Annotated in this window: 53 protein-coding genes; 15 read left to right on the top strand and 38 right to left on the bottom strand. The window is 53.1% G+C overall.

The features are described from left to right. Positions 1-195 precede the first annotated feature (195 nt). From BLQ59_RS10995 to BLQ59_RS11010, 4 genes are read right to left on the bottom strand one after another with little or no spacing between them, the layout of a single operon-like run. The gene (locus BLQ59_RS10995) at positions 196-672 is read right to left on the bottom strand and encodes an NUDIX hydrolase (protein WP_074572943.1); all 477 of its coding nucleotides are present in this window, start codon (positions 670-672) and stop codon (positions 196-198) included. Then, complete coding sequence (gene larE / locus BLQ59_RS11000; RefSeq protein WP_081342544.1) at positions 659-1,498, bottom strand: ATP-dependent sacrificial sulfur transferase LarE; 840 nt, start codon at positions 1,496-1,498, stop codon at positions 659-661. Before larE ends, BLQ59_RS10995 begins: the two co-directional genes overlap by 14 nt. Further along, complete coding sequence (locus BLQ59_RS11005) at positions 1,495-2,562, bottom strand: FAD:protein FMN transferase (RefSeq protein ID WP_074572944.1); 1,068 nt, start codon at positions 2,560-2,562, stop codon at positions 1,495-1,497. The genes larE and BLQ59_RS11005 overlap by 4 nt, the downstream gene beginning before the upstream one ends. A gap of 15 nt (positions 2,563-2,577) precedes the next feature. Next, positions 2,578-3,882: a dicarboxylate/amino acid:cation symporter gene (locus tag BLQ59_RS11010; protein WP_074572945.1), complete on the bottom strand. Its 1,305-nt coding sequence runs from the start codon at positions 3,880-3,882 to the stop codon at positions 2,578-2,580. Between the two features lie 258 nt (positions 3,883-4,140). Between BLQ59_RS11010 and BLQ59_RS11015 the strand changes: the two genes are divergently transcribed. From BLQ59_RS11015 to BLQ59_RS11025, 3 genes are all read left to right on the top strand, one after another. Beyond that, a complete protein-coding gene (locus BLQ59_RS11015; RefSeq protein ID WP_256324659.1) occupies positions 4,141-4,416 on the top strand; it encodes a hypothetical protein in 276 nt (91 codons plus the stop codon). 201 nt (positions 4,417-4,617) lie between these two features. Further along, positions 4,618-7,638 (top strand): DEAD/DEAH box helicase, encoded by a 3,021-nt coding sequence (locus tag BLQ59_RS11020; RefSeq protein ID WP_074572946.1) that lies wholly within the window; start codon positions 4,618-4,620, stop codon positions 7,636-7,638. Between the two features lie 12 nt (positions 7,639-7,650). After that, complete coding sequence (locus BLQ59_RS11025; RefSeq protein ID WP_074572947.1) at positions 7,651-8,049, top strand: (deoxy)nucleoside triphosphate pyrophosphohydrolase; 399 nt, start codon at positions 7,651-7,653, stop codon at positions 8,047-8,049. A 51-nt stretch (positions 8,050-8,100) separates the two neighbouring features. Here BLQ59_RS11025 and BLQ59_RS16050 read toward each other — a convergent pair whose 3' ends face one another. From BLQ59_RS16050 to BLQ59_RS11040, 4 genes are all read right to left on the bottom strand, one after another. Beyond that, entirely contained in the window at positions 8,101-8,238 is a 138-nt protein-coding gene (locus BLQ59_RS16050) for a hypothetical protein (RefSeq protein WP_176756793.1), read from the bottom strand. Positions 8,239-8,388: 150 nt separating this feature from the next. Next, positions 8,389-9,213 carry a PTS mannose transporter subunit IID gene (gene manZ, locus BLQ59_RS11030; RefSeq protein WP_073090956.1) on the bottom strand — a complete coding sequence of 275 codons (825 nt, stop codon included), beginning with the start codon at positions 9,211-9,213 and terminating at the stop codon, positions 8,389-8,391. A 15-nt stretch (positions 9,214-9,228) separates the two neighbouring features. Beyond that, complete coding sequence (locus tag BLQ59_RS11035; RefSeq protein WP_073090954.1) at positions 9,229-10,026, bottom strand: PTS mannose/fructose/sorbose transporter subunit IIC; 798 nt, start codon at positions 10,024-10,026, stop codon at positions 9,229-9,231. A 45-nt stretch (positions 10,027-10,071) separates the two neighbouring features. Then, positions 10,072-10,563 (bottom strand): PTS sugar transporter subunit IIB, encoded by a 492-nt coding sequence (locus tag BLQ59_RS11040; protein WP_074572948.1) that lies wholly within the window; start codon positions 10,561-10,563, stop codon positions 10,072-10,074. Between the two features lie 260 nt (positions 10,564-10,823). Here BLQ59_RS11040 and BLQ59_RS11045 point away from each other — a divergent pair, with 260 nt between their 5' ends. Beyond that, complete coding sequence (locus BLQ59_RS11045; protein WP_074572949.1) at positions 10,824-11,687, top strand: MurR/RpiR family transcriptional regulator; 864 nt, start codon at positions 10,824-10,826, stop codon at positions 11,685-11,687. 12 nt (positions 11,688-11,699) lie between these two features. Here BLQ59_RS11045 and BLQ59_RS11050 read toward each other — a convergent pair whose 3' ends face one another. After that, positions 11,700-12,254: a UbiX family flavin prenyltransferase gene (locus BLQ59_RS11050; RefSeq protein ID WP_074572950.1), complete on the bottom strand. Its 555-nt coding sequence runs from the start codon at positions 12,252-12,254 to the stop codon at positions 11,700-11,702. 233 nt (positions 12,255-12,487) lie between these two features. Between BLQ59_RS11050 and BLQ59_RS11055 the strand changes: the two genes are divergently transcribed. From BLQ59_RS11055 to BLQ59_RS11070, 4 genes are all read left to right on the top strand, one after another. Then, positions 12,488-13,846 (top strand): PTS sugar transporter subunit IIC, encoded by a 1,359-nt coding sequence (locus BLQ59_RS11055; protein WP_074572951.1) that lies wholly within the window; start codon positions 12,488-12,490, stop codon positions 13,844-13,846. Positions 13,847-13,997: 151 nt separating this feature from the next. After that, positions 13,998-14,300: a PTS sugar transporter subunit IIB gene (locus BLQ59_RS11060; RefSeq protein ID WP_074572952.1), complete on the top strand. Its 303-nt coding sequence runs from the start codon at positions 13,998-14,000 to the stop codon at positions 14,298-14,300. A 33-nt stretch (positions 14,301-14,333) separates the two neighbouring features. Beyond that, the gene (locus BLQ59_RS11065; RefSeq protein ID WP_074572953.1) at positions 14,334-14,666 is read left to right on the top strand and encodes a PTS lactose/cellobiose transporter subunit IIA; all 333 of its coding nucleotides are present in this window, start codon (positions 14,334-14,336) and stop codon (positions 14,664-14,666) included. 36 nt (positions 14,667-14,702) lie between these two features. Next, positions 14,703-16,133 carry a 6-phospho-beta-glucosidase gene (locus BLQ59_RS11070; RefSeq protein ID WP_074572954.1) on the top strand — a complete coding sequence of 477 codons (1,431 nt, stop codon included), beginning with the start codon at positions 14,703-14,705 and terminating at the stop codon, positions 16,131-16,133. A gap of 110 nt (positions 16,134-16,243) precedes the next feature. Here the strand turns inward: BLQ59_RS11070 and BLQ59_RS11075 are convergent, their stop codons facing one another. The 10 genes from BLQ59_RS11075 to BLQ59_RS11115 form a co-directional block, all read right to left on the bottom strand. Continuing rightward, positions 16,244-18,259: a clostripain-related cysteine peptidase gene (locus BLQ59_RS11075; protein ID WP_074572955.1), complete on the bottom strand. Its 2,016-nt coding sequence runs from the start codon at positions 18,257-18,259 to the stop codon at positions 16,244-16,246. A gap of 146 nt (positions 18,260-18,405) precedes the next feature. Next, positions 18,406-18,894 carry an HMA2 domain-containing protein gene (locus BLQ59_RS11080; RefSeq protein WP_074572956.1) on the bottom strand — a complete coding sequence of 163 codons (489 nt, stop codon included), beginning with the start codon at positions 18,892-18,894 and terminating at the stop codon, positions 18,406-18,408. Positions 18,895-18,912: 18 nt separating this feature from the next. Then, complete coding sequence (locus BLQ59_RS11085; RefSeq protein WP_081342545.1) at positions 18,913-21,030, bottom strand: heavy metal translocating P-type ATPase; 2,118 nt, start codon at positions 21,028-21,030, stop codon at positions 18,913-18,915. Then, on the bottom strand, positions 21,027-21,677 hold the full coding sequence (locus BLQ59_RS11090) for an HMA2 domain-containing protein (protein WP_074572958.1): 651 nt from the start codon (positions 21,675-21,677) through the stop codon (positions 21,027-21,029). Before BLQ59_RS11090 ends, BLQ59_RS11085 begins: the two co-directional genes overlap by 4 nt. Positions 21,678-21,680: 3 nt before the next feature. Then, positions 21,681-21,980 carry an HMA2 domain-containing protein gene (locus BLQ59_RS11095; protein WP_256324660.1) on the bottom strand — a complete coding sequence of 100 codons (300 nt, stop codon included), beginning with the start codon at positions 21,978-21,980 and terminating at the stop codon, positions 21,681-21,683. A 70-nt stretch (positions 21,981-22,050) separates the two neighbouring features. Beyond that, positions 22,051-22,260 carry a 50S ribosomal protein L9 gene (locus BLQ59_RS11100; RefSeq protein ID WP_074572960.1) on the bottom strand — a complete coding sequence of 70 codons (210 nt, stop codon included), beginning with the start codon at positions 22,258-22,260 and terminating at the stop codon, positions 22,051-22,053. A gap of 268 nt (positions 22,261-22,528) precedes the next feature. After that, the gene (locus BLQ59_RS16410) at positions 22,529-22,657 is read right to left on the bottom strand and encodes a hypothetical protein (RefSeq protein WP_256324661.1); all 129 of its coding nucleotides are present in this window, start codon (positions 22,655-22,657) and stop codon (positions 22,529-22,531) included. Positions 22,658-22,726: 69 nt separating this feature from the next. Then, complete coding sequence (locus BLQ59_RS11105) at positions 22,727-25,771, bottom strand: efflux RND transporter permease subunit (protein ID WP_074572961.1); 3,045 nt, start codon at positions 25,769-25,771, stop codon at positions 22,727-22,729. Beyond that, complete coding sequence (locus BLQ59_RS11110) at positions 25,771-26,847, bottom strand: efflux RND transporter periplasmic adaptor subunit (protein WP_074572962.1); 1,077 nt, start codon at positions 26,845-26,847, stop codon at positions 25,771-25,773. The genes BLQ59_RS11105 and BLQ59_RS11110 overlap by 1 nt, the downstream gene beginning before the upstream one ends. Beyond that, a complete protein-coding gene (locus tag BLQ59_RS11115) occupies positions 26,834-27,316 on the bottom strand; it encodes a MarR family winged helix-turn-helix transcriptional regulator (RefSeq protein ID WP_074572963.1) in 483 nt (160 codons plus the stop codon). Before BLQ59_RS11115 ends, BLQ59_RS11110 begins: the two co-directional genes overlap by 14 nt. A 191-nt stretch (positions 27,317-27,507) precedes the next feature. On the opposite strand from BLQ59_RS11115, the gene BLQ59_RS11120 reads away from it, so the two are divergent. Both BLQ59_RS11120 and BLQ59_RS11125 read left to right on the top strand, forming a co-directional pair. After that, positions 27,508-28,347, top strand: a complete 840-nt coding sequence (locus tag BLQ59_RS11120) for a menaquinone biosynthetic enzyme MqnA/MqnD family protein (protein WP_074572964.1) — start codon at positions 27,508-27,510, stop codon at positions 28,345-28,347. Positions 28,348-28,481: 134 nt separating this feature from the next. After that, complete coding sequence (locus BLQ59_RS11125) at positions 28,482-29,228, top strand: hypothetical protein (RefSeq protein WP_143005342.1); 747 nt, start codon at positions 28,482-28,484, stop codon at positions 29,226-29,228. A gap of 117 nt (positions 29,229-29,345) precedes the next feature. Here BLQ59_RS11125 and BLQ59_RS11130 read toward each other — a convergent pair whose 3' ends face one another. The 9 genes from BLQ59_RS11130 to glpA form a co-directional block, all read right to left on the bottom strand. Further along, positions 29,346-30,656 (bottom strand): TRAP transporter large permease, encoded by a 1,311-nt coding sequence (locus BLQ59_RS11130; protein WP_074572966.1) that lies wholly within the window; start codon positions 30,654-30,656, stop codon positions 29,346-29,348. 25 nt (positions 30,657-30,681) lie between these two features. Beyond that, a complete protein-coding gene (locus BLQ59_RS11135) occupies positions 30,682-31,173 on the bottom strand; it encodes a TRAP transporter small permease (RefSeq protein WP_014423381.1) in 492 nt (163 codons plus the stop codon). After that, a complete protein-coding gene (locus tag BLQ59_RS11140; RefSeq protein WP_074572967.1) occupies positions 31,170-32,195 on the bottom strand; it encodes a TRAP transporter substrate-binding protein in 1,026 nt (341 codons plus the stop codon). Before BLQ59_RS11140 ends, BLQ59_RS11135 begins: the two co-directional genes overlap by 4 nt. 278 nt (positions 32,196-32,473) lie before the next feature. Beyond that, entirely contained in the window at positions 32,474-33,211 is a 738-nt protein-coding gene (locus BLQ59_RS11145) for an MIP/aquaporin family protein (RefSeq protein ID WP_074572968.1), read from the bottom strand. 96 nt (positions 33,212-33,307) lie between these two features. Further along, the gene (glpK, locus tag BLQ59_RS11150; protein WP_074572969.1) at positions 33,308-34,810 is read right to left on the bottom strand and encodes a glycerol kinase GlpK; all 1,503 of its coding nucleotides are present in this window, start codon (positions 34,808-34,810) and stop codon (positions 33,308-33,310) included. Between the two features lie 71 nt (positions 34,811-34,881). Continuing rightward, a complete protein-coding gene (locus tag BLQ59_RS11155; protein ID WP_073088456.1) occupies positions 34,882-35,190 on the bottom strand; it encodes a PTS sugar transporter subunit IIB in 309 nt (102 codons plus the stop codon). Positions 35,191-35,205: 15 nt separating this feature from the next. After that, a complete protein-coding gene (locus BLQ59_RS11160; protein ID WP_256324662.1) occupies positions 35,206-36,438 on the bottom strand; it encodes an anaerobic glycerol-3-phosphate dehydrogenase subunit C in 1,233 nt (410 codons plus the stop codon). A gap of 19 nt (positions 36,439-36,457) precedes the next feature. Beyond that, positions 36,458-37,702 carry an anaerobic glycerol-3-phosphate dehydrogenase subunit GlpB gene (gene glpB, locus BLQ59_RS11165; RefSeq protein ID WP_074572970.1) on the bottom strand — a complete coding sequence of 415 codons (1,245 nt, stop codon included), beginning with the start codon at positions 37,700-37,702 and terminating at the stop codon, positions 36,458-36,460. Continuing rightward, the gene (gene glpA / locus BLQ59_RS11170) at positions 37,699-39,309 is read right to left on the bottom strand and encodes an anaerobic glycerol-3-phosphate dehydrogenase subunit GlpA (RefSeq protein WP_074572971.1); all 1,611 of its coding nucleotides are present in this window, start codon (positions 39,307-39,309) and stop codon (positions 37,699-37,701) included. Before glpA ends, glpB begins: the two co-directional genes overlap by 4 nt. A 412-nt stretch (positions 39,310-39,721) precedes the next feature. Here glpA and BLQ59_RS11175 point away from each other — a divergent pair, with 412 nt between their 5' ends. After that, on the top strand, positions 39,722-40,048 hold the full coding sequence (locus tag BLQ59_RS11175; protein WP_074572972.1) for a helix-turn-helix domain-containing protein: 327 nt from the start codon (positions 39,722-39,724) through the stop codon (positions 40,046-40,048). A 74-nt stretch (positions 40,049-40,122) separates the two neighbouring features. Here BLQ59_RS11175 and BLQ59_RS11180 read toward each other — a convergent pair whose 3' ends face one another. Genes BLQ59_RS11180 through BLQ59_RS11190 form a run of 3 tightly spaced genes read right to left on the bottom strand, consistent with a single transcriptional unit; the run spans position 40,123 to position 43,450 of the window. Beyond that, a complete protein-coding gene (locus BLQ59_RS11180) occupies positions 40,123-40,581 on the bottom strand; it encodes a type III secretion system chaperone family protein (protein WP_074572973.1) in 459 nt (152 codons plus the stop codon). An 11-nt stretch (positions 40,582-40,592) separates the two neighbouring features. Beyond that, positions 40,593-42,005, bottom strand: coding sequence for a glucuronate isomerase (gene uxaC / locus BLQ59_RS11185; RefSeq protein WP_074572974.1), 1,413 nt, complete (start codon positions 42,003-42,005; stop codon positions 40,593-40,595). Positions 42,006-42,028: 23 nt separating this feature from the next. Next, a complete protein-coding gene (locus tag BLQ59_RS11190) occupies positions 42,029-43,450 on the bottom strand; it encodes a carbon starvation CstA family protein (RefSeq protein ID WP_074572975.1) in 1,422 nt (473 codons plus the stop codon). Positions 43,451-43,626: 176 nt separating this feature from the next. Between BLQ59_RS11190 and BLQ59_RS11195 the strand changes: the two genes are divergently transcribed. Continuing rightward, on the top strand, positions 43,627-44,418 hold the full coding sequence (locus BLQ59_RS11195; protein ID WP_074572976.1) for a sulfite exporter TauE/SafE family protein: 792 nt from the start codon (positions 43,627-43,629) through the stop codon (positions 44,416-44,418). A gap of 50 nt (positions 44,419-44,468) precedes the next feature. On the opposite strand, the gene rnhA is transcribed toward BLQ59_RS11195, so the two are convergent. The 7 genes from rnhA to BLQ59_RS11230 form a co-directional block, all read right to left on the bottom strand. Beyond that, positions 44,469-45,149 (bottom strand): ribonuclease HI, encoded by a 681-nt coding sequence (gene rnhA / locus BLQ59_RS11200; RefSeq protein ID WP_074572977.1) that lies wholly within the window; start codon positions 45,147-45,149, stop codon positions 44,469-44,471. 64 nt (positions 45,150-45,213) lie between these two features. Further along, complete coding sequence (locus tag BLQ59_RS11205; RefSeq protein WP_074572978.1) at positions 45,214-46,500, bottom strand: adenylosuccinate synthase; 1,287 nt, start codon at positions 46,498-46,500, stop codon at positions 45,214-45,216. 35 nt (positions 46,501-46,535) lie between these two features. Then, positions 46,536-47,828: an adenylosuccinate lyase gene (gene purB, locus BLQ59_RS11210; RefSeq protein WP_074572979.1), complete on the bottom strand. Its 1,293-nt coding sequence runs from the start codon at positions 47,826-47,828 to the stop codon at positions 46,536-46,538. A gap of 238 nt (positions 47,829-48,066) precedes the next feature. Further along, complete coding sequence (locus BLQ59_RS11215) at positions 48,067-48,873, bottom strand: methyltransferase domain-containing protein (protein WP_074572980.1); 807 nt, start codon at positions 48,871-48,873, stop codon at positions 48,067-48,069. Further along, the gene (locus BLQ59_RS11220) at positions 48,870-50,315 is read right to left on the bottom strand and encodes an O-linked N-acetylglucosamine transferase, SPINDLY family protein (RefSeq protein WP_074572981.1); all 1,446 of its coding nucleotides are present in this window, start codon (positions 50,313-50,315) and stop codon (positions 48,870-48,872) included. The genes BLQ59_RS11215 and BLQ59_RS11220 overlap by 4 nt, the downstream gene beginning before the upstream one ends. Positions 50,316-50,344: 29 nt before the next feature. Beyond that, a complete protein-coding gene (locus BLQ59_RS11225) occupies positions 50,345-51,238 on the bottom strand; it encodes a metallophosphoesterase (RefSeq protein ID WP_074572982.1) in 894 nt (297 codons plus the stop codon). 129 nt (positions 51,239-51,367) lie between these two features. Beyond that, positions 51,368-51,607 (bottom strand): hypothetical protein, encoded by a 240-nt coding sequence (locus tag BLQ59_RS11230; RefSeq protein ID WP_074572983.1) that lies wholly within the window; start codon positions 51,605-51,607, stop codon positions 51,368-51,370. A gap of 184 nt (positions 51,608-51,791) precedes the next feature. Here BLQ59_RS11230 and BLQ59_RS11235 point away from each other — a divergent pair, with 184 nt between their 5' ends. From BLQ59_RS11235 to BLQ59_RS11245, 3 genes are read left to right on the top strand one after another with little or no spacing between them, the layout of a single operon-like run. Next, positions 51,792-52,298, top strand: coding sequence for an NADH-quinone oxidoreductase subunit NuoE family protein (locus BLQ59_RS11235; protein ID WP_074572984.1), 507 nt, complete (start codon positions 51,792-51,794; stop codon positions 52,296-52,298). A gap of 13 nt (positions 52,299-52,311) precedes the next feature. Continuing rightward, positions 52,312-53,562, top strand: coding sequence for a complex I 51 kDa subunit family protein (locus BLQ59_RS11240; RefSeq protein ID WP_074572985.1), 1,251 nt, complete (start codon positions 52,312-52,314; stop codon positions 53,560-53,562). Beyond that, positions 53,559-55,316, top strand: coding sequence for an NADH-dependent [FeFe] hydrogenase, group A6 (locus BLQ59_RS11245; protein ID WP_074572986.1), 1,758 nt, complete (start codon positions 53,559-53,561; stop codon positions 55,314-55,316). The genes BLQ59_RS11240 and BLQ59_RS11245 overlap by 4 nt, the downstream gene beginning before the upstream one ends. The last annotated feature ends 250 nt before the right edge of the window (positions 55,317-55,566 follow it).

Consider the following 55,566-nt stretch of genomic DNA (forward strand, 5'->3'; position numbering starts at 1 on the left):
TGCTGGCGGGTCATTTAGTGAAGTGGCGAAGAAGTATCCCCGCCTCCGCCCCACTACGCTGTAACAGATTTAGATTAAGCTCGCATTGACAAACTGCAATTTGCCAAAAGCCCGCTGACACGTTTCGTCAGCGGGCTTAAATTTTTCACATCCCCATCTTGGGATAGGACAATGTAATACTAATACACGAATGAATCAGAGGATATTCTCGCCATCAAGCACCGCTTCGGCGAGATTCTCCCCCTCATAACGCAACTTCAGGGAAAAATGCGGCCTCTCTTCTTCCATCAGCCGGAAGAAGATCTTATCCCCCTCCCAAAGGGGCAGGTCGTAGACTTTTTCCTTCTCGATCCATTCCAGCGTGCCCTCATTGCATTCCCCGATTGTGCCCTCGTATTCCGTGGCGGTGTAGAGGAACATGTATTCCGTCTGCCACCGGTCGGAAATAAAGGTGATGATGCCGCGCTGCCGGTAGTTTGTGAGCAATAGGCCTGTTTCTTCCCTGGCCTCCCGCAGCAGGCATTCTTCGGGACTTTCATCGGCTTCAAAGTGACCGCCGATGCCCACCCATTTATCCTTGTTGATATCGTGTTCTTTTTTTACCCGGTGCATCATCAGGTATTTGCCATCGCGTTCAATATAACACAGCGTAGTCAAATTACTTTTGGGCATATTCGGTTCCTTTCAACACTTCATTGAGGCTGCCCGTGCGGTAACCTTCCAAATCCAATGTCACATAGGCAAAGCCAAGTTCTTTGAGTCTATGCGCAACCTGCTCGTAATGGCCGCCCGCGATAAAGGCGGTGATATCCGCCGGCGGCAGTTCAATCCGGGCCAAGTCATGATGGCTGCGCACCCGCACTTGCCAAAAGCCTGACTCATGAAGAAAGTTTTCTGCCGCTTCCACACGCTCTAGTTTGTTCGCCGTGATTTCCTCACCATAGGGGATGCGGGAAGCCAGACAGGCCGCCGACGGCTTAGCAGCTGTCCTAAGCCCTAATTCTGCCGACAGAGCACGCACATCAGCCTTCGTAAAGCCCGCCTCCTTCAAGGGGCTCAAAACGCCCAATTCCTTCACCGCTTTGGCCCCAGGGCGGTAATCTCCTTGATCATCCACATTGGTACCATCCAAAAGGTGCACGATGCCCGCACTGCCAGCAATTTCCCGCAATTTCCCGAAAACCAGCCGCTTGCAGAAATAGCAGCGGTCAGCCGGATTGGTACGCACATCATAATAGAGCAGCGGCTCCAGCACAGCCAACTCATGGCGCACGCCTTCCTGCCGGCAAAACGCCTGCGCTTCGCGGACATCAGCAGCCGGTACGAAAGCACTCTCGGCCGTAATGGCCAGCACCCGTTCCGCGCCCAATACATCCCGAGCCACTTTCAGCAGCAGCGTGGAATCCACGCCCCCCGAAAAGGCCACGGCCACCTGCCCATAAGTGGTAAACAGGGCTTTTAGCTTTTCTGTCTTGCGCTGTAATATTTCATCCATCATAAATTCTCACCACTTTCCTGCCAAAAATGAAAATCTGGCGATACCTCCAGCAAATCCGTCGCCATATTTCCCGTCGTCCAGAGCTGATAGCGGCCATCTGTGATCGCGCCTTCAATGCCATCCTGCCCGCGCAGGAAACGCGCTCCCTGCTCCGGCCCTAAGACGAACACCGCCGTGGTCAGGATATCCGTGAGCATGCCGCCATCTTTCACACGATCTGCCGCCACGATCGTCACGCTCATGGCCCCGCTCATGGCCGGCCAGCCGGTGCGTGGATCGAGGATATGATGATAGCGCGTGCCATTTGCCTCGAAGAAACGCTCATAGTCCCCGGAGGTGGAGAGCGCTTCATTCTCCAGCGGCAGGATGGCCATCTTCTCCTGTGCATCCTCCTTGCGCGGATGACGCAGCCCGATGCGCCAGGGCTGCCCCTCCTGATTCACCCCGAGCGCATACATGGAGCTGGAACCTAGATTGATCAGGCCATCCTTGATGCCATAGCGGGCATAGATCTTGCGTACCTCATCCACGGCAAAGCCCTTGGCGATGCCGCCCAGGTCCACGCCCATGCCCTTCTGCACGAGCCGGGCACTATGCGTGCCCTCGTTCAGTTCCAACTTCTGCCAGCCCACCTTTTTCTGCGCCTCGGAAAGTTCCGCCGGCGTGGGCACCTTGGCATGGTCCGTGCCGATTCCCCATAGATCCACCAAGGGCTTCGTGGTCACATCAAAGGCCCCGTTGGTCTTGCGGGCATAGTCCTGCGCTACCGCCAGCATCTTATAGGTTTCCGGCTGCAAAGGCACCCATTTGCCCGTGCCGGCATTTTGGGACAGCTTGCTCACATCGCTGTCCGGCACATTGGGATTCACCATATTGTCGATGTTCCTGATCCTTGCCATGCTCTCATCGATGGCAGCCTGGGCATCCTCACCACGGGCCGTGAGTGTCACCGCCGTATCGAGGACGATATCGCTCCTCTTTACGTCAGACTGCTCCCCGCAGCCGGCACAAAGGCACAGTACGAGGAGCAGTATACAAGAACGAACTATTCTTTTGACGAGCATTCCAATCCACTCCCTTTAGGACTGGATTACCGGACTTGCCTCTCCCAGCTCACCAGCCAAATCATGATTTGTCATGGCGCAAACGCTGGCATCGGACCAGACATTTTCTGCTGTCTCTATCATATCAATAATGGTGTAGATTGGCAAGATAACTCCCATCAAGCCGATAGGTGCGCCCATGGAGCTCATGAGCGAAAGCGTCAGGAAATAGCAGCCCATCGGTACGCCCGCATTGCCGATAGCCGCCAGCACCGCGATAAACACCCAGGCAATCATCGTGCCCAGCGTGAGTTCAAAGCCCGCATTCTGCATCACGAACAGGGAAGTCACGAGGATAAACGCCGCGCAGCCATTCATATTGATGGTCGTGCAGATGGGCAACACGAAACGAGAAACCTTGGGATTGACCTTGAGATTGTTCTCGGCCGAAGCCAGCGTCACCGGCAGCGTACCAGCAGAGCTCTTGGTAAACAGTGCCACCGCAATGGCCGGAGACATCTTGCGGAACACATCCAGCGGATTGAGACCGCGCACGAGCAGGAACAACGGCAGTACAATGAACATCTGAATGAAGTTACCGCCCATGACTACGGCCACATACTGACTCAAAGCGCCCACGATCACACCGGCTTCAATCTGCGCCGACAGTTGTCCGGCAAAGGCCAGGATGCCCACAGGCAGTGCCCAGAGGATTGCCCGGATCAGGGTGAACAGCAACTCCTGTAAACCATGCAGACCTTTCAGCAATACTTCACGGTTTTCCGTCTTGGGCATAAAGGCCAGAGCCAAACCAACGGAAGCGGCAATCAGCATGACCGAAAGCACATTGCCCGCCAGGAACGGCTGCAGAACATTGTTCGGGATGACCGAGAGGATATGGTCATAGTAAGTGACCTTGCCCACCTTGTCCAAGGGCACCGCCGAAGCGCCCGCCCCGACGATTTCAGCAGGCAGGTTGCCCGGAGCAACCAGGATATAGAGTACCAGCCCCACAGCAGCCGCTGCCAGGGTGGTCAGAAAAGTGTAGCTCACCGCATGGGCAAAGATGCGCCCCGTCTCCTTCTGTCCTCCGAGCGCCGCCAATGTCGTGATGACCGCCAAAGCAATGGTCGGCACAGCTATGAACTGGAACAAACGCGTGAATACCGTCGCAATGAAATTGAACAGCTCATTGAGCGGTGCAATGCCCAAAAAGCCTAAAAAGCCGCCCACAATCAGCGCGCCGAACCACAGCACGAGCTGCTTGCGGCTGGCCTTGGGGTTATGCGCCCGCAGGGCTTCTTCCCGGGCCTCGGCCACGGATTTCTTTTCCTCTGCCATAATGATTCCTTCTTTCTCCAATCGGATGGTATAATGATAAATAAAACCTAGCGGATTAATATGTTTTACATTTTAACACATATTTTACTTTTTTCAAGAGCAAAATGTAACTTTTATCAAGAACTTCCTTGCTATTTTTCGTTATAATTGAACAAAAATCCTGCTCGACGGCAGGATTTTCTAATCACTAAAGCGAATGAATATAAATAATTATCCGAAATATGAGATTACATCTGTTGCTGACAAGGAAGTGATGCTATGAATATGAAACTGCATGGCGATAAAATCGCCTACTTCTTCATCGCCTTTGCGGTGTACCTGCTGATCCGCGCATTCTCCACCCACCTGACGACTCCCATCATCAATGTGCTGCTCTATGTCTCCATAGCCTCATCACTCCTGGCCAGCAACGTCCCCCGCGTCATGGATATTCCCCTGCACTATGCCTATCCCGTAAAATGCGTGGAGTACTTCACCTTCGGCGTGTCCATCGTCTGCTTTATCGCCCTATGCCTGCGGCATATGTGGATCTAAGCGAAATATTCACAAATTCAGGCAATCCCCCACATACAAACTAATCAACACAGTTCCTTTCTGCCTTCCCCATTCGGGAAGGCTTTTTTCACCTCATTTTCTAAAAAATACTGTACACCTGGAAAACGCTCCTATATAATGTTATAATCAAACAGTTCAATGAAGTATAATCATTGTTGGAAAAAGTTAGGAGGCGCTAAAATGGATAAAGATATGATTCAAAAAAAATTAACTCAAGGAATACGCACAGCCTTTGAAAACAGAGCCCTCCCTTCAGACATTGATTATCGGCCACAATTCATCTTCAACGATTTTCGCAAAGGCCGCAAAGTTCTAGCCTCATTAGAACGTGAATTGCTACACTGTGATTCTTTTGCTATCAGCGTAGCATTTATCACAAAAAGCGGCCTGACACCACTCCTTCCCATTTTCAAAGAATTAGAACGACGAAACATTCGCGGCAAAATCATTACCACTGACTATTTGTTCTTTAGCGATCCTGCAGCATTAGAGCAGTTACAAGCATTCAACAATATTGAATTACGTCTGTACCGTTGTGATTCACAAGTTGGATTCCATACTAAGGGCTATATTTTTCGTCGTGATGATATCTACCACATCATTGTTGGCAGTTCCAATCTTACGGCCAATGCCCTCACGCGCAATGAAGAGTGGAATACACAACTAATATCAAAAGAAAAAGGCGAATACACTTACTCGTTAATAACACGCTTCCAGCAACTATGGAATGACGAAAAATGTATAGATTACCAAAAGGTATGTTATGAATATCAAATTGCATACGAACAAAACAAACGCAGGACCATTGAACATACCTTTTCTCCGTCTATTGCCACCAGTTACGATACTACTGATGATTATTTCGGCGAGGAATACGTTGCAGAAGATTCCACCATTTCATACAGTACAAATCATAAGCCATCTCCGTTAACCCCCAACGTCATGCAGAATGAGTTTGTCAGCAATATGCGGGAATTGCAGGCTAACGGTGCCAAACGAGCATTGCTAATCTCAGCTACAGGAACCGGCAAGACTTATGCCTCTGCTTTTGCCGTCAAAGATTTTGCTCCACAGCGATTGTTATTCATCGTTCATCGCGAGCAAATTGCCAAACAAGCCTTAAAAAGCTACCGTAAGGTTATCGGTTCCGACGTAAGCATGGGATTATTATCTGGCACTGCCAAAGATACTAATGCTGATTATATTTTTTCCACCATGCAAACGATATCAAAAGAAAATGTCTACACACAATTTTCGCCAAATGAATTTGACTATATTGTCATCGACGAAGTCCATCGTGCTGGAGCTGAAAGTTACCAACGAATCTTCAACTACTTCCAGCCTAAATTATATTTAGGCATGACGGCTACACCAGATCGCAGTGACGGCTATGACATCTATAAGCTATTTGATTACAATATTGCCTATGAGATTCGTTTACAGCAAGCATTAGAAGAGGATATGCTATGCCCCTTCCATTACTTTGGCATTACTGACCTGCAATTAGTTGATCATCCCGAAATCGACGATGATAATTTGGCAAACTTTTCGCGTCTAACCAGTGATGAACGCGTAGAACATATCCTCAAAGAAGCCGCCTTTTATGGTTTTAGCGGCAAACGGGTAAAAGGACTTATTTTCTGCAGCCGCAATGATGAGGCAGAAGAACTTTCGCGTAAATTCAATCATCAAGGACTTCGTACACTTAATCTATCCGGCAGTAACAACCAAGCCCAACGTGAAGAAGCCATTGAACGCCTTGTTTCCGATGACCGTGAAGACTATCTGGAATATATCTTCACCGTGGATATCTTTAATGAAGGCGTCGATGTACCAGAAATCAATCAGGTCATTATGTTACGACCTACACAAAGCCCGATTGTCTTTATCCAACAGCTAGGCCGCGGTTTGCGCAAAAATGCCGATAAGGAATATGTTGTCATTCTAGATTTTATCGGCAACTATCTGGGAAATAACTTCATGATTCCCATGGCACTGGCTGGCGACCGCAGTTACAACAAGGACAACATCCGCCGTTGCTTACTCGAGGGCTCACGAATCATTCCCGGCGCCTCCACGATACACTTTGATGAAATTGCCAAAAAACGCATCTTCCAATCGATAGATGCTACCAATATTAGCGACTTGCGCAGAATCAAAGAAAGCTACCAAAATCTAAAAAATAAATTGGGGCATATTCCCAAGCTTATGGATTTTGACCGTTATGGAGAAATGGATGTAATCTGTATCTTCCAAAACAAGGTTCTGGGCTCCTATCACGCCTTTCTCAAAAAATATGATAAAAACGATTACCATATAAAATTCAACAGCACAGAAGAAATGTTCCTAAAGTTCATCTCAACGAAATGGGCCGAAGGAAAGCGTCCTCACGAACTGGAACTTTTATATATTCTTCTCACCCAGCCAACAAATGTATTCGAACAATTAGAAGAGCGCTTAAAATACAGATGGCAAATAAAATTCAAACCCAACACCATCCCCAATCTCATCAACATCATGACGGCAAATTTCATAACTGGTACAGGTGCAAAGTCCGTTAGTCATTGCATTTTTCTGCAACAGCATAATGAGGATTACATCATTTCTGATATTTTTTCAGAGTGCATAGCCAATGAGCAATTTAAACAAGCCGTTACTGAATTAGTAAAATTTGGCCTGCATCGCTATAAAACAAATTATAGCAATCCTTACAAAGACAGTGGCTTCCAACTATATCAGAAATACGAATACGAAGATGTTTGCCGCATTCTAAATTGGAATCAGAACATTGTCCCTTTAAATATTGGTGGTTACAAATATGATGACACCACCAAGACATTCCCGGTATTCATTAATTATGATAAGAGTGATGATATCCAGGACTCTATCAATTATCATGACCGCTTCATCAACAACTCTCAGCTTATCTCTTTATCAAAAAACAAGCGCACATTACAATCACCAGAAATTGAACGCTTTATCCAGGCTAAATCCCAAGGCATTGACGTAGATTTGTTCGTGCGTAAAAATAAAGATGATAACATTGCTAAAAGTTTTTACTACCTTGGGCGTATGACCATGGACCATGGAGAAGAAGTAAAAATGCAAGGTTCTGGTGATGATGCGGTAGAGATGTTTTGGAATCTTGATGTCAGTGTTCGTGAAGATATTTATGACTATATAACGAGTGAAAATGCTTAATAGGAGATATGTATGAAAACGATAAATGTAGTGGCCGCCGTAATTCAAAAAGATGACAAAATTCTAGCCACCCAGCGTGGCTATGGCGAATTCAAGGATGGCTGGGAATTTCCCGGTGGTAAGATCGAAACCGGTGAAACACCTGCCGAAGCCTTAATAAGAGAAATCAAAGAAGAACTCAATGCCGACATAAAGGTTAAGCATGAACTCGGCGTGGTGGAGTATGATTACCCTAACTTTCATCTGAATATGCAATGTTTCCTATGCTCTCTTGTCTCTGATGAATTAACCCTCCTGGAACACGAAGCAATGAAATGGCTAACTGCCGCCACCATGGATAAAATTGACTGGCTTCCCGCAGATGTAGAGATGGCCAAAAAAGTTCAAAAACTGTTACAGTCATCATTATAAAACTTCCAATGGCAAAAGCCCCGCAAACTCGTTAATTTGCGGGGCTTTTGCCTATATTTCAAATATATCTTTCGTCTGTATCTCCAAATCATCATAAAGACTTATCTTCAGCGACACATGGATTTCTGCTTTTTCTGCTTCGTTCATATGTTCCATATCATCGGACGTGACATTATGAGCTTGCATCATCCATTCCTCCTTCTCCAGAAACTCCTCTTATCATTTATGATAGCACCTGAGATACTCGTTTTCAACCAGAAAGCCCCGCGCAAATTTGCGCGGGGCTTTTGGGAATGAATATATAATGGAATGTGTATGTAGACTACTACTGGACTTATCTTAGGCGAAAAGACCAACAGCGTAGCCGGCAATGCCAAGGGCGAAGAGCCCCAGGATGATAACCAGAGGATTAACACCCTTTTTCAACAGATACATGCAAGCGAATGTCATGAGCAGCGGAACGATGCCAGGCATCAGGCTGTCCAAGAGGCTCTGAACCGTGGTGACCACCTGTTCGCCCTGGCTGTTCGTGTAAGAAGACAGTACCAAGGGCATATTAACGGTCGTCCATTTGGCCACGAGGGCGCCCATGACGAGAAGACCGAGTACGGAGGAACCTTCGGTGAGGTAGCGCATGCGGTTGCCGCCTACTTCGTTGACGAGTTCCGTACCTTTATCATAGCCGTACATTACGCCGTACCAGTTGGTCAGCAGGCGAATCACGTTGAAGGCGATGAAGAAGATCAGCGGGCCGACGATGCTGCCCGTGAGAGCCACACCAGCACCGAGAGCAGCCAGCACCGGACGCAGCGTGCCCCAGAAAATCGGATCGCCTACACCGGCCAGAGGACCGATCAGACCTACTTTGACGCCAGAGAGGGTGTCCTCACCGATATCGGCGCCGTTGGCCTTTTTCTCTTCCATAGCGGCAATGATACCCATGATCGGGGTTGCCAGGAACGGCTGGGTGTTGAAGAATTCCAGATGGCGTTTCAGGGAACGCTTGTATTCTTCGGGATCATCTTTATAGAGCTTCTTGAGTGCCGGAATCAAGGACACGCAGAAGCCGATAGCCTGCATACGCTCGAAGTTGAAGGAGCCGAGCAGGAAGTTGGAACGAATGAAAATCGATACGAGATCGCCTTTTGTGAGCTGTTTTTCCATGAGTCGTGCCTCCTATTACATCAGATCGGAATCGTCGATTGCATCCAGCGGATCGGAAGAGCCGCCAGCGCCAGCACCGTTCAGTTCACGCTGCAGGCCACGGATGTGGAAGTAAGCAGCGATGAGGCCGATAGCACCGAAACCGATCAGGTTGACGTTCGTGAATACGGCAATCAGGAAGCCCAGGAAGAAATACGGCATCAGAGATTTGGCGTTCATCATGTTGATGACCATCGCATAACCGACAACGACGATGAAACCACCGGAAACCTGCAGGCCGCGGGTGATTACTTCCGGAATGGAAGCCAGCATGGAGTTGACCGTGTCCGTACCAGCAACAGCGGCGACGATAGCAGCCGGAACGGCTACGCGGATGCCCTGCAGCAGCAGGCCGCCGATATGGCACATCTCAATGCCGAAAGCGTTGCCTTCGAGCGCGAATTTATCGGCTAAATGCTGGAAGAATACCGTAATCGTACGCACGAAGATCGTGAGCACCTGGCCAGCAGCGGCGAGAGGTACGGCCAAAGCGATACCAGCACCGATGGACTGGTGGCCGACGATTACGAGGATTGCCGAAACGACAGAAGCCAGAGCCGCATCCGGTGCCATGGCTGCACCGACGTTCATCCAGCCCAGAGCCAGCATTTCCAGAGTACCACCTAAGATAATACCAGTCGTCATATCACCGAGGACAAGACCAACTAACGTGCAGGCAACCAGCGGACGATGGAACTGCGCTTCATCGAGCACACTTCCCATACCGGCAATGGCGGCCACAACGATGAGCAAAATAAATTGTACACTCGTCATAATATAATTTCCCCCTAAAGTTTTCTCTATGAGTCCCTAAACGGATCAGGCAAGACCTTTTGCCTTCAGAGCCGACATCAAATCCCCTTTCGGCTCGCTGGCCAGTTTGCGGATTTCCACTTCGATGCCCATTTCCTGCAGCTCGAGCAGGGCTTTGACATCATCCGGGTTGACCGCAACCGCACTGGAAATCAGCGTATCGCCGTCTTTGTAAGTCATACCGCCCAGGTTTACGGACTTGAACGGAATGCCACCCTTCACAGCACGGACCACATCGGCCGGCTTCGTGAACAGGAACAACGTCTTGAACGAATCATACTTCGGGTTCTTATAAGCTTCGCAGGCCTTCTCCACAGGCACGACGTAAGCTTTGATTCCCGGAGGAGCAACCTGCAGCAGGAGCTTCTTTCTCATCGTGTCCTGCGCGACTTCATCACTGCAGCACATGATACGGTTGCAGCCCGTTACCTTCGTCCAAACAGTAGCGACCTGACCATGAATCAGACGGTCATCAATACGGCAAAATGCGATTTCCATAATTCATTCCCCTTTCGGAATCATTCTCTCGCACCTTTCCCTAGCGGCGCAAGAATGTTAAGCTTTGTTTTTTTCTGACAATAAGAATTATAAGGGAAAATCCGACCAAAGTCAGCTGAAATCTGTCACATATTGTCAAAAAACCTCATGACATTTGTCACAGGAAACGTTTACCTCTATAAAAAAAAGAAATAACGCTTTTCTTCCCCGTATTTTTTCCTATATAATGAGGACGAAACAAATGCAAAGGAGTGACCACTATGCGCCTGTTGAAGGCCATGCAGGAAAAGGAGCGTTTTTCCTGCACCGAAGAGAATATCGTGGATTACATCCTGGCCCATCCCGCCCAGATTGCGGAGATGACCACCCGGGAGCTGGCCGAGAAGACCTATACCAGTCCCGCTGCCATCTTCCGCCTGTGCCAGAAGCTAGGGCTCAAGGGTTATAATGAATTCAAGATCAAGTTCACGAGCGAGATCAACCGCACCCTGCCCTGCGGTTCCCATATCATGCGCCGCCCCATCACCGACAAGGACAGTACCTCGGATATCGTGCGCAAGATTGCCCAGCTCGAAGTCGAAGCCATCGAGGAGACGAAAAACGAAATGGACCTGCACCAGTTAGAGCGCATTGCCGCGCTGCTGGACAAGTCCACAATCATCGATATCTATGCTTATGACCAGAATTACTCGCTGGCCCAAATGGCGGTCTATAATTTCCTGCAGATCCAGCGCATGGCCGTGGCCCATAATTCCCTGAACAGCCAGCTTTCCGCTGCCCTTTGCTCCGACCAGACACATATCGCCTTCATCATCAGCCGTTCAGGGCTGAATCAGCGCCTGATCCGCACGGCCAAGATCCTCAAGAAGCGCAATGTGCCCACGGTACTCCTGTCCACCAGCCGCCAGACCGAGCTGGCCAGCCTCTGTCCGGAGTTCCTCTACGTGGCCAATACCATCGACTATCTGGACCTCGGCGGCAATATCTTCAGCGTGGGCGTGCGTTACTATTTCGACGTGCTGATCAGCATGCTGCTCTCCCATCACTTCCAGGAAGTCGAAGACTTCTATGTGGAATTCGAGAATTACTTAGGTCATGCCGAGGATAAGAACCGGCTTTGGTAAAGGCCTGATGACTCAGCCCTGCCAGCGGGGAAAGAGCTCTGCCTCCACGCCGAGCTGGTCGCAGATCTTGCCCACCAGCATGTCCACCAGTTCGGCAATGGTCTGCGGCCGGTGGTAGAACCCCGGCGCGGCGGGCACGATCTTCACGCCCAGCTGCGCCAGCTTCAGCAGGTTTTCCAGATGGATGGCGTGCATGGGGGTTTCCCGGGGCACGAGTACCAATTTGCGCCCTTCCTTGAGCATGACATCTGCCGCCCGCGTCAACAGGTTATCCGACAGGCTATGGGCAATGCTGGCCACGGTCTTCATGGAGCAGGGCAGGACCGCCATGGCATCCACCTGGAAGGAGCCGCTGGCAATGGCCGCGCCCACATTGGCATTATCGTAGAGCATATCCACTCTGGCCTGCAGGTCAGAGTGCGTGACCTTGCATTCATATTCCAGCACCTGCCAGCCGCTGTCCGTGACAACCGCATGCACTTCATGCCCCGCTTCTTTCAATACATCAATGAGGCGCAGGGCATAGATGCTGCCGCTGGCACCGGTTATTCCTACAACTATCTTCATCTTGTTTTGCCTCTTTCCTATATATCCTTCTATAATTATAGCAAAGGCCTCCACTCCGCGGCAAATAATAGAAACCGGAACAATGTTTCACTTGTTTCGGCTTTTTTTGTCTTTTTCCGAAACAAGCCCCCGCAATAGTCTGAATCTATTGAACCGCCACGCAAGTGATGTTATAGTAAGTTTGTCTTAAGTCAAGATTGCATTTATATCACATGAGCAAAGGAGTTATCAAAATGAACAAACAGGAACTGTTCGATAAGTTCATCGAGTTCATGGGGCGCTTCGCGGAAATCCGTGCTGTAGCCGCCCTGCGCGATGGCTTTATCATGACCACCCCCTTTACCATTTGCGGTTCGGTATTTTTGCTTTTGGCCAACCTGCCGATTCCTGGCTACGCCGAATTCATGGCTGGCATCTTCGGACCGGAATGGACGGCTCCCTTGAACGCCGTTTCCGGCGCGACCTTCAGTGTACTTGCTTTCATCGCCGTTCTGGCCATCACCTATAAATATGTAGAAGCGGAAGGCTGCGATGCCATCATGGCCTCGATTCTCGCGCTCTCCACTTTCCTGATCGTCCTGCCGCCCACGGTCACGGCCACTGGCGGTGCTGTTGTGGATAACATCATCCCCAAGGCCTGGGCAGGCAGCAATGGCGTCATCACCGCCATCCTCGTGAGCTTCGTGGTTTCCTGGGTATTCTGCTACTGCGAGAAGAACCACATCGGCATCAAGATGCCGCCCGCCGTTCCCGGCGGTGTGGCCAAGGCCTTCGAAGCACTGACGCCGGGCATGGTGCTCTTCACCCTCGGGGCAGCAGTTTACGGCCTCTGCCATTTCCTGGGTGCCACGACCTTCCCGGAACTCATCTTCAAGATCGTACAGACGCCGTTGCAAGGCCTGTCTGATACCCTGATCGGCGGTTCCATCATCGCTGCCCTCCAGAGCATCCTGTTCTGGGCCGGCATCCATGGACCGAACGTTGTGGGCGGCGTGGTCAACCCGATCCTCATCGCCAACTCCCTCGACAACCAGCATATCATCGACATGGGTATGCAGCTGGCTGGCAACCCCGATGCCAAGATCATCACCTGCCAGATCAACGACGTGTTCATCAAATCCGGCGGCTGCGGCCTGACCATCGGCCTTTTGCTTGCCAGCTGGCTCTCGGCCAAATCTTCCCAGATGAAGTCCATCACGAAACTGGCCTCCGTGCCGGGCCTCTTCAATATCAACGAGCCGATTATCTTTGGCCTGCCGATTGTCTTCAACCCGTACCTTTTAGTACCGTTTATCCTCGTGCCGCTGCTGGCGCTGATCATCACCTATGCGTCCATAGCTATAGGCTTCATGAATCCCTTCAGCGCCGTCCAGGTTCCCTGGACCACGCCGCCCATCATCGCCGGTCTGCTCTTGAATGGCTGGCAGGGTGCCGTAGTGCAGATCATCATCATCGCCATGAGCACCGCCGTCTACTTCCCGTTCGTCCGCGCCCAGGACAAAGCCATGCTGGCTGAGGAGCAGGGCGAAGGCAGCGATGGTAAGCAGCATGACGATAGCGAAGAGTCCGGCGAGCCCGCTTTGCACCACTAAAAAAAGCCTTCCCCTTGAGCCACCTCATCCACCGCTATGCGGTCCCCCTTCCCCTCAAGGGGAAGGCAGAAAACAAAATTTTTGCAGGAATTGTTTTAATTAACGTCTAATTAGATATATTTAGGCCCATATTTTTGAAAGGATGATTATCATGAAAAAAATCACGTTACTCTGTGCCGCAGGTATGAGCACCAGCATGCTGGTTAAAGCCATGCAGAAGGCTGCCGCTGACGAGAACTTCGAATGTGAGATTGCCGCATACCCGACTTCTGAAGCCAAGGACAAAGCCGCTGGTTCCGATGTGATCCTGCTCGGCCCCCAGGTGCGTTTTCAGAAGAACAAGATTGCCGAAATCCTGCCGGGCATTCCCGTGGAAGCCATCGACATGCGCATGTACGGCCGTATGGATGGCGCCGGCGTCCTCAAATTCGCCCGCGAGAAAATGAACGCCTGATTATTAGTACCAGTCCGAAAGGTGGATTTACCCTTGGAAGAATTAGAACTCATTGCCTTTAAGATCATTTCCGGTGTCGGCGCTGCCCGCAGCTCCTACATCGAAGCCATTCAGGCCGCCAAGGCTGGCGACTACGAACGGGCAGAAAAGCTCATCGCCGAAGGGGATGAAAGCTTTGTCGAAGGGCACGATGCCCATGCAGGTCTTCTCACACGCGAGGCCAACGAAGGCCAGGGCAGCACCGTATCGCTGCTGATCCTGCACGCGGAAGACCAGCTCATGAGCGCAGAGGGCTTCAAGACCATTGCGCAGGAATTCATCGATGCCTATAAGCGCATCGACAAACTCGAAGCAAAACTGAAATAATATCGCATACTACATCTTTTCACGGAGGTTATCACTATGGGTTTTCCAAAAGGTTTCTTATGGGGTGGCGCGGTGGCTGCCCATCAGTTAGAGGGTGGCTGGCAGGAAGGCGGCAAGGGCGTCAGCGTGGCTGATGTCATGACCGCCGGTCGCCATGGCGTCCCCCGGGAGATTACGGATGGCGTGCTCCCCGGCAAGAACTACCCCAATCATGAAGCCATTGATTTCTACCATCATTACAAAGAAGATCTGGCCCTGCTTGCCGAAATGGGGTTCAAATGCTTCCGCACCAGCATTGCCTGGACGCGCATCTTCCCCAACGGGGATGAGACGGAGCCCAACGAAGCAGGCCTGAAATTCTACGATGACCTCTTTGATGAGATGCTCAAATACGGTATTGAACCGGTGGTAACCCTGTCCCATTTCGAGATGCCCTACCATCTGGTCACGGAATACGGCGGCTGGCGCAGCCGCAAGCTCGTAGACTTCTTCGTCCGCTTTGCGGTAACCTGCTTCAAACGCTACAAGAACAAGGTCAAGTTCTGGATGACCTTCAACGAGATCAACAACCAGCGGGAGGTCAACGTGCCCTTTACCGCCTTTACCAACAGCGGCATCCTCTATGGCGAGGATGAGGACAAGTACGCCACGCTCTATCAGGTGGCCCATCACGAGTTCATCGCTTCGGCCAAGGCCGTCATCGAAGGCCACAAGATCAACCCGGACTTCAAGATTGGCTGCATGCTGGCCATGGGCCCGGTCTATCCGGAAAGCTGCCGTCCCGGCGACCAGATTGCCTCCCTCAAGGAAATGGACAAGAGCTTCTTCTTCGGCGATGTACAGGCCCGGGGCCACTACCCCTCTTACATCATCAAGCTCTGGGAAAACAAGGGCTACCACATCAAGATGGAAGACGGGGACCTGGATCTCCTGCAGCAGGGCAAGGTGGATTACTTCGCCTTCAGCTACTACATGAGCAATGTGACCACCTCTGTCGAGGAAAACAAGCAAAGCCTGCAGGGCGGCTTTGCCACGGGCGTGAAGAATCCTTATATCACCGAATCCGACTGGGGCTGGCCCATCGATCCCGAAGGCCTGCGCTATATGCTGAACGTCCTGCAGGAGCGCTATGAACTGCCCCTGATGATCGTAGAAAACGGCATCGGCCTGCACGAAACCGCCCCGGCCGAAGGCGAAATCCAGGACGATGCCCGCATCGACTACTTCCGCGCCCATATCACGGAAATGAAAAAAGCCATCGACGAAGACGGCGTGGACCTTTGGGGCTACTGCCCCTGGGGCCCCATCGATCTCGTATCGGCCGGTACTGGCGAGATGGAGAAACGCTACGGCTTCATCTATGTGGACAAGGATAACGAAGGCAACGGCACACTCAAACGTGCCCGCAAGAAATCCTTCCACTGGTACAAAAAAGTCATCGCCAGCAACGGCGAGGATTTGGACTAAGCCAAAAGATTCCATATGTAAAAATAAGACCCCCTGCGAGGAATATATGTCACCTCCTCGCAGGGGGTCTTTTAGCTTAAAGCTGCTGTCAATCTCATTTCCCTAATAATTTATTCCACCACAGTAACTATCTGACCATCCTTGATGGTGAACTGTACGAGTTTGGACAATGCACTGTCACCGGCAGGTGTCATGAATTCAAAACAGTATCCATAGACACCATCGCCCATGTTCTCTTCCGCCAATGTCGGCTGATCGCCAATGGTGAAGGTATCCACTTCCACCTGCGTAAAATCTTCATCATCCCCGGAAATGGTCATGCCATAGTGCAGGGTGGTAATCTGATCGCCGGCTTTAAGACGGATCAGATTGCGGTCCCCCATGCCTTGATTGTCAATTCCCTTGCGGGCACCGATGATATGGTATTTTTTATCCGCAAAGGTATAGGTTACCTGCAAATTACATTCCACACCGTTTAGTTTGATGGGCACCGAATAGATATTGTATCCATCCTCCTCTGCTGTGATTTCCACATACACAGGATGACCATCCAGCATGGGCCAGGTTCCCTGGAAATTATCCTTGAAAATTCCCCTTTCCCAGTCCGCATTGATATCAGCATCACTGCCTAAATAAAGAATGATATCCTCATCAGCATCCATATAGACTAACTGGCAATGGACGCTGGACAGCATATTCATCTGCTCTTTGGTCAGCTTCACAAAGGAATCGCCATGCGCATCCACATCCACAACTATATCCTCCAGCGTCTCCACTTTGAATAATTTTTGCTGTATTTTCTGCTGTGGAATCTGCAAACCGGTGTCCCCTTGTACCGTGCCAGCCAGCAAGGCCTCGCCCTCCTTGGGCATCCGGCCATATATCAGATAATGATAGAGGCATTTCTGCGCTAAGGGTGCCGCCTGTTGCGCCGCATAGTTGGCAAAAGTCTCCGCATTGCCATCATAGGAATAGAATCCCGAAAGTCCCTGTCCCTTATTGCGGTAATCCCCCTGCACCTTGTAGATTACAGCCTGATTGACAGCCTGCACCAGCTGATCAGCTGTGTTGGGCAGGAGTTTGACTGCCTTTTTCGCAAAATCCCCCAGGTCCACCATATTGGCATAGCCCTGATAGCGGGTATTGCCGCCATAATTTTCCGCCTGTTTGGCTCCACGCCCGAAGGCCGCAAAGAATCCATACGGATTTGATCTGGCCTGCCGCAGGGCTTCCAAGCCAAAGGCCTCATAGGCGGTCCGCAGTTCGGGAACTTTTCCCAAATCAACCACAGACATGGTGGCAGCTTCTTCCGTACCGTAATCCCGGCAGCCCTTCATATAGGTATCACAGATGACCTGCCCCAAAGCTGCACCTCCCATAGCGGGATTTTTCGCCAACGCCCCCACCCAGCCGGCATAATTCCAGCCATTGCCCGGCTCCAGTTCCTCAGAAGCCGTCATATAGCGGCCAATCCCCTGCAGGGTATTGGCCACATCATATGCCGCCATCAGACAGGCATCAAAACCGATCAGTTCAAAGGGGGGATTATCATTTACCGCCGGATGAACAGACGTAAACGCGTCCCGGATATCATTAAGGCTCAGGGTATTTCCCGTACGTTCATCCTTGCAGACGCCAGCAGCACTGCCTCCACCATGATCCCAAAATACAAATACCCGATGGTCAGCCGTGAAATTATCCCTGCCATACCGCAGAAATGCTGCTAGCGTATCCTTATTCCCCATATCGGCATCCGCAGCTTTTTCCAGCTCATGCAGTCCATCCTTATCATACAGATACCGGCCAATAACACCCTCGTCCACAGTATTGTTATGCCAGGTTTCTGTGCCGCCAGTCTGAATCAGGACTTTCACATTCGCAGGCAGATCAACCTGCTGCAATTCCTTCAGATCAGCGCTGGCCGCTCCCATCTCCGATTCCAAATCCGTGCCGCATAGATACCAATAAACCAGCCAGGTATCCTCAGCCCGATAAGCATTGGCAAACAATGGCGCCTTCGCCCCTTCATCGTCCTCATCATCCAGACAACCTGCCAATAGCAATATCATGGCAAAAATCGCCATCAGCAGCAAAGCCAGCTGTCGGATTTTCCTCACCCATTGCATAACCTCACCTCATTCCCCAAAGCTCCTGCCACGCTTATTATATAAAAATATTTTTATATTCGTCAATATTATTAAATTTATCTGATTAATCCATCTTTATTTCTTCAAAAAAAGGAGACACCCGCAGGCATCTCCTGTAAACCTATTTAAATTCGTTCCTGTGCCAGCCCAGCCAGTTTCGCCTCCAACGCCGCCAGCTTCGGCTTCTGCCGGAGCTTCTCTGCATCATAGGTAATCAGCAGCGAACCGGTCAACGTATTTATCACGGCCGTTTCCACCCCGGTAAAGGATTTGATATAATCTTCCAAATCCCTCTGCCACTGAGGATTGGCGGCGAGCAGGCTGCTGCGCAGGCGCACGCGGCCCGGCACATAGGCATCCACCTGCAAGCTTTCCAGCAAGGCCTGCATGGGTTCCACCGTCCCGGCTTCCTTATTCCGGCAACAAGTCGTCAGCTTCCTGGCATCGGCCTGCATCTTCTTATGATGCTGCCAGCCATGCCAGATGGACAGGGCCGCCCAGGCCACACCGAAACCGGCATGGAGATTCTTGCCGGCAAAGAGCGTGGCCAGCGTGCCCACGGAAGCCACGGTCATCGGCAAACCAAGGGGTAAATTCTTCCAGTCGTTCTGCATATTATCCCTCTTTTCGCATCAGGCTGCCCGACGGTTATTGCGGGCAAAGAAGCCGGACTTATTGTTGTTCAGGATGCGGCAGCTGTTGAGCACCACAGCCAGCGTAGCGGTGTTATGGATGACCGCCGCCCAGAGCGGGCTGATCTTGCCCAAAGCGCCCAAAAGCATAGCCGAGGAATTGACAAGGATCGTCGCCATGAAGTTCTGATGCACCAGATCCATGGTACGGCGTCCCAGCTGCAGGGTTTCAATCAAGCGTTCCGGATCTTCCGAATGGATGGTCACAGCCGAGGATTCAGCCGCAATATCCGTCTGCCGCCCGCCTAAGGAGACACCCACATCGGAGAAGGCCAGCGCCGGCGCATCGTTGATGCCGTCGCCCACCATCATGACCGTACCGCGCTGTTTGAGCTTGTTCACATAATGGCTCTTGTCCTCCGGCAGGATCTCTGCATGATAGGAGTCAATGTCCATGCTATGGGCTACTTCAGCCGCTACAGCCTTGCTGTCACCCGTGAGCATGACGATCTCGTCCACACCATGACGGCGCATCTGATTGAGCGTCTTCTTCATCTTAGGACGGATGGGATCTTCGATGCCAATCACGCCGATCAGCTGCTTGTCCCGGGCCACATAGAGAAGGTTCTTGAAAGCCAGTCCTTCGGCCAGCCCCTCTTTGTCCTCAATACCCTTTTCCCGCAGGAATTTAGCGCTGCCGACACGGATCAGGCCGCCCTTGTAATTTTCGAAATCGGGCACTTCGGCCTGCATGCCGCGGGCCACGATGGTTTTCGAAGACTTATGCTGCGGAGAAGTCCATTCTTTCTCCTCCACATATTTCTGGATGGCCACGGCCAACGGATGGACGGAATGCTGCTCGGCCGAGGATGCCAAGAGGATCATTTCCTTTTCCTCCACGCCCTTGGCCGTCTTGATAAAGGCAATCTGCGGCACACCGACCGTCAGCGTTCCGGTCTTGTCGAGGACCACCGTATCCGTTTCGGCCAGCGCTTCGATATAGTTGCCGCCCTTGACGAGGATGCCGCGTTTAGCCGCCGCGCCGATGGCTGCCGACATGGCCGTAGCCGTAGACAGCTTGAGGCCGCAGGAGAAGTCGATGAACAGGAGATTCAGCACCCGCTGCCAATCACGAGTTGCCCCGTAGACGATGCCTGCGCCGATAAAGGAAACCGGCACGAGGAAGTTAGCCATCTTATCGGCAAAATTCTGCACCGGCGCCTTGCGGTTCTGGGCTTCCTCCACCAGATGGACGATATGCGCCAGGGAGGTGTCCTTGCCGACCTTCTCCACCTTGATGATGAGTTCCCCGGCTTCCACCACGCTGCCGGCATATACGGGTGAGTCCGCATGCTTCATGGCCGGATTGGATTCGCCGGTGATGGAGGCCTGATTAACGGCAGCGTCGCCGCTCACCACCCGGCCATCCACGACAATCTTCTCACCAGTATGGGCGGCGATGGTATCGCCAACCTTGACCTGTTCCACGGGCACCTTGCGTTCCGTGCCGCCTTCTACCAGCCATACATAGCGCTGGTCGAGGGACAAGAGCCCCGAGATATGGGTGCGAGCCTTTTCTGCGGCATAGCTCGTGAGCATTTCTGCACCATTGGACAGGGCCAAAAGCGTCAGGCTGGACTCAGGCTTGCCGGCCAGTACAGAGGCAATCACGGCCGTAGCCGTCAGCGTATCGGCATTGGGCTGATGGTCTTTGACCACGCCGCTCACGCCGTTCTGGATGAACTTGCGGGCAATGCCCAGCACGAGCAGGCTGCGCATGATCTTCGTACCCACGAACAGCTGCGGCGAAGTGCGCTTCAGGACTTCCATAGCCGCAAAGCCAGCCAGGGAAATCACCGCATCGCGGCGGTATTCAGCCAGCCGTTCTGCCGGCGTGATGGCCGCCTCCTGCAGACGCTTGACCGTCTCGATCAGCATCTTCTGGATTTCCTGCAGCTGGAACGCCGTCATCTGACGTTTATACCAGATATGGACCTTGCGTTCGTCCACCGTGACCGCCACGATATTGCGGTTGCGGCGGATCTTGGCGGCCAGCTTTGCCCGTTCTTCACGGTTCAGTGCCGCCTGCAAATGAAAATAACAATTTCCGTACATCATACGGTGCGCCATCCTCTCATCAGAGTAACCGCCCACCAGAGCATCTGCGAACCGGAAGGATACTGACCGGTCAGCAACATCTTCCGCAGACCTCTGAGCAGGAATAACAGGGAAGCCAAAGAACTCATATCGAACCAGCCACAGGTGTGGTCCTTGATCCACTGGCTGAAAGCCCGGGCCGTATTGCGAATGCTGCGGGTAATGGAGCCGGCATGTGCCTCACTGGCCACGCTTTTCGCCTGGCAGCCCTCGCCCGGCAGCGCTTTGCCACCAAAGAACTTGCGGTCGAGCCATTTGGCCAGCTGATCGATATGGGCATCGTCCGCCTCGTCAAAGGTCAGCAGGATACTGCCACTGGCAGCATTCACGCTGACGGATTTCACATAGCTGAGTTTGGCCAGCTGCTCTTCGAGCAGGGCCGCCAGCTGCAGGGAAATCTTGCCCGCGCGATAACGGCGGCGCCCCGGCAGGCTCGAAACCAACTTGAAGCCGACAGCCGGAGCAGCGGCCACAGCAACTTTCTTCATTCTGCCCATGGGCAGGGCACGGCCGTGGCCGACCATTTTCGGTGCAGAGCTGCCGCCCAGAGCCTGGCGGATGCTCTTGCCGATAGCTGCCCCCATCATAAAACCAGATACATAAGACATTCGTTATTTCCTCCTTGCATGCGTCATAATATATTCTTCCACCTTGCGCAAATCTGCATTCTGGCGGAGTCTTTCCGGCGTATAAAGGATCAGTATGGAACCCGATGTTACATTGGTCTGCACGCTGTCAATCTCGGCAAAGCTGCCCAGCTGGCTCTGAATCTGTGCTTCCAGTTCGGTGTTGCCAATCAGATTGTTGCTGTAGAGCCGCACCCGCCCCGGCAGATAGGATGAAATGTCCACAGAACGGATGAATAGATCCAAGGTATTGGTGGGGATCTGAAAATTCCCGATTAAACTCAAAACTTTTCCTCCTCGTACTAGAAAAGACTGCCGCATAAAAGAGCGGCAGTCTCTTTTCGTTCAAAAACGATTATTTAGCCTTCTTAGCTTCCTGCGCAGCGATGAGGTCTTCAAGTTCCTCTTTCTGACGCTGCAGTTCAGCCATCGGCAGTTCAGCAGCGGGAGCAGCCTGCTGCATAGCAGCCAGCTGAGCTTCACGCTCCTGCATGAAACGATAACCAAAGATACCAGCAACGGCACCTACAGCCAGACCAATCCAAAAATCTGTCTTCTGAAACATCGAATCCATCCTCCTTAAACATATTCATTCATAAACGAGTGAGACTCGCTTATTCACACTTCAATAGGGTATCCATCTTCCCCATTCTGCCGTTGGAGAACGAAATGATAATGAAGAATATTATCAATTTCACCCATAATCATAGCAGAATTGAGAGTCTTTGTCAACGCAAGACTTACCCCTGCACCCTTATTATACAAGGGCTCACAATAAATTGTCAATCAATTCACTAAAAACAGGAACAATTATTAATCACATTGAACTGCTATCAAGATATAGACTTGACGGCAGGTGCATATTTTGCGGGCGGAACGACTGCTCCGCTGGCTGGCAAAAAGACCACACCAGACGCAGCGATGTCAATGCGCCGTGGTGACCGGCGCATGTAACTAAACACATCGCATCCTCATGCCAACCATTCAGTGCAGCCCGCAAAATATGTACCTGCCGTCAGCAGTTAATTATCTTATTTATTCTCTACTTTGTATGCCACCGCATACATCGTCGGCAATACCAGCAGCGTCAAGATTGTCGCTACCAAAAGTCCGCTGGAAATCGCCACGGCCATCGGCCCCCAGAAGGTGCTGGCCATCAGCGGGATCATGCCCAGGATGGCCGCCGCTGCCGTCAGCATGATGGGGCGGAATCGGAGGATTGCCGAATCCACCACCGCATCATAGGGCGTTTCCCCCTCGGCGATATGCTTCTTGATCTGATCGATCAGGATGACCGAGTTGCGGATGATCATGCCGAACAGCGCCAGGATGCCGAGTTCGGCCACAAAGCCCATAGCCGAATCGGTGATGAGCATGCCCCAGACCACACCAATCAAGCCTAAAGGCGCAGTCAAGAGCGTCAGCAGCATCTGCTTGGCGCTGTCCAGCTGGAACATCAAGAGCGTCATGATCACAAAGACCATGGCCGGTATCGGCACCAACAGGTACCCCAAAGAGTTGTTGCTGTCCTCCAGCGCCCCTGCCGGCTCAATGCTGCAGCCCAAAGGCAGGTCCTTGCGCAGTTCCTCAGTCGCCTCATAGGCCTTTTTCGTCGCGTCATTGGCAGTACCGCTATGGATATCCGCCTGCACGGTAATGGTAGGCATCAGGTTACGGCGCTTGATGAAACCATCCTCTGCGCCATAGGAAATCTTGGCAATCTGCTCAAGCGGTACATAGCCCGCACTGCCCAGATAGATGGGCAGGCTACCCAGCTTGCCCAGATCACTGCGGTCCGCCACGGAGAGGCGCAAGGTAATCGCCAGGGTACGGTCACCCGTATAGAACTGCGCCGCCGTTGCTCCGGTGACCTCCGTGTAGATCATCTGCTTGACCGACTGTGCACTCAAGCCAAGGCTTTTGAGCTTATCCTGATCCAACTCTAACTTGACCACTTTGCTCTTGTCATTCCAATCCAGATTGACATTGTAGTTATTGCTGTCCGCAGCCACAATATCTGCCACCTTATGGGCCAGTTCCTTGGTCTGAGCCGTGCTATAGCCCGTCACCCGGAGCATCACCGGATAGTCTGCCGGCGGACCGGTCTGGATGTACTGGAGCTTGGCCCGCACATCGGAAAACTCCTCATTGAAAGCCTTGTTAAGCTCCGCCGCCAGTTTTTCCCGGGCCTCCACGTCTTTGGCCACCATGACAAAATGGCTCACATTGTCCGCATCAGCCTTGGGATCTACTGTCAGCACGAAGCGCGGCGTATAGCGCCCCACATAGCAGGCGTAGTTCTCCAACAGATCCTCATGGGACTGCAGGAAAACCGACATCCTGTCTGCCACGGCCTGCGAAGCCTCCAAGGATGAGCCTTCCGGTAATTTCAGCTCCATCAGCACCTCTGGGCGTGTGGAGGTTGGGAAGAATTCCTGCCGGATATGCGGCATCATCACGAGTGACAGGATGAAAAGGGCCAACGTGCCGCCCAGTACCGCCCGCCGATGGGTGAGAAAGGCACGCAGTATCTTGCGGAATTCCACATAGAAGCGGCTCTGATAGGGATTGATTTCCCCCGTCTCATCCGTTTTCGGCTTCACCCGGATCATATAGGTGCCCAAGAGCGGTGCCACCATCACGGACACGATCCACGAGAGCACCAGCGCCATACCGATGACCGGGAACAGAGCACTGCAGAACTCACTGGCCATCCCCTGGGAAAAGGCCACGGGAATGAAGCCCGCGCAGGTGATGAGCGTTCCGGTCAGCATGGGTTTTGCCGTAGCCTTGAAGGCAAAGCAGGCTGCATCGAAGCGGCTAAGGCCTGCTTCGAGCTTCACGCTCATCATCTCAACGGCGATGATGGCATCATCCACGAGCAGTCCCAGCGCAATGATCAGCGAACCCAAAGATACTTTATGCAGGTCAATGCCCAGCACATACATGCAGATGAACACGCCGCAAAGCACGAGCGGGATACAGCAGGCTACCACCATCCCCGTACGCCAGCCCAGCGACATGAAGCTGACCGCCAGCACAATCACGATGGCTTCCATCAAGGTCTTGATGAACTCATTGATGGAGGAACGCACCACATCCGACTGATTGGCCACCTGACGTATTTCCAGTCCGGCAGGCAGGTCTGCCTGCACCGCCGCGATCTGTTTTTTCAGGTTCTCACCCAGCGCGAGGATATTGCCGCCATCCTCCATGGACACGGCAATCCCCACCGCCGGTTCCCCATCAAAGAACATCTTCGTATCAGCCGGATCACTGAACTTGCGGGTTACTTTGGCAATATCTCCCAGCCGGAAGTTGCGGCCGCCGGCACTGATAGGGGTTTCCTCAATGGCCTTGACATCCTCGAACTGGCCGGACAAGCGCAGGTAGACATTGGACGATTCCGTGTCCACCTTGGCTGCGGCTGTCATTTCGTTCTGTGTCTTGAGAGCATTCGAGATGACCTGCGGGCTGATACCAAGCTCACTGAGCTTCATGGTATCGAGTTCCACATAGATCTTTTCCTGCTGCTCGCCGATCAGTTCCACCTTCTGCACACTGGGTACGTTCAAGAGCAGACGCCTGGTCTTCTCGGCATACTGCCGCAGTTCCTCATAGTCATAGCCCTCACCGGTGACGGCATAGATGGTGCCATAGACATCATCGAAGCGGTCGTTATAGTAAGGACCATAGACGCCTTCTGGCAGGTCCTTCTTGATATCCTCACAGAAATTGCGCACATCCCGCCATGTCGGCCGGATATCGGCCTTAGGGATGGTATCATCCAATTTGACATAGATAACCGTCTGACCGGGACGGTTCTCGCTCTTGATTTCCTTCAGATGCGGCGTATCCTGCAGGCGCTTTTCCAACTTGTCCGTGACCTGCTCCTGCATTTCCTCCGCCGTAGCTCCCGGCCAGGCTGCCGTTACCACCATCTGCCGGATGGTAAACTGGGGATCTTCCATGCGCCCGAGCTGAAAATAAGACAGGATGCCGCCGATGGCGGTAATGATGATGAAATACCACACGAGCGTGCGGTTCTTCAAGGAGACTTCCGTAAGATTCCGCATCAATCCGCCTCCGTCCGCACTGTCTGCCCCTCATGGAGCTTATGGACACCAGCCGTGACCACGAGGTCCCCTGCGGCAAGGCCGCTTACCCGCACCTTGTCATCGCCGAGGTTTTCCACCGTCACAGCCTTAGCCGTAAGCTGGTTGCCGTCGCCGACCACCCATACCTGCGGGGTATCGCCATCCTGGAAGACCGCAGCCAGCGGCAGGACAGCACCTTCCGCTGCTTCGCCAGCTGCGGTTCCCTTGATGGAAACATTGGCCGTCATGCCCAGCTGCATGCCTTCCGGCGGCTGTGGGATGGCCACCCGGACCTTATAGGTGCGAGTGGTTGCATCGGCCATGGGCGAGATTTCCCGGATGCTGCCGTCAGCCCGGCCTTTAAGCGCCCAGAAATTCACCGACACCGGCATGCCCAGGCTCAGTTCGCTGACCTTGTTTTCCGGCACGGAAATCTCCACTTCCATTTCTCCGGTCTGCACCAATGTCAGTACGGTCTGGCCGGCCGCTACGACCTGCCCTTCCTCAGCCGAAACAGCGGATACCACGCCATTGGCACCAGCAATGAGATTCGTATAGCCTAAGGCATTATGCCCCTGATTCTGCTGGGCCAAAGCGCTGCGATAGGCAGCAAAGGCCGCATCATAATTGGTCTGATACTGGTCGAGCGTCGCCTTGGACACAGCGTTTTCCTGATAGAGCTGGCTGTAGCGTTCCAGATTTTTCTCAGCCAGATCCAACTGCGCACGGGCCGACGCTACCTGAGCGTCCCCCTGATTGGACTGCTGCTGCACATCGCGGGCATCGATGACCATGAGCACATCGCCAGCCCGGACGCGGCTGCCCGCCTGCACATTGCGGGCGAGTATCTGTCCGCCCACCTGGAAGGACATATTCGTCTCATGACGCCCTTTCACCGTACCGGCGTAATCACCGCTTTCTACATTGGCCCCTACGCCAGCCTGCTGCGTCTTGACCAGCACCGGCTTTTCCGCGGCCTGTTCCTGCTTGCCGCAGCCCGTGACCAACAAGGCCAACGCCAGCAGCGCAGCCGTTAAAACCTTAAAGTTTTTCACGCACGGCGCCCCCTGTCGGCAAATGCTTGGCCAGCTCCACCAGGTCGGCATCGCAGGCTTTCTCGACCAGCTTATGGAAGCCTTCAAAGAGCTCCTTGACTTCCGCCTTGTCCATGTCCTCCACCAGATAATCCACCCAGCCCTGGATGACATTGCGCAGGAATTCATGCTGCTCGCGGCCAAAGTCCGTCAGATAGATGTGGCGGATGCGGCGGTCACCGGCATCAGCCTCGCGGTAGATAAAGCCCTTGTCCACCAGCAGGTTGATCGTGCGTGTTACCACAGCCTTGTCCAGATAAAGCATCGCCGCCAGATCATCCTGTTTGGCCCCTTCATGGTCATAGATGCGGATCAGCATGATGTACTCGGAAAAGGTCAGCCCAAACTTCTGGCAGGCCTCCACCACAAACAGCTGCGACCGACGATGCAGGATTGAAAACCAGCGCCCCCAATTTACATATTCATCCATCTCAAATTCCTCCCCCTATTTATGAAAACCATCTTATGTTAAGTTGATTACATCAAACAATTTTAACGCAAAATGCGCACAAAGTCAATATTCCTCACTTTTTTCTGATAATTGTCACGTCATTTTTCCTTTTCCTTATTCTGCCTTCCGTGTATAATGGAAGGGAAGTCTTTTACAAAGGGGGAATAGCTATGACCTGCCCACGTGTCGGCCATATCGATTTTCTGAACGTACTGCCTCTTTCCTACAGCTACAACCATGGCGCCGCCCAAGGCCTTTCCATCACCCGCGGCGTGCCCGCCATTCTCAATAACGACCTGATCAACGGGCGTCTGGATATGAGCAACTGCTCCTCCATCGTCTACGCCCGCCACAGCGAAAAGCTCGTGATCCTGCCGGATGTCTGCGTCAGCACGGACGGTGCCGTGCAGAGCATCCTGCTGATTTCCAAGAAGCCCATCCATGAGCTCCGCGATGACAAGATCATCCTGACCGCCAAGAGCGCTACCTCCCATTGCCTGCTCAAGATCATCCTGCGCAGCCATGGCGCCATCCCCAACTATTATGTACGTCATGTGGCGCCAGAGTCTCCCATACCTGAAGACGCCACCGCCTCCCTGTTGATCGGTGACGATGCCCTTTGGTGCTACCATCATCAGGAAGAAGGCCTCTACTACTACGATCTGGGCAAAGAATGGCAGGAACTCACGGGCAAGAAGATGGTCTATGCCCTCTGGGTGGTGAACAAGGATTTCGCCGAAAACTCCCCGGAAATGCTGCAGCTCATCTACGACCGGGTACACAAGTCTTTCCAGCGATATCCGGAAAACAAGGAGACGGTCATAAACTCCATCCTGAAGGATAAGCCCTTCACCTATGAGCAGCTCGACAGCTACCTCTATAACACCATAAAATGGGATTTGAGCGAAGAATATATCGAAGGCCTCAGGACCTTCTATCAGATGGCCCACAATATGAACCTGATCGAACATATCCCCGAACTGAATTTTGCCAAAGTGCGGCGTAACTAAGCCAAAAGCAGGACTAAAGTCCTGCTTTTTTAATGAAATTTTTCATTATTTTTAAGTGCCCTTTAATACCGCCTTGCTATAATACAAACTGTTTTCATTTTCATTTTATTTTCATGTTTCCTAAGGAGGTTACAATGAGTACGTTAAGTATGAACTGGAAAAATTTCCTTTCCACCGAAGAAGACCGCTGCAATAAGTATATGCTGTTCCTGCTGGTCTTCAATCTCGTCAATTTCGCTGCCGATGCCGCATTGGTTGTCCCGGATGCCTCACTGGATTTCCTGGTCCTGCCCTTGTCCTTGGTGCAGATCGTATTCTCCCTGGCCCTGCTTGTGCTGACCATTTACATCTATTATAAGAACAAGGTCTGGCACTTCATGCTCCGCCTCTTGCCCTGTTCATTGGTTTGCCTGATTCTGCTGGGCATTCTCCAGGCCGTGATCAGCCCCGCGATGCTGGCACTTTGGGTAATCGCCTCCATCTATGTCAACCGCAAATACTTCAAACCCTTTGCCAATTATCAGAATTACATCTTCCGCTATTTCCTGAGCCTGATTCTGATGATTTTTGCCGGAGTTATCATGTTCTATACTGCTCTCAATGGAACTTCCGATAGCGCCATGTCCTTAACACTGTTCATTGGCCTGATTGAGGGCTTAGCTATTATAGCACTGTTCTGGCAGCTGATGTCCAAGGAAATTGCCAATGGCAAAACCTTCTATGAAACCCTGCGCATCCTGGCTCTGCTCCCGGTTGCCTTTGCCTTCCTGCTGACAGGTCTGCTGACCATCGTCCCCGTAAGATTCTTCGCCGCAGAACACCTCTTCGGCGAAGAAGGACATGACTATCTGGCTATGCCAGAAGCAAATACCACCGCATAATATTGTAGTCAATAAAAGTGCCTGCAAGAAAACAAACAACGTTTTCTCGCAGGCACTTTTCTATGTATGGATATTATTGAAGGGACAATCCCGTTTTCAACCACCGATTACATTTGTTTACTTCACATATCCCATCAGCCCCGGCAACCAGAGCGACAGTTCCGGAATATAGGTTACCAGCAGAAGCGCGATAACCAAGGCTGCAAAGAAGGGCAGCAGCCACCGGACAACGGACTCCAGTTCCACGCCGCCAACCTTCACCCCGACAAACAGTGTCGTGCCCACCGGCGGGGTGATGGTCCCGATGCACAGATTAAAGATCATGAAGATGCCGAAATGAATGGGGTTGATTCCCATCGCCATACACACGGGCAGGAAGATGGGGGTAAAGATCAGGCAAGCCGGCGTCATATCCATGAAGGTCCCCACCACCAACAAAATAACATTGATGAAGAGCAGGATCAGGAAATGGCTATCCGTCAAGCCCAACAGACCAGCCGAAACGGCCTCAGGTATATTGGTGAACGCCATAACCCAGGACATGATGCTGGACGTGCCGATCAGGAAGATAATGATGCCGGTCATCTCTGCACTTTCCTCAAAGATGTGCGGCAGATCCTGGACACTAATGGAACGATAGCAGAACATCGACAACAGCAGGCTGTAAACAACCGCCACCACCGAGCCTTCCGTAGCCGTGAAGACGCCAGTAATGATGCCGCCAATAACCACCACCAATAACAACAGGCAGGGAATCGCATCGGCCATCACTTTCCATGCTTCCTTCGAGGCAAACACATGCTCGGCCCGATAGCCGTGTTGACGAGCCAGGATATAGGCCACACTCATGCAGGCCAATCCCCAGAGCAGCCCTGGGATATACCCAGCCATGAAAAGAGCCGCCACTGAAGTACCACCGCTGACCAGCGAATAGGTAATCATCACATTGCTGGGTGGAATCAACAGCCCCGAAGGCGCCGACGAGATGTTGGTCGCTGCCGAAAAACTCGGTTCATAGCCCTCATCCTTCTCAATCGGGGCAATCATCGAACCCATAGCCGAAGCCGCCGCCGTTCCCGAACCGGATATGGAACCGAACATCATATTCGCCACCACATTGGTCTGAGCCAGCGCTCCCGGCGTCTGGCCCGTAAACAGTTTGGCCAGATTGATCAAGCGAACCGCGATGCCGCCCCGGTTCATGATATTGCCCGCCAGGATGAAGAACGGAATGGCGAGCAGGGAAAAAATCGAAATCCCGGAAAATATCCGCTGTGCTCCGGTCAGTACCGCTACATCAAAGTTCAAGACCGGCAGGATGGCCAGAATGGATGCGATGGCCAGTGCCATCGCAATGGGCATCCCCACTACCAGCAGCACCACCAATGCCAACAGAATAATGATCCCGGAAAGAATTGCCACACTCATACATACGCCTCATTTCTGCACAAGATTATCTGCTGCCCTGCATATTCTCTTTCCATAGGTCCATGATATTGCAAACACCATAAATACTGATCAACATCCCTGTCAGGGGTACAACGGCATAAACAGCTCCCATGGGTATGCCCAGCGATGCTGTTTTCTGCGACATCGTGAGTTCCATGATAGTCAACCCGCCATAGAGCAATACCACCAGCGCTACGGCCACGACCATGATTTCAATGCATATTTCCAGCCATTTCCGCTCCTGTCCCTGGAGACGGTCTGCAAATACCGAAACCCGCAAATGTTCCCGCTTGCCAAAGACCAGCGCCGATACCAGCAAAGCCATCCAAGCAAACGTATAAGTCAGCAGTTCTTCCGATACCGTACTCGGACTATTGAACAGATAACGGGTAACGATCTGATAAGTCCCAATACAGACAATCGCCGCAAACATAGCACTGCATATCACGGACAAGCTCTTATCCAACACACTGCGTATCTTCTTTATGCCATTCATTCTTTCGCCCCCGTATCCCTTGCATTGATTGTTTGAATATGCTCGTAAATGTCTCGGATATTCGGATTCTTAGCCAGCATCTCCTTATGCAGTTCCAGGACCTGCGCGCGGAACGGTGTCATATCCACATTGACAAAGGTCACGCCCATTTCCTCCTGCGCTATCTTTTTGGCGTTCTCCACCTCTTTATCCCAGGCTTCCAATTCCACATCCGTAGACAATCTGGCTGCCTCGGCAAATACCTCCTGTTCTTCCGGACTCAACGACTGCAGAAAACGCAGATTAGCCATAAGCACATCCGGTATCATCTGATGATTCGTATAGCTGTAATACTTCGCGACCTCGCCATGTTTATTATTGGTGATGGCCAGTTCGTTGTTCTCAGCCCCATCGATAACCCCCTGCTGGATTGCGGTGTAAACTTCACCAAAGGCCATCGGGGTTGCTGCCGCGCCGAAGGCATTGACCATCGCAATGCTGGCCGGAGACTGCTGCACGCGCAGTTTCATGCCCTGCATATCCTCAGGCTTTTCGATTTTCTCCTTCGCATAGAAACTGCGAATGCCTGCATTATACCAGGTCATCACGCGAAAACCAGCCTCATCCGTGGATGTATATATCTTCTTCATATACTCCTCATCCCGCATCGTATCAAAATAAGCTTTTTGCGAGGCAAACAGATAGGGCATACTGAACACTTCATAGACACTGGCAATGGTTTCCACATTTGGACAACCCACTACGATGAAATCAATCGCACCGGTCTGCGTCAGCTCAATGGCTTTTTTCTGTCCCCCTAGCAGCTCATTGGGAAAAATCTGCACTTCAAACTTATCGCCCAGCTTTTCCTCCACGTGCTTCTTGAAGGCCAACAAGCCGATATGCTCCGGATGTTTCTCTGACTGCGAATGAGCAATCCTGACAATCCGCTTGCCATTCCCAATGGTATTACCAGCCGGAATAATCAGAAAACAAATAAGCCCCACAAGCAGCAATAAACTCAGCTTACTTTTCCACCCCATGCTTGAACCACACCTTTCTGTACTTTAAGCTGATTTGTAATTACTATCTATTATTTTATTCTGCTTTATTTCTAATGTAAATGTATTTATAATATCTATGCTTGTGTTTATACTTTTATTGCCTTAAGTTTTCCTCATTGTTCTTGTGTTTATAATAGTTATTGTGATTATAAATACAACTTTCTATAAGCAAAAGGCGCTGTGTTCATGTTTTTCATGACACAGCGCCTTGTCTGTTATGGAATCTTTAGGGGAAAAATGAACTTAGGAGAATTTTCTTAGAGCACGCCGCAGCTGGAAGCTACCAGATAGGCGATGAGGCCGCCGCAGAGCGGTGCCACAACGGGAATCCAGGCATAGCCCCAGTCGGAGCTGCCTTTGCCGGCAATCGGCAGGATGGCATGCGCAATGCGCGGGCCAAGGTCACGGGCGGGGTTCATGGCATAACCCGTGGGGCCGCCCAGGGAAAGGCCAAGAGCCAGGATCAGGATACCAACGATGTAGGGGCCATAGCCCGGAACAAGAGCACCAACCGGTTTGGAGAAAATCATCCAGATGACGAACATCAGGAAGAAGGTAGCAATCGTTTCGCAGATGAAGTTGGCTGCCGGATTGCGGATAGCCGGGCCGGTAGCGAAAACACCGAGCTTGGCTGCCGGATCTTCCGTTTCAGCCCAATGCGGCAGATAAGCCAGCCATACGATAGCAGCACCAACGATACCACCGAGCAGCTGCACGATGGAAGTCATCAGGAACTGGTTAAAAGTATAGATGCCAGCCATCATCTTGGCCAGCGTAACAGCTGGGTTCAGGTCACCCTGCGGCGCACCAAGCGTCGTCGCGGTGAATACACCCAACGTAACGGCAAATGCCCAGCCGAAGGCTATGCAGATCCACCCGCCGCCCTGGCCTTTGGATTTGGTCAGTGTCATGTTCGCACAGACGCCGCAACCAAAAACGAGCAGCACCATTGTGCCCATGAACTCACCCAACAAGTTTTCCGTACCTGTTACCATGATAATCCCTCTTTCTTATAATGAATTATAGCTATATAGCAGGTGGGTGGGCATGCCCGCCCACCTTTACTATCTGCTTAACAAGCCTTCCCAGTTTTATTCTTCTTCATCCAGCCAATTCATGGAATGTTTGACGGCTTTGCGCCAGCCCTTGTAGAGGCGATCTGCTTCCGTCTTTTCCATCTGGGATTCGAAGCGGGAATCGAGCTTCCAACTGCTCTTGAGTTCTTCCTTGTTCGTCCAGACACCAACAGCCAGACCAGCCAGGTAAGCAGCGCCCAGAGCCGTGGTTTCCGTGATCTGCGGACGGTCAACGGGAACCCCCAGTAGGTCAGACTGGAACTGCATGAGCAGGTTGTTGGCTACGGCACCACCGTCCACCTTGAGGGCGGAGAGCTTTTCGCCGGAGTCAGCTTCCATAGCTTCCAGGACATCACGTGTCTGATAAGCCAGGGATTCGAGCGTTGCACGGACGATATGGGCTTTCGTCGTGCCGCGGGTGATGCCGATGATGGCACCGCGGGCATTCATATCCCAGTACGGAGCGCCGAGCCCCACGAAAGCCGGTACGACATAGACGCCGCCGTTGTCCTTGACCTTCTTGGCCACCCATTCAGAGTCCGGAGCGGAATCCACCATGCGCACGCCATCGCGCAGCCACTGGATAGCGGAACCAGCTACGAAGATGGAACCTTCGAGTGCGTATTCCACTTTGCCATCGAGGCCCCAGGCAATGGTCGTTACGAGGCCGTTCTTGGATTTATGGATTTCCGTACCCGTGTTCATGAGCATGAAGCAGCCAGTACCATAGGTATTCTTAGCCATGCCCGGCTCGAAGCAGTTCTGGCCAAAGAGAGCAGCCTGCTGGTCACCGGCAGCACCGGCTACCGGAATCGGTGCGCCGAGGATGGACGGAATGGTTTCGCCGTATACGCAGGAAGACGGTTTTACTTCCGGCAGCATGGATTTGGGCACATCGAGGTAACCCAGGAGTGCGTCATCCCATTTGAGCTCGTTGATGTTGTAGAGCATCGTGCGGGAAGCATTGGAGTAATCCGTGACATGAGCCTTGCCGCCCGTGAGCTTCCAGATCAGCCAGGTATCGATCGTACCGAAGAGCAGGTCGCCCTTTTCTGCCTTTTCGCGGGCACCTTCCACCTTATCGAGGATCCATTTGATTTTCGTGGCGGAGAAATAAGCGTCAATCAGAAGACCAGTCTTATCCTTGACCTCATCCACAAGGCCTTTTTTCTTGAGGTCTTCCGCAATGGGCGCCGTCTGGCGGGACTGCCAGACGATGGCATTGTACACAGGACGCCCCGTGTTCTTATCCCACACTACCGTCGTTTCGCGCTGGTTGGTGATACCGATTGCTGCGATATCGCTGGCTACGAGGCCGGACTGCTCGAGAGCTTCCTTCATGACCGTAGTCATGGAGCTCCAGATCTCATCCGCATCGTGCTCAACCCAGCCCGGTTCCGGGAAGTACTGGGTGAATTCCTTCTGGGAAACGCCGACGATCTTCGAGTTCTTGTCGAAAATGATCGCGCGATTGCTCGTCGTACCTGCATCCAAAGCCATTACATAATTCTTTGCCATTGTGAAACCCCTCTACTTTCTTGTGAAGTCAATCAAGACTCAGATTAAGATTAAGAAATCCATAATAACCTTTAATAGTCCCCGACGATCTTCTGTGCCAGGTCCAGGATCTTGACGGCATCAATGCCGGCATAGAGATCCTTGGGAATAACCGCTGACTTGACGTTAGGATACCTGACCTGCAGCTCCGGCAGTTCAAATGCCGACTGGGGAGCCAGCAGCATGACATCAGCAAACTGGGATGCCTCCTTGACTTCCTGAATGGGATAGAACGTCACCGAGCAGGGATACCCCAGCCTTGCCGCCTCATGCTCCATACGGCGCACCAGCATATTGGTGGACACACCAGCAGAACAGATCAGTACAATTCTCCGAATCATCGAAAATCCTCCCTCCTATTTACCATAAGCTTTAGCTAATATCTCAACGGGGTGACAGGTCCTGGCCTGCGTCCCATGTTGGATCTGTAACCTACAAGTGCCGCAGTCACAGATGACTTCGTCACACTTAGCATCCTCGATGCGGGCGAAGAGCTTTTCGCCAATCTTCATGGAGATAGCATATTTATCGCCCTTGAAGCCGTAGTTGCCGCTCATGCCGCAGCAGCCGGCATCGGCCTGTTCCACGGTCACACCGGGAACCTGTGCCAGGATCTTCGCTGCGGGGACACCGAAGCCCTGACTCTTGAGGTGGCAGGGGACATGATACATGAGCTTTTCGCCCACCTGCTGGAAACTTGTATTGAGCTCGTCTTTTTCCGCGAGAATCTCCAGGAATTCAAAGGCGTCATAGACGTTTTCGCCCGCCTCATGCATCTTTTCCTCGTTGAAGAGTTCATGATATTCCTGCTTGAGCATCAGCGAGCAGCTCGTGCAGCAGGCAATCACCGGAATGCCCTGCCGCTTCCATTCGAGGATGCGGCTGACATTGTTCTCCGCATGTTCATGGGCTTCAGCGAGGTAGCCCGTGACCACCATCGGCGAACCACAGCAGTTGAATTTCTCATCCACGAGAACCTCATAGCCATTGGCGTTCATGACCTTGACAAAGGCCACGCCCACCTGCGGTTCATTCTGATTGATAAAGCAGCCCGGGAAGAACACAACCTTTTTCTGACTTTGCGGCTGTTTGATTCCCTTGAACAGCTGCATGAAGCTGTCCGAAGCATACGCCGGCATATTGCGCTCGCCAGCCATCCCCATCGCTCCGAACACGCCGAGTGCCTTACCGATGCTCATGCCCAGATTGGCAAAGGCAGCGCCAAAGGGCAGGGCACGGACAAGTTTAGCCATGCGCTCGCCATGGGCCAGCATATCGTCGCGCCGGGAATGCTCATGCGTCTCGTAGTATTTGGCCCGCTGCAGCATATTCAGCGTGGATACGGCCACCCCCGAGGGGCAGGCACGGTCACAGCTCTTGCAGTTGGAGCAGAAATCCAGGCTCTCTTCAAAATCCTCCTGGGAAAAATGCATGCGGCTATGGGCGGGGCCCACGAGTTTCGGACCGCGGTAGCTCTTTTCCGCTTCCATCACCGGGCAGCTCGACATGCAGGAAGTACAGGACAGGCAATGGTCGGCTGTTGAACGTGCCGTTTCCATCTCTTCAATTTTCTTACTGATATCACGCATCGCCAAAGTCTCTCCTTCCTCACATCAATGCGGCTTTATAAGCCGAAGCTAACGCCACACCGTTGCCGGAATGCTCAAAGCAGAAATCATAACCGCCGAGGCTATTGCCTACAACATAGACATTTTCATAAACCAGCTGATTATTCTCATCCACCGGCCGCAGGTCGTTATCCGTGCGTACACCGGTCTTGGCAAAGCCCTGCGGCTTGTCGGAGAACAGCTCGGCATTGCTCCAGTTTTCCTCGCCAGCTTCAATATAGACCGGCAGGTCAAAGATCATTTCTCTAGGGTGCTCAAACTCCCGCACCGTGATGCCGCCGCTGTAGAGACCGCCGGTAGCGAGGATGAATTTATCCGCATAGTAGGTCTTTTCGCGGACGGAAGCCTTGGCTGTCACGCCCGTGACCTTCCTGCCCTCGCTGATTGCGCGCAGGACCTTGGTATCTTCCACGATTTCCACATTCAGGTCCCTGAGCGCCCGCTTGAGCATGGCTTGCAAGCGCAGACCGTTGACCGACGGCGGCAGGCAGGTGGTCTCGATGAGCTCGGCGCCGAGCTGCTCATGCAGGTACGCCGCACATTCCTGACCTTTCGTGCCGAGCACCTGCGGTACGAGGAACACCGTATTGTCGGATTTTACATGAGGCTTCAACTGTTCCACGACGGAATCACGTCCCTCCTGGCTGTCGAGCCAGCGGGCCACATCGATTGTCGTGATATCACGGCCGCCCAGGAGCGGCGTATCCACTTCCACGATAGGGAACTTCGTCTGCCCCTGCAGGGAATGCTGCAAATTATCCTGCAGGATATTGCCATAGAAGTCCTTGAGCCCCTTGATGCCCACGATCACGATGTTTTCCTCGCCATGCAGGCTCGTGCCATCGAGGCAGTGCGGTGCCAGGCAGGTGGGCTTCATCGTGCCCACAGCCGTGGGAACCAGCAGCTGATGGTCCAAAGAGCCACGGTACGGAAAACCGTAATCCCGCGTGAAATCCAGGAAGTAGTTCACAGCCTTTTCCACCGTTTCCATGCCGATCTTGCTGTAAGGATGCTCGGCCGGCAGGCTTTTGATGGCTTCTTTGGGACATTCTACATAATCGTGTTTTTCGTCATAGCCTAATACGTCAATGACACCACTATTCAAGGAAAGCGAACCCGAACCACAGGTGAGCAGGGTTACTTTTTTTCGCTGATTGGCACTGACCAGGGCCGCCATCAGGCCGGCAAGGCCGCTGCCAATTACCAGGGTATCCGCATGTTTCATTCCGTCTTGCCTCCATTCACATGAAAGGACAGTTCATATAGAGCCCGTGTCATTTCCGTTTCCCGCAGCGTTCTGCCGACGAGCACCGGACGGATGCCCTTCCAGCGCCCTTGCAGGAATTCCTTCATGCGAGTAAGTGTTTCCGCCGCTCTTTTCTGCCGGCCATACTGGGCAAAGAGCCCGGCCGAGCGCAGGGCACAGAAGTTGCCCTGGCAGGTGCCCATACCCACGCGGGTACGGCGGCGGATATCGTTGATCTGATAGCAGGAATCCTCCTGCGCGATTTCTTCGAATTCGGCCAGCGTGACATTCTCGCATTCGCAGACCAGTTCCCGCTTTTCCGGGGATTCTGCCAGCCGCTTCACCACTTTGGCAAAGCGTTCCGGCCCTAAGCGGGTAGCAGCCAGATCCGTGCCATAGGCCGGGAAGTACTTGCGGGCTGCCTTCTTGGCATCCTCGCTGACTTCCGGCACCAGCGGTTCTTCGGCAGTACGGCAGGGAGCCGTATTGCCCAGCTTGGCGCAGACCTTGTCGGCCATCTTCTCGGCCATCAGGCGGTAGGTCGTGAACTTGCCGCCCACGATGGTGAACATGCCCTTGAGGCCGTCATCTTCATGGTCGACGATGGCAAACCCGCGGGATGCGCCACGCCCTTTCACGCCTCCGGGCGGAATATAGAGCGGACGGGAACCGGCGAATGCACGCAGCATGCGGTAGTCACGCAGATGCTCAAAAGTCTTCTCACCAATCGCGAGCAGATTCTCTACTTCCTCGCGGGAAGTGCTGGTATCCTCAGGATCCGGGATGCTCATGGACGAGGTGCCCAGGATCGTGATGGAACCATGCGGCACGAAGATATCGCCATCGGAGGATTTATGCAGGCGGTTGACCACATGGTTGGTCAGCCGCTGATTGAAGGCCAAGAGCGTTCCCTTGTCCGGCTGTACCCCGACTTCCAGACCAGCCAGTGCGGCGACCTTGCCGGCCCAGCCGCCGGCAGCATTGATGGCAATCTCACACTCGATGAATTCTTCCTCACCGGTTATGGTATTTCGTACTTTCACGCCTTTGAGCTGCCCACTTTCCTGCTCAATGCCGATGACCTCGCGGTAGGTCAGGCTGCGGCCGCCATAACGTTTGGCGGACTCGACATTCTGCCAGCTCATGCGGAAACCATCAATGGCGGCATCCGGTACGAGATAAGCCGACTCCACATTCTTCGAGAGCAGCGGCTCCAGGCGGAACGCTTCTTCCCGGGTAATCGGCGTGGCTTCGATTCCACTCTCCGCACAGCCTTTCACCCAGGCTTCTTCATAGGCCGGATCGTCAATGTCGAGCCTTACGAACATGCCTCCGGTCGTCTCCACGCAGGATTTGCCGATCCTGCGCAGGATCTGGTTTTCAATGATGCACTCCCGGGCGGCCTCCTGATCTTTTACCGCATAGCGGCCACCGCTGTGCAGCAACCCATGATAGCGGGAACTGGCGCCATTCACCAGGTCGCATTTCTCAACCAGCAGCGTATCCACGCCGCGCATGGAAAGGTCGCGCAGGATGCCCACGCCTGTGGCTCCACCGCCTATCACAACGACCGTTGCTTTTTCCATCGTACTCTCATCCTCTCCGGAATAATACACATTGCGAGTTCTTGACTCTTTATTATCATGATTGAAAATATAACGACTATTTTGTTAATAAATAATCTTCAATCGATAATATCTATAAGGACAACGAGCATAAACACCGAATTTCATTTCGTTAGTTATTTCGTTATTTTCACATAACATTAGTATTTCGTTTTTGTGCTCGTTTTAAACACTATATTTCGTTTACATGACTATACTACAACAGAATTCCATATTAGTCAATACGAAATATGATTTTTATTTATTATTTTTTATCGTTATTTTTATTGATAATATGTTTTCCCGCTTTTCTTTCCAGAAGGGCTTTTCTTTTTGGGCACATGATTGTAGAATAAGAGCAGAGATTTCCACGACAAGGAAAGGATTCAAGCTTATGAGCAGAGAAGACTATATCAAAGCCCTGATCAAGTCCCACGGCTACACCATGAAGGACTTCGCCAAGATAATCAACATGCCCTATACCACGCTCCTGTCCATCCTCAACGGCTCCATCGGCGGCGCTGCCATGGACAACGTGCTGAAAATCTGTGGCGCTCTCAACATCCGCATTGAGGAACTCAACAATCTGGCTGCGAATGTCGAAACCGAAAAGCCCGCCGCCCAGGAACCGGCAGGCATCGATCCCCAGCTGCTGAAGCTGCTGCAGAAACTCCCTGTAGAGAAGCAGGTAGCCCTGAAGCTCTTGTTAGCTGACAAGTAATACATCATACGAATAAAAAGTCAGCCTTCGGTCTTTTACCGAAGGCTGACTTTCTTGCTATTCACTTTTGCGATTCACTTACCCCAGACCTGCGCCATGAATTCATCATATACTTCTTCGAGATGCTGCACCAACACGCTCAGCATCAGCTGGATCATCTTGCTGTCAAAGGTTTCATCTACGAAGGGCAGGCAGATGTCGAGATAGACCTTGCCATCCTCATGGACGTAATACTTAAAACTCTTATAACGTGCATTGAGGCCGTTCAGGTACTCCTTGATGCGGGGCTTCTTATCCTCCGGCAGACCGCTGATGATTTGCGTGCGGATCACCGTGAAGATGCTGGTATCGATCAGGATGGCCATCGGCAGGATCTGCCCCCGGGCTTCGATACGGGAGCGGAAGAGCACTGTGGCATAGTCATCATCCATGGATTCCGTGCTGAAGACATTGATGTTGTTCTCGATCAGGAATTCCTGGAACTTGACCGCCTTCTCATTGTTCTCCACGCTCTTCTTGGCTTTCTTGGGCATCTTTTACCTCCTCAAAAGGCAAAATAACGACAGGCATTGTTATAGCTGATATCCTCCACCAATTTCCCCAATACCTTCATATCTGCCGGATACTCGCCGTTCTCCACCAGATTGCCGATGAAATTGCAGAGGATCCGGCGATAGTACTCGTGGCGGGAGAAGGACAAGAGCGAACGGGAATCCGTCGGCGCGCCGATGGTATTGCCCAGCACCGAGATGCTGGCCAGCGTCCGCAGCTGGGACTCGATTCCCGCTTTGTTATTGTTGAACCACCAGGCCGCTCCCTGCTGCACCTTACCGAGGACCTCGGTCCCCGTGAACGCCGGCAGCAGCGAAGCAATGACGGCATTGTCCCCCGGATTCAGGGATGAGATGATCGTGCGCGGCAGGCAGCCCTCCTTGTCCAACGTATCCAGGAACTTAGCCAGCGCCGGAGCGCAGTTATTCTTGTCCACCGCATCAAAGCCGCTGTCATGCCCCAGGATCTCGAACTGCCGGGAATTCACATCCCGCAGCGCCGAATAGTGCAGCTGCATCACCCAGCCCCGGCGGGCATATTCCCTGCCCAGGAACAGCAGGATTGCCGTCTTGTACTGCTCCATGGCCAGTTTGGACGGACTACCCTTGCCATTGATGACCTTGCCCACCACATCATCGAGCTCATACTCCTTGGCCGGAGCAAAGACCATATACGGCAGGGCATGGTCTGCAATCTGGCAACCATTGGCCTCGAAATAATCCAGCCGCTTCAACAGGGCATCCCGGATATCCTGCATGGTGGATATATCATCCATATCCGTGACTTCGCCCAGCTCATAACGCATATAGTTATCCCAGCCCTCTTCCTCGATATTGAGGATGGGATCGGCCCGGAACGTGGGCAGGACCTTGGCCGGGCAGATGCCCTCTTCCTTGATCTTCTTATGCCATTTCAAATCCGAGACCGGATCATCCGTGGTGCAGAGGACCTGTACATTGGACTGGCGGATGATTCCATGCGCCCGCATGTCCGCAGACTGCAGCCGCTCATTGCATATATCCCAGATCTTCTCCGCATTCTCCCCATTGAGCACGAGATCGCAGTCAAAATAGCGCTTGAGCTCCAAATGTGTCCAATGGTACAGCGGGTTGCCGATGGCCCGGGGCAGGCTCTCGGCAAAGTACTGGAATTTTTCTCGCGAAGATACCTCCGTGCTGGACACGCAGCCTTCCGCCACGCCATTGCTGCGTAGCAGGCGCCATTTATAGGTATCATTGCCCAGCCAGGCCTGCGCGATATTGCGGAATTCCCGGTTCTCGGCGATTTCCCGGGGATTCACATGACAGTGATAGTCATAGATGGGCATGGGAGCAGCATGTTCATGGTAGAGTGTTTTAGCCGTTTCCGTCTCCAAGAGAAAATCCTTATCCATAAATTCTTTCATAAAAAACCCCTCCCATACCAGCATCAGGCCTTGCTGCCCAAAGTGGTCTTATAGTAAAGCGCTACGCATACTATGGCAAAGAGAATACCCACCGGATAGGAAATGCTGGTGGATAGCTGCAAGCCTTCCGGTGCCTGCAGGATGTAGGTGCAGGAAACAGCCGACATGAACGTTGCGGGTACGAACGGAATCCTCCAGGCCCCGGAACCCGGTTTCGTACGATAGAGATAAACCGCACCGGTCCAGAGCACGATCATGGCCAGCGTCTGATTCGTCCAGGAGAAATAACGCCAGATGATGTTGAAGTCCATCTGGGACAGGATACCGCCGACAGCCAGCAGGGGCACAGCAAACATCAGTCGCTTGGCTGCCTGATCCTGATTGATGCCAAACCAGTCAGCCAGCGTCAGACGGGCAGAACGGAAAGCCGTATCACCAGAGGTGATCGGGCAGGCAATAACGCCGAGCATCGCGAGGACTGCGCCCACACCGGAGCCCATAAAGCCCACGCAGATATCATAAACAACCGTACCAGCGCCGCCAGCCTTCATGGCTGCAGCCAGACCGCCCGTGCCATCATAGAACGTGACACCAGCAGCAGCCCAGATCAGGGCAATGATGCCTTCGGAAACCATCGCACCATAGAATACCGGACGGCCTAAACGCTCATCCTTCAGGCAGCGGGCCATGATTGGCGACTGCGTGGAATGGAAGCCGGAGATTGCGCCGCAGGCCACCGTGATGAACATCAGCGGCCAGATTGGCATCTTTTCCGGACCAGCCGGATGCAGGTTCTGCAAGGTCAGTTCCGGCATGGTATGACCGCCTACGCCGAAGAGCATGCCGCCCATGATGCCCAAGGCCATCACGATAAGGCAGATACCGAACAGCGGATAGAAGCGGGCAATGAGCTTATCGATTGGCAGCAGCGTGGCCAGGAAATAATAGCCCAGCACACAGGGCAGTACGATCGTAACAGCTACGCCAGTCAGCTTGGCCAAAAGACCTGCCGGCCCCGTCATGAATACAGTACCGACGAGCACGAGCAGCACGACGGAGAACACGCGCATGATCATCAGCATCGTGGGCCCCATATGGTGGCCGACCACCTCGGAGATACTCTTGCCATCCTCGCGCAAGGAAATCATGCCTGACAGGTAGTCATGGACTGCACCGGCGAAAATCGTACCGAAGACAATCCAGAGATAGACGCTTGGCCCCCAGATAGCACCACCCAAAGCACCAAAGATAGGACCAAGGCCGGCAATGTTCAGCAGTTGGATCAGGAATACCTTCCATGTGGGCAGCGGGATATAGTCAACCCCATCATTGTGGACCAATGCCGGTGTCTGCGCATCGGTGGGACCGAACACATTATCCACGATCTTACCATAAACGAAATAGCCCCCGATCAGGGCACACAAAGCCACCAAGAATGTAACCATGAATCGTCACCTCATTTTAGCAAATTTAGAATAATTGCGAAAACTTTTCCTAGTAAATCTTCAACTGCCCTCCTTTATGCTGGAATATTATTTGTGCTATACTAAGTTGTATTCGCAATTCAGGACAAAAATCCTGCCCTTTTTTTAAATTTATCACTATTTACAAGGAGGCCTTCATGGAAATCCTATTATTCTTGCTGCTCGGTCTGTGCGTAGGCACATTTGGTACGCTGGTGGGTATCGGCGGCGGCCTGATCTGCGTGCCCATCTTCATCCTGTTCCTGTCTGCGGGCACAGATCATCCGTACTTTGAAACAGCGGCGCAGATCACGGGCACCTCCCTGGTCATCGTCATGGCCAATGCCCTGTCCGGCACCATCGCCTATATCCGGCAGAAGCGCGTATACTTCAAGGCAGCTGTGCCCTTTGCTATCGCCACCCTGCCCGGCGCCTTCTTCGGCTCCTATATCGTCGACCAATTCAATCAGCCCATGCTGAACTTCTACTTCGGCATCTTCCTGCTGTTCATGGCCGCCATCATGTATATCAACAGCCGGCGCAAACCGCCGGTGGACGTGGACGGTCTGCCGCCCGGCTTCACCTATAACAAATGGATTGGTATCCTCTCCAGCTTCGGCGTGGGTTTCCTCTCCAGTATCTTCGGCATCGGCGGCGGCGTCATCCATGTGCCCCTGATGATCTACCTCTTAGGTTTCCCGGTACATATGGCCACGGCCACCTCCCACTTCGTACTGGCCTGCTCCTCCGCCTTTGGCGTGGTCTCCCACTTCATGCTCGACCACATCATCTGGGTGCCCGCCATCTGCATATCCATCGGTGCCGCCATCGGGGCCCAGCTCGGTGCAAAGATCTCCAAGAAGACCAAATCCAAGGTCATCCTGGCCCTGCTCTCCCTGGCCATGTTTGCGCTGGGCTGCCGCCTGATCCTCATGGGCAGCGCCCAATAAGACCATATACAACGACAAAAACCACCCTGACGGGTGGTTTTTTGCTGTTATCACATAAACCTCATCGCTTCAGACTTGGCCAGTTCGTCACAGCGTTCATTCTGGGCGACGCCCACATGGCCTTTCACCCAGTGAAAACGCACCTTCTGGCGAGCAAAAGCCGCGTCGAGCTGCTGCCATAGGTCCTGATTCTTCACCGGCGTCCCGGCAGCGGTCACCCAGCCCTTGCGCTTCCAGCCCGCCAGCCAGTTCTTGGTAAAGGCGTTCTTGAGATACTGGCTGTCGGTATAGAGGTCGATGACCGAACCGGGACGGGCGAAGGTCAGCGCCTTCAATGCCGCCGTAAGTTCCATGCGGTTGTTGGTCGTGCTGGCCTCACCGGCATGCAGTTCCGTAAGCTTTCCCTCGATCTGGTCGGCAATCACGGCCGCCCAGCCGCCGGGACCATCGGGATTGCGCAGGCAGGAACCATCGGTATAGATGATATAATCCGGTGCATCGTCAAACTGCGCAGCCACCTCCGGCTGCGGCGCGGCCTTGGCTTGCGGCGCACCGCCGCCATAGGGCGGTACATAATCCAGATTCAGCCACTTATTGGCCTCATTGGGATCGGTAAATCCCTTGTAGCGCGCACCGGGGAAGCCATCCACCTGCGCCTTGCACTCGGCCCAGCTGGTGAAAATGCCCGTCTGCCGGCCATTGCGCACGGCATATACTTTTTTTGCTGCCATAAAAAACTCCTTTAATGCAAAAGCTGCCGCCCCCAAAGGGGCGACAGCCTATTCTATTCCATGCTTAAAATATATCCTTGGCCAGCACGATGGTCTCATCGCGGTTCGGACCGACGGAGACGATGCCCAGCTTGATGCCGGTCACTTCTGCCATGCGTTCGAGGTATTTTCTCGCATTTTCCGGCAGGTCTTCGTACTTGCGCACCTTACTGATATCAGTGTTCCAGCCCTCGAAGGTCTCGTAGACCGGTTCAACCTCAGCCAGCACCTTGAGGCTGGCCGGGATCTCGTTGAGGATTTCGCCCTTGTACTTGTAGGCCACGCACATCTTGATTTCCTCGAAGTTGTCGAGGATGTCGAGACGCGTAACAGCCATGTAGTCGATACCGGAAATCAGACCGGCATAACGCACTACGCAGGCATCGAGCCAGCCCGTGCGACGGGGACGCCCCGTAACGACGCCGTATTCATGGCCTTCTTCACGGATCTTCTCGCCGATAGCATTGAGCTGCTCCGTCGGGAAGGGACCTTCGCCGACGCGGGTGCAGTAAGCCTTGACGATACCTACGACCTTGTCGATCTTATTGGGAGCTACGCCAGCACCTACACCAACGCCGCCGGAAATCGGATGGGAAGCCGTAACATACGGATAGGTACCATAGTCGATGTCGAGCATCGTAGCCTGTGCGCCTTCGAAGAGGATTTTGCGGCCTTCCTTGATTTCGTCATTCAGGAGCGCAATCGTATCGCAGACATAGGGACGCAGGCGCTCTGCATAGCTCAGGTATTCCTTGAGGATCTCATCATAGGACAGCGGCTCATGGTCGTAGAGAAGCTGGAGCTCTTTGTTCTTGATTTCGAGGTTTTCCTTGAGGCGCTTGGCGAATTCTTCCTCGTCCATCAAATCGCAGACGCGGATGCCAATGCGGTTGTCGCGGTCCATGTAGCAGGGGCCGATACCGCGTTTCGTGGTGCCGATCTTGTTGTCGCCGCGGGCTTCGTCGCCAATACCATCCATCAGACGGTGATACGGCAGCACCACATGGGCACGGTTGGAAATGCGGATGCCGGACAGGTCAACGCCTCTTTCAGCCAGACCATCCATTTCCTCGAGCATGACCATGGGATCAAAAGCCACGCCATTGCCTACGATGCAATGGGAACCCTTGAACAGGATGCCGGACGGCATCAGGCGCAGCTTATAAGCCTCGCCGTCTACCATGACCGTATGGCCGGCGTTGCTGCCGCCCTGAAAGCGTACCACCGTATCGGCCTGCTGGGCCAGATAATCGACGATTTTCCCCTTGCCTTCATCGCCCCACTGGGTACCGGTTACTACTACTGTTGACATATGTCTCTCTCCTTAATGACCTGATTCACACAAAATCAAAGTCCGAAACGTTCAAAAATCATATCGACATGACGCAGGAAATACTTGTAATCGAAGCAATCATCGATTTCTTCCTTCGTCAGGTACTTCGTGATGTCCGGATCATTTTCCACGCTCGTGCGGAAATCCTGACCTTCCATCCAGCGCTTCATGGCGTTGCGCTGCACCCACTTGTAAGCATCTTCACGCAGCACGCCCTTGCTGACAACGCTCAGCATGATGCGCTGGCTGTAGATGAGGCCGCCCGTGCGTTCCATATCGTGAAGCATCTTGTCCGGATAAACCAGCAGCTTATCGATGATGTTCGTGAGCTTGCGGGTGCAATAGTCCACGTTGATCGTGCTATCCGGCAGAATCACACGCTCAACGGAGGAATGGGAGATATCGCGCTCATGCCAGAGCGTGATATCCTCGAGTGCTGCCACGGCGTTGCCGCGTACGAGGCGGGCCATGCCAGAGATGCGTTCGCAGTTGATGGGGTTGCGCTTATGCGGCATAGCGGAAGAACCCTTCTGCCCCGGGGAGAAATACTCTTCGGCCTCGCGGATATCCGTGCGCTGCAGGTTGCGGACTTCCGTAGCGATTTTTTCCAGCGTGCTGGAAACGATAGCCAAAGTCGTCACGAACTCAGCATGGCGGTCACGCTGGATAACCTGCGTTGCCAGCGGCACTGGCGTAAGATTCAGTTTTTTGGCTACACGCTGCTCGATTTCCGGATCGATGTTGGAATACGTGCCCACAGCACCGGAAAGCTTGCAGACCGAAACGCTCTTCTTGGCATGCTCGACGCGGTCGATATCGCGTTCGATCTCTGCGCTCCAGAGAGCCATCTTGAGACCAAATGTCATGGGCTCAGCATGGATGCCATGCGTACGGCCAATGCAGGGCGTATGTTTGAATTCCACGGCGCGGCGGCGCAGGACCTCACGGAACTTGCGCAGGTCATCGAGGATGATATCCGCAGCATCCCGCATCATCATGCAGTAAGCGGTGTCCTTCACGTCGCTCGACGTCAGGCCCTTATGCACATACTTGGAATCTTCACCAACATTTTCGGCAACGTTGGTCAGGAAGGCAATGATGTCATGATGCGTCACGGATTCGATCTCCAGGATGCGCTTCACATCGAATTTTGCCTTGGCACGAATGTTCTTCGCAGCCTCGACGGGAATCTCGCCCAGCTCTGCCATAACGTCGCAGGCAGCCAGCTCAACATTCAGGATCTGCTGCCATTCGTTCTCGATAGACCAAAGATGGCCCATCTCCGGGTTGGTGTAGCGTTCAATCATTAGTGAATTCCTCCTCAGGATTCTTGCGGCATCTCTGCACCGCGGAAGTGAAAACACGAAAATAAAACTCAAATTGACTGCCCCGCCACCTGCGGACCTCAGCCTCATTTTGAGTTTGGAGAAAGTTCTTTAGTTTCCCTTTCTTATGATAGCAAAAGCAGGGACAAGTGTCAATAAAGGGACGATTAGTTTACAAAAAAATAACCAGCCAAGCAATATCTGACTGGTTATCTGTAAATCACAAAAACCGACGCACTTCGTCCGCATGATAACAGCTTTCTTCAACAAAATCCTGCAGATACTCTGGGAAGATGCCTTCCATTTCGCAAAGCCGCCGTAATCGCATGATGTTTTCCTGCCTCTCTACGTCATATTCGATGCGATGCAGGATGCGGGCCAGTTCCTTGCGCACCCCCGGACTGTATAACCCCTTGAGATTGGCGACTTTGGCCGTGCTCACGGCGGCCCGGAACAGGTAGCGGCTGATGGAAAGTTCATGGTTGATATTGGCATAGCCTTTTGCCTCCCAGTCAAGCGCCCTGCTTTCATCCTCGTCTTTTTCCGCGGGGATGAAGTCGATTTCCTTGAACAGGGTATCATCGAGCAGTCGCACCATCTCGCTTTTGGCATAGAGGTGTTTTTCCCGCACGGGAAACTCCCCGGCCTGCAGGGACGCCAGTACGCCATGGTAGCGTACATTGAGGAAATCCCCGTAGAAGACGCCGGTGTCCGTAAGCTTGCGGCTGATGTCCATCAAAGTATCATAGGGCTCATAGGCCAGTGTCAGCAGGTTTTCCGCCAGAACCGCATCGAAGCTGCCATTGGGGAACGGCAGTCTTTCCCGACGGATATCCATAAAATGCCACGCAATATCCAGCCCCGCAAAATCAGACAACCTTGCGGCTTCCTCGATTTCTGTGAACACCGTCAAACGGGCATTCGGATAAAGGGCGGCAATCTTTTCCACATAGGGCAGGCTTTCAATGATCAACCAGCGCAATGGCGCCGGCCCGCCGCTCAGGAAGCACGTCAGATCCTGCTTCATAGGGCAAAATCCCCCTTCCGTCCCCATAAATCAACGCACCCCCGCCAAAAGGCAGCAGCATATCGCTGCCGGTCGCACAGGGGGCTATGCTCGATTTCCCAGCGCAGATTTTCCTGTGTGGCGGCCAGGAATGACCAGTCAGCTGCCAGCTGCAATGCTGTCTTCACATAGTCACGCGATGACTCGGCAATCCATTCCCCATAGCCGGCCGCCGTGAGCAGGCTGGCCCCAAAGCGGGCACTATGATGATCCCCCCGCAAGGTCACCACAGGCACGCCCATATAGAGAGCCGTCGCCGTCATCGCACCGCCATTATAAGGAAAGGTATCCAGCATGATATCGATTTCCTGATAGGCTTCCAGATATTGATCCGTGCCGATCCGTACCTCCACCCGCTCCATGGGCAGGCCGGCTTTTTCCAGCCGCTTTTCCAGGGCCTGCCGCCGTTCCGGCAGCCGCGTGGTGTCCTGATAGACGAAACGGGCCTCACTCTGGATTTCGAGGATTTCCCGCCAAAGGGCCAGCACCTCAGGATTGAGCTTCATGCCATTCTGGAAAGCGCCGAAAGTCAAAGACTGCTTCTGCCGGGGCTGCCGCCGGACCTTGGCCATCGCAGGACTGGGCGTAAAGCAAAAGGCCTGCGGCAGATACAGGAGTTCCTCACTGAAAAATGAGCAGTCCTCCTCGGACGGATCAAGGATGGCATCCGTAAGCAGCCCATCCACGGCTGCCAGTCCCGTGGTATCAAAATAGCCGATGGCGCTGAGCTGTACTGGCGCAGGCTTTTTCGCCAGCACCATCAGCGTCAGTCCGCCCGCCGTATGGCCGCAGAGATCTATCAATATATCAATCTCATCCCAGCGGATGGCCTCAGCCATTTCCTGCAGGTTCTTCCCGGCCAGACAGCGGTAGATCAGGCCACTGCCCTGCAGGCGATGGGTAAAGGCATCTTCCTCATCCTCGAGCGCATAGAGATAGGTATCGGCATAACGCACATCCAGCCCCGTCACCAGCGCTTCATAGAACCGAGCCGCCGCACTGTCGCAGAAGTCGCCAGCAATAAAACCGATACGCAGGCGGCTATGGGGCACGATCTGCCGCGGCGGCAGGCTTTCCTCATCGCGGTAAAGCTGCTGATAGAATTTATGCTGCTGCCAAAGATCCGCCGCATTGAGTCCCGGCAGATAGTGCAGCGCAAAGAGATAATTGGAATAATGCTGCCGCTGGCTGCGCAGGAAGCGGTCGCACTGCGCCGCATTGCTGTAAGCCGCCGCCGCCCCTTCCGCATCGGCCAGGTCATGGAACACAGCCCCATAGAGTTCATGGAGCCGCCATTCCTCTTCCGCGGGCACGCTGCCCCGCAAGCCATCCAGCCTTGACCGGGCTGCCTGCGTCCTGCCCCGTTGCAAAAACTCGATGATTTCCTGCCACTGTGCCTCCATGCCCTCACCTCATTTCCTCAGACCTTCCCTCAAGCCTTGAGACGAAAATACGCGATTTCCGGTGGGCAGCCAATGCGGAAAGGCAGCCAGCTTCCATTGCCGCAATGCACATAGCCAAGGCTGCTGCCAATCTTCACCAGACCACGGTTGTATTTGTACATGGGCAGGATGGCATAGCCAAAGAAGCCAAACTGCCCGCCATGGGTATGACCAGTCAGGATCAAGGGAATTCCCTTTTCCGCCCCGTTGTCGATAAACTCCGGATGATGTGCCAGCAGTATCGTATTGCCCAGTTCCGCCTCAGGGATATTCTTTATAGCTTTCTGTGTCAAAGCCGCCTTTTCCTGCAAAAAACTTTCGTCATCCCGGGCAAAGGAAAATTCTGCCCCGGCCAGCCAAAGGTCCGTACCAGCCACCTTCTCGGCCCGCCCGACCAATGTATGGACGCGGGTGCCCTGCAGGAGCTTTGCCGTACGTCCCCAGTTGCGATAGTGCTCATGATTGCCAATGCAGAAGTAGATTCCCTTGGGAAACAGTCCGGTTGCCTCATCAAGGATCTGCACCGCCTGCGGGTTCAACGCCACATCATCAAAGAGGTCGCCGGTGACCACCAGAATATCCGGTTCATCCGCCGCCACCAGCTGCAAAAGCCGGCGCAAATCCTCCGGCGAAAAGAACCTCCCCAGATGCACATCGCTGATCTGAGCCACGCAAAGCCCTGCCCCTGCCGGCAGCGTGACATCATAATAACGTTTCACCTGCTGCTTGCGCTCATACCCATAGGCATAGCTGCTCCCGGCTGCCATCACGGCCGGATAGAGTGCCGCCCCCTTCAGGAAGCGGCGCTTGTCCCGGTCCACCGGAATCCGCCGGTATATATAGCAGACCAGCCCCGCCGGCACGAATATAAATACAAGCGCCATAAAAGAAAAAACTAATGCCCAAAACAAAAAAATTCCCCCAAACGAAAAAAAGAGAACCGGCCAGGCCGATTCCGACATACATAATTATGAGAGCACAATAAAATTGTCAACGTAAAAATTATGATTACATTATGCTAAGCCGCGCAGGTGAGCATTCTCCGCCTGTCTTTCCCTGTAATACCAGCGGATAGAATTGCCAATGGCGCAACGAATAGCATCCAGCTCCCCAGCCAGTGCCAGTTTACGCAATTTCGCCACATCGAAGCCATTGACTGACAAGTAACTTGCAGAAAGGAAACCTCCTCGTTTTAATTGTTTGCGAAAAATCGCGCTGTCACGACGGTCCATCTCTATGTTCTTGATAGCCATATAAACAACCCCCCATAATCCCCTATGAAGTATATTTACATGCTCTCTGCGTTGCATCTATATTATAACATATTTATGTAAACCTGTATACCTGTTTTGTTTCTTTTTTCACAATTCTTGTAAGTGTGGTGAATTTTTGTTATTATTACTTTGATGTGATTATTATTTATTAGGAGGTCTTTCGATGCTAACAGCACAAACTAAAGAGTATCCACTGTCAGCGGAGCTACAGGCTAAAATCGATTTAGTCCTGGAATCTCACGATAACGATCCCACGCAGATTGTGGGCATACTGCTGGAAGTGCAGGATTTGAACGAACGTCATTATGTGCCGGAACCGACCGCATATTATCTGGCCGACCGGCTGGGCATCCCCGTAACCAATGTATTCGACTGCCTGAGTTTTTACAGTGAGCTGTCAGCAACGCCCCGGGCCAAATACCCGATCCAGGTCTGCTCCTCACCAGCCTGCCGGGTAAACCGCATCGATACGGAAAGACTCCTGTCCACGCTGCAGGACCTGCTCGACATCAAGATTGGTGAAATCACCTACGATGGCCGCTTCACCCTGGAGCGCACCACCTGCTACGGCGCCTGTGACCGTGCGCCTTCCGTGCGCATCAACGGCCATGTCTACGACCATCTGGACAGCACCGAGAAGATCGAAGCCCTGCTGCGGTCGCTGAAGTGAGGAGGCTGAATGTATGAGCACACAAGTAAGATTCCTGACCAAGAACTTCGGCGCCTATGACACGAGCTCCATCGGCGCCTATATGAATATCGGCGGCTTCAAGGCCCTGCGCAAGGCCGTCACCATGGATCCCGAGGATATCTGCACCATGCTATCGGACGCCAAGATCCGCGGCCGCGGCGGCGCTGAATACCCCTTAGGGCGCAAATGGAGCCAGGCCCGCGCCGTGAAGGGCGAGAACAAGGTGATCATCTGCAACGCGGACGAAGGAGAGACCACCACGTTCAAAGACCGGGAACTCATCAAGAACGATCCCTTCAATCTCATTGAAGCCATGATTATCGCCGGTTTCGTCTGCGGCGCCACCGATGGCTACATCTATATGCGGGCCGAATATGCCTGCTACCGCCCGCTTCTGCTCAACGCCATCCGCCAGGCCAAGAACTATGGCTTCTTAGGCGAAAATATCCTCGGCAAGGGCTTTGACTTCAATATCCACCTCTATTCCGGCGGCGGCGCCTATGTCTGCGGCGAAGGCACGGCGCTCATCCGCTCCATCGAGGGCAAGGCCGGCCGGCCCCGCATGAAACCGCCCTTCATCAAGGTCAGCGGCGTCTTTGCCCGCCCCACCTGCCTGAACAACGTGGAAAGCCTTTCGCTCGTTCCCCATCTGCTGCTCGACCAGGACACCTATATGAACTGCGGCATTGGCGAATCCATCGGCACGAAACTCGTGAGCGTGGCCGGCAATGTCAACAATCCCGGCGTCTTCGAGATTCCCTTCGGCACCACCGTCCGGGATATCATCTACAACCTCGCCGGCGGCATCCAGCATGACCGCGAGATCCAGCTGATCCAGTTCGGCGGCGCTTCGGGCAAAGTTTCCGATGCCAGCATTCTGGACACGCCCTACACCTACGATGACTTGCGTGCAGCTGGCGTCATGGTCGGTTCTGGCGGCATGCTGGTCATCGACAAACGCACGAGCGTTCTGGACTTCCTGCGCATGAATCAGGAATTCTTCTCGGAAGAGAGCTGCGGCCAGTGCACGCCCTGCCGCGAAGGCAACCTCCACATCAAGATTATTCTGGACAAGCTGGCCAAGGGAGAAGCCACGGAGCAGGACATCAAGACCATGAGCACCATCGCCAAGGTCATGAGCATGTCGTCCCTCTGCGGTCTGGGTGAAACGGCTCAGAACACCCTGCAATCAGCCATGAAGAAATTCCCGGAAGTATTTGCCATCGGAGGTACCAAAGCATGAGCGAAAAGAACGAAAGCCAGGAAATGGTGAAACTCACCATCAACAATATCCCTATTGAAGTGCCCAAGGGCACAAAAATCATGCAGGCAGCGCAGACTATCGGCATCGATATCCCGCATCTCTGCTATCATGAAGACCAGCGCATCAAGGCGCACTGCCGCTTGTGCTCAGTCGAAGTCACGGGCAAAAAGCGCCTGCTGGCGGCCTGTTCCACAGAAGTCTGGGAAGGTATGGACGTGCATACGGATACCCAGATTGTACGAGACACGCAGGTTTCCATCCTCCAGCTTATGCTAGCCAACCATCATAAGGACTGCCTGAGCTGCCCCCGCAACCAGAACTGCGACCTGCAGCGCCTCTGCAGCCGCTTCAATATCTTGGAATCCAACCTGCCCAGCGTAGTCAAGGAAGAGCCGCGCATCGAGACCAATCCGTCCATCGTGCGCGATCCCTCCAAGTGCATCCGCTGCGGCAGATGTATAAGAGCCTGCAAGGACGTACAGGGCATTGCCGCGCTGACCTATGCAGGACGCAGCAGCGATATCGTCGTAACGACCGCGTTCAACAAGCCTATGGAGGCTACCGACTGCATCCTCTGCGGCCAGTGCAGCCTCGTCTGCCCCACGGGCGCCATCGTCGAAAAAGACGATACCCAGAAAGTGCTCGATGCCCTGCAGGATACGACAAAACATGTGATCGTACAGGTCGCTCCCTCGGTGCGCGTGGCCCTTGGCGACGCCTTTGGCCTCGAACCGGGTGCCATCGTGACCGGACAGATGGTCACGGCCCTGAAACTCTTGGGCTTTGACAAGGTCTTTGATACAAACTTCGGTGCTGACCTCACGATCATGGAAGAGGGGCATGAATTCCTCGACCGCCTCAATAACGGCGGCGTGCTGCCCATGATGACCTCCTGCAGCCCGGGCTGGGTAAACTATATGGAGAAACATTTCCCCTCCTGCATCGACCATCTTTCCTCGGCCAAGTCCCCCATGAGCATGTTCGGCGCGATTGCCAAGACCTACTATGCAAAACAGGCCGGACTCAAGCCACAGGAAATCGTCACGGTTTCCATCATGCCCTGTACGGCGAAGAAATTCGAAGCCGCCCGCCCGGAAATGGGCCGTGATGGCTATCAGGATGTGGACATCGTGCTCACGACGCGCGAACTCATCAAGCTCATCAAATACGTGGGCCTGTCCATCGGCAAGCTGCCTGAAAACGACTTTGACAGCCCACTGGGCCTTGCTTCCGGTGCCGGTGCCATCTTCGGCGCAACCGGTGGTGTCATGGAAGCAGCTCTGCGCACAGTCTACGAAAAAGTCACGGGCAAAACGCTGGACAAAGTGGAATTTATGGATGTACGTGGCTTCGATGGCATCAAGGAAGCTGTCGTCCACCTGCCGGGCCGGGATGTGCGCATCGCTGTCGCCCATACCCTCAAAAACGCCCGCAAGATCATGGAACAGGTCAAGAAAGGCACAAGCCCCTATGATTTCATCGAGATCATGGCCTGCCCCGGCGGCTGCATCGGCGGTGGCGGTCAGCCTATTGGCACCACCAACGCCGTCCGCCAGAAACGCATTGCAGCCCTCTACGAGATAGACCGCACCCTGCCCATCCGCAAATCCCATGAAAATCCTGACATCCAGACACTCTATCAGGATTTCCTGGGCGAACCGCTAAGCGAAAAAGCCCACGAACTGCTGCATACCCACTACCACAAAGTGGATAAACCGTATAACTTCAACTGAATCATTGTTATTAAGGGGATGTGAAAACTCCCCTCAATAACGGAAAACGTCCGTTGACCCCAAAAGTCAGCGGACGTTTTATATAAATTGCAGTTTATCGGGGAGTTCGTGCTGAAGGTATCCCGTTTATACGTTGTCAGGGGTTCACGGGGGAGTACTTTTGCTGTTTCCGCTAAACGTCCCTCCCTGTCAAGTTAGAGCTATTTAGCGGGATGCGCCGGGCAGGCCAGCGGCGCGTCTTTCAGCGTGC

It is taken from the genome of Pseudoselenomonas ruminantium (assembly GCF_900104055.1).
Lineage (GTDB): Bacteria > Bacillota > Negativicutes > Selenomonadales > Selenomonadaceae > Selenomonas_A > Selenomonas_A ruminantium_C.

Excerpts from the sequence above, each read along its gene's own strand:
- BLQ59_RS11010 (WP_074572945.1), bottom strand. The coding sequence starts at position 3,882 with ATGGCAGAGGAAAAGAAATCCGTGGCCGAGGCCCGGGAAGAAGCCCTG.
- BLQ59_RS11005 (WP_074572944.1), bottom strand. The coding sequence starts at position 2,562 with ATGCTCGTCAAAAGAATAGTTCGTTCTTGTATACTGCTCCTCGTACTG.
- BLQ59_RS11240 (WP_074572985.1), top strand. The coding sequence starts at position 52,312 with ATGAGCACACAAGTAAGATTCCTGACCAAGAACTTCGGCGCCTATGAC.
- BLQ59_RS11070 (WP_074572954.1), top strand. The coding sequence starts at position 14,703 with ATGGGTTTTCCAAAAGGTTTCTTATGGGGTGGCGCGGTGGCTGCCCAT.
- BLQ59_RS11115 (WP_074572963.1), bottom strand. The coding sequence starts at position 27,316 with ATGGATGAATATGTAAATTGGGGGCGCTGGTTTTCAATCCTGCATCGT.
- BLQ59_RS10995 (WP_074572943.1), bottom strand. The coding sequence starts at position 672 with ATGCCCAAAAGTAATTTGACTACGCTGTGTTATATTGAACGCGATGGC.
- BLQ59_RS11145 (WP_074572968.1), bottom strand. The coding sequence starts at position 33,211 with ATGGTAACAGGTACGGAAAACTTGTTGGGTGAGTTCATGGGCACAATG.
- BLQ59_RS11215 (WP_074572980.1), bottom strand. The coding sequence starts at position 48,873 with ATGAAGCAGGATCTGACGTGCTTCCTGAGCGGCGGGCCGGCGCCATTG.
- BLQ59_RS11140 (WP_074572967.1), bottom strand. The coding sequence starts at position 32,195 with ATGGGGTGGAAAAGTAAGCTGAGTTTATTGCTGCTTGTGGGGCTTATT.
- BLQ59_RS11055 (WP_074572951.1), top strand. The coding sequence starts at position 12,488 with ATGAACAAACAGGAACTGTTCGATAAGTTCATCGAGTTCATGGGGCGC.
- BLQ59_RS11075 (WP_074572955.1), bottom strand. The coding sequence starts at position 18,259 with ATGCAATGGGTGAGGAAAATCCGACAGCTGGCTTTGCTGCTGATGGCG.
- purB (WP_074572979.1), bottom strand. The coding sequence starts at position 47,828 with ATGATTGAACGCTACACCAACCCGGAGATGGGCCATCTTTGGTCTATC.
- BLQ59_RS11085 (WP_081342545.1), bottom strand. The coding sequence starts at position 21,030 with ATGATGTACGGAAATTGTTATTTTCATTTGCAGGCGGCACTGAACCGT.
- BLQ59_RS11235 (WP_074572984.1), top strand. The coding sequence starts at position 51,792 with ATGCTAACAGCACAAACTAAAGAGTATCCACTGTCAGCGGAGCTACAG.
- glpB (WP_074572970.1), bottom strand. The coding sequence starts at position 37,702 with ATGAAACATGCGGATACCCTGGTAATTGGCAGCGGCCTTGCCGGCCTG.
- BLQ59_RS11040 (WP_074572948.1), bottom strand. The coding sequence starts at position 10,563 with ATGGAAATCGCATTTTGCCGTATTGATGACCGTCTGATTCATGGTCAG.
- BLQ59_RS11180 (WP_074572973.1), bottom strand. The coding sequence starts at position 40,581 with ATGCCCAAGAAAGCCAAGAAGAGCGTGGAGAACAATGAGAAGGCGGTC.
- BLQ59_RS11025 (WP_074572947.1), top strand. The coding sequence starts at position 7,651 with ATGAAAACGATAAATGTAGTGGCCGCCGTAATTCAAAAAGATGACAAA.
- BLQ59_RS16050 (WP_176756793.1), bottom strand. The coding sequence starts at position 8,238 with ATGATGCAAGCTCATAATGTCACGTCCGATGATATGGAACATATGAAC.
- BLQ59_RS11205 (WP_074572978.1), bottom strand. The coding sequence starts at position 46,500 with ATGTCAACAGTAGTAGTAACCGGTACCCAGTGGGGCGATGAAGGCAAG.
- BLQ59_RS11035 (WP_073090954.1), bottom strand. The coding sequence starts at position 10,026 with ATGACGAGTGTACAATTTATTTTGCTCATCGTTGTGGCCGCCATTGCC.
- BLQ59_RS11175 (WP_074572972.1), top strand. The coding sequence starts at position 39,722 with ATGAGCAGAGAAGACTATATCAAAGCCCTGATCAAGTCCCACGGCTAC.
- BLQ59_RS11135 (WP_014423381.1), bottom strand. The coding sequence starts at position 31,173 with ATGAATGGCATAAAGAAGATACGCAGTGTGTTGGATAAGAGCTTGTCC.
- rnhA (WP_074572977.1), bottom strand. The coding sequence starts at position 45,149 with ATGGCAGCAAAAAAAGTATATGCCGTGCGCAATGGCCGGCAGACGGGC.
- BLQ59_RS11105 (WP_074572961.1), bottom strand. The coding sequence starts at position 25,771 with ATGCGGAATCTTACGGAAGTCTCCTTGAAGAACCGCACGCTCGTGTGG.
- BLQ59_RS11045 (WP_074572949.1), top strand. The coding sequence starts at position 10,824 with ATGCGCCTGTTGAAGGCCATGCAGGAAAAGGAGCGTTTTTCCTGCACC.
- BLQ59_RS11015 (WP_256324659.1), top strand. The coding sequence starts at position 4,141 with ATGAATATGAAACTGCATGGCGATAAAATCGCCTACTTCTTCATCGCC.
- uxaC (WP_074572974.1), bottom strand. The coding sequence starts at position 42,005 with ATGAAAGAATTTATGGATAAGGATTTTCTCTTGGAGACGGAAACGGCT.
- BLQ59_RS11125 (WP_143005342.1), top strand. The coding sequence starts at position 28,482 with ATGAGTACGTTAAGTATGAACTGGAAAAATTTCCTTTCCACCGAAGAA.
- BLQ59_RS11190 (WP_074572975.1), bottom strand. The coding sequence starts at position 43,450 with ATGGTTACATTCTTGGTGGCTTTGTGTGCCCTGATCGGGGGCTATTTC.
- BLQ59_RS11160 (WP_256324662.1), bottom strand. The coding sequence starts at position 36,438 with ATGCGTGATATCAGTAAGAAAATTGAAGAGATGGAAACGGCACGTTCA.
- BLQ59_RS11195 (WP_074572976.1), top strand. The coding sequence starts at position 43,627 with ATGGAAATCCTATTATTCTTGCTGCTCGGTCTGTGCGTAGGCACATTT.
- glpA (WP_074572971.1), bottom strand. The coding sequence starts at position 39,309 with ATGGAAAAAGCAACGGTCGTTGTGATAGGCGGTGGAGCCACAGGCGTG.
- larE (WP_081342544.1), bottom strand. The coding sequence starts at position 1,498 with ATGATGGATGAAATATTACAGCGCAAGACAGAAAAGCTAAAAGCCCTG.
- BLQ59_RS11120 (WP_074572964.1), top strand. The coding sequence starts at position 27,508 with ATGACCTGCCCACGTGTCGGCCATATCGATTTTCTGAACGTACTGCCT.
- BLQ59_RS11090 (WP_074572958.1), bottom strand. The coding sequence starts at position 21,677 with ATGTCTTATGTATCTGGTTTTATGATGGGGGCAGCTATCGGCAAGAGC.
- BLQ59_RS11020 (WP_074572946.1), top strand. The coding sequence starts at position 4,618 with ATGGATAAAGATATGATTCAAAAAAAATTAACTCAAGGAATACGCACA.
- BLQ59_RS11080 (WP_074572956.1), bottom strand. The coding sequence starts at position 18,894 with ATGCAGAACGACTGGAAGAATTTACCCCTTGGTTTGCCGATGACCGTG.
- manZ (WP_073090956.1), bottom strand. The coding sequence starts at position 9,213 with ATGGAAAAACAGCTCACAAAAGGCGATCTCGTATCGATTTTCATTCGT.
- BLQ59_RS11050 (WP_074572950.1), bottom strand. The coding sequence starts at position 12,254 with ATGAAGATAGTTGTAGGAATAACCGGTGCCAGCGGCAGCATCTATGCC.
- BLQ59_RS11220 (WP_074572981.1), bottom strand. The coding sequence starts at position 50,315 with ATGGAGGCACAGTGGCAGGAAATCATCGAGTTTTTGCAACGGGGCAGG.
- BLQ59_RS11155 (WP_073088456.1), bottom strand. The coding sequence starts at position 35,190 with ATGATTCGGAGAATTGTACTGATCTGTTCTGCTGGTGTGTCCACCAAT.
- BLQ59_RS11225 (WP_074572982.1), bottom strand. The coding sequence starts at position 51,238 with ATGGCGCTTGTATTTATATTCGTGCCGGCGGGGCTGGTCTGCTATATA.
- BLQ59_RS11245 (WP_074572986.1), top strand. The coding sequence starts at position 53,559 with ATGAGCGAAAAGAACGAAAGCCAGGAAATGGTGAAACTCACCATCAAC.
- BLQ59_RS11060 (WP_074572952.1), top strand. The coding sequence starts at position 13,998 with ATGAAAAAAATCACGTTACTCTGTGCCGCAGGTATGAGCACCAGCATG.
- BLQ59_RS11130 (WP_074572966.1), bottom strand. The coding sequence starts at position 30,656 with ATGAGTGTGGCAATTCTTTCCGGGATCATTATTCTGTTGGCATTGGTG.
- BLQ59_RS11100 (WP_074572960.1), bottom strand. The coding sequence starts at position 22,260 with ATGTTTCAGAAGACAGATTTTTGGATTGGTCTGGCTGTAGGTGCCGTT.
- glpK (WP_074572969.1), bottom strand. The coding sequence starts at position 34,810 with ATGGCAAAGAATTATGTAATGGCTTTGGATGCAGGTACGACGAGCAAT.
- BLQ59_RS11230 (WP_074572983.1), bottom strand. The coding sequence starts at position 51,607 with ATGGCTATCAAGAACATAGAGATGGACCGTCGTGACAGCGCGATTTTT.